General features: G+C 66.8%; 50 protein-coding genes, 1 tRNA gene, 1 other RNA gene and 1 pseudogene (1 of these 53 running past the window's edge). 27 read left to right on the top strand and 26 right to left on the bottom strand.

Annotated features, from left to right (window positions below; genetic code table 11):
* The 3 genes from AAFP35_RS18685 to AAFP35_RS18675 form a co-directional block, all read left to right on the top strand.
* On the top strand, positions 1 to 441 hold the 3' portion of the coding sequence (locus AAFP35_RS18685) for a glycoside hydrolase family 16 protein (protein ID WP_419223138.1). 417 nt of this gene lie to the left of the window's left edge; 441 of the gene's 858 nt are visible here — the last part of the coding sequence; its start codon lies beyond the left edge, outside the window; its stop codon occupies positions 439 to 441.
* A 187-nt stretch (positions 442 to 628) separates the two neighbouring features.
* Positions 629 to 2,479: a 2-isopropylmalate synthase gene (gene leuA / locus AAFP35_RS18680; protein ID WP_419223137.1), complete on the top strand. Its 1,851-nt coding sequence runs from the start codon at positions 629 to 631 to the stop codon at positions 2,477 to 2,479.
* Between the two features lie 292 nt (positions 2,480 to 2,771).
* Positions 2,772 to 3,212, top strand: coding sequence for a DUF6325 family protein (locus AAFP35_RS18675; RefSeq protein ID WP_419223136.1), 441 nt, complete (start codon positions 2,772 to 2,774; stop codon positions 3,210 to 3,212).
* Between the two features lie 6 nt (positions 3,213 to 3,218).
* On the opposite strand, the gene AAFP35_RS18670 is transcribed toward AAFP35_RS18675, so the two are convergent.
* From AAFP35_RS18670 to AAFP35_RS18660, 3 genes are all read right to left on the bottom strand, one after another.
* Positions 3,219 to 5,885 carry a LuxR C-terminal-related transcriptional regulator gene (locus tag AAFP35_RS18670; RefSeq protein WP_419223135.1) on the bottom strand — a complete coding sequence of 889 codons (2,667 nt, stop codon included), beginning with the start codon at positions 5,883 to 5,885 and terminating at the stop codon, positions 3,219 to 3,221.
* Positions 5,886 to 6,247: 362 nt separating this feature from the next.
* The gene (locus tag AAFP35_RS18665; protein WP_419223134.1) at positions 6,248 to 7,687 is read right to left on the bottom strand and encodes a hypothetical protein; all 1,440 of its coding nucleotides are present in this window, start codon (positions 7,685 to 7,687) and stop codon (positions 6,248 to 6,250) included.
* A gap of 15 nt (positions 7,688 to 7,702) precedes the next feature.
* Entirely contained in the window at positions 7,703 to 9,136 is a 1,434-nt protein-coding gene (locus AAFP35_RS18660) for a DUF2252 domain-containing protein (RefSeq protein ID WP_419223133.1), read from the bottom strand.
* A 185-nt stretch (positions 9,137 to 9,321) separates the two neighbouring features.
* Between AAFP35_RS18660 and AAFP35_RS18655 the strand changes: the two genes are divergently transcribed.
* Positions 9,322 to 9,702 (top strand): SHOCT domain-containing protein, encoded by a 381-nt coding sequence (locus AAFP35_RS18655; protein ID WP_419223132.1) that lies wholly within the window; start codon positions 9,322 to 9,324, stop codon positions 9,700 to 9,702.
* A 4-nt stretch (positions 9,703 to 9,706) separates the two neighbouring features.
* Here AAFP35_RS18655 and AAFP35_RS18650 read toward each other — a convergent pair whose 3' ends face one another.
* Positions 9,707 to 10,840, bottom strand: a complete 1,134-nt coding sequence (locus AAFP35_RS18650) for an alpha/beta fold hydrolase (RefSeq protein ID WP_419223131.1) — start codon at positions 10,838 to 10,840, stop codon at positions 9,707 to 9,709.
* A 110-nt stretch (positions 10,841 to 10,950) separates the two neighbouring features.
* Here AAFP35_RS18650 and AAFP35_RS18645 point away from each other — a divergent pair, with 110 nt between their 5' ends.
* Positions 10,951 to 11,103 carry a DUF1059 domain-containing protein gene (locus AAFP35_RS18645; protein ID WP_419223130.1) on the top strand — a complete coding sequence of 51 codons (153 nt, stop codon included), beginning with the start codon at positions 10,951 to 10,953 and terminating at the stop codon, positions 11,101 to 11,103.
* A gap of 98 nt (positions 11,104 to 11,201) precedes the next feature.
* Here AAFP35_RS18645 and AAFP35_RS18640 read toward each other — a convergent pair whose 3' ends face one another.
* A complete protein-coding gene (locus AAFP35_RS18640; RefSeq protein WP_419223129.1) occupies positions 11,202 to 12,080 on the bottom strand; it encodes a LysR family transcriptional regulator in 879 nt (292 codons plus the stop codon).
* A gap of 62 nt (positions 12,081 to 12,142) precedes the next feature.
* Here AAFP35_RS18640 and AAFP35_RS18635 point away from each other — a divergent pair, with 62 nt between their 5' ends.
* Together AAFP35_RS18635 and AAFP35_RS18630 are read left to right on the top strand one after the other, a co-directional pair.
* A complete protein-coding gene (locus AAFP35_RS18635) occupies positions 12,143 to 13,165 on the top strand; it encodes an LLM class flavin-dependent oxidoreductase (RefSeq protein ID WP_419223128.1) in 1,023 nt (340 codons plus the stop codon).
* 64 nt (positions 13,166 to 13,229) lie between these two features.
* Entirely contained in the window at positions 13,230 to 13,976 is a 747-nt protein-coding gene (locus tag AAFP35_RS18630; protein ID WP_419223127.1) for an SDR family NAD(P)-dependent oxidoreductase, read from the top strand.
* A 14-nt stretch (positions 13,977 to 13,990) separates the two neighbouring features.
* On the opposite strand, the gene AAFP35_RS18625 is transcribed toward AAFP35_RS18630, so the two are convergent.
* Genes AAFP35_RS18625 through AAFP35_RS18615 form a run of 3 tightly spaced genes read right to left on the bottom strand, consistent with a single transcriptional unit; the run spans position 13,991 to position 17,849 of the window.
* Positions 13,991 to 15,004 (bottom strand): cyclase family protein, encoded by a 1,014-nt coding sequence (locus AAFP35_RS18625; RefSeq protein ID WP_419223126.1) that lies wholly within the window; start codon positions 15,002 to 15,004, stop codon positions 13,991 to 13,993.
* A 30-nt stretch (positions 15,005 to 15,034) separates the two neighbouring features.
* Entirely contained in the window at positions 15,035 to 16,594 is a 1,560-nt protein-coding gene (locus tag AAFP35_RS18620) for an AMP-binding protein (RefSeq protein WP_419223125.1), read from the bottom strand.
* A 1-nt stretch (position 16,595) separates the two neighbouring features.
* Positions 16,596 to 17,849 (bottom strand): acyl-CoA dehydrogenase family protein, encoded by a 1,254-nt coding sequence (locus tag AAFP35_RS18615; protein WP_419223124.1) that lies wholly within the window; start codon positions 17,847 to 17,849, stop codon positions 16,596 to 16,598.
* 166 nt (positions 17,850 to 18,015) lie between these two features.
* Between AAFP35_RS18615 and AAFP35_RS18610 the strand changes: the two genes are divergently transcribed.
* The 3 genes and pseudogenes from AAFP35_RS18610 to AAFP35_RS18600 form a co-directional block, all read left to right on the top strand.
* A complete protein-coding gene (locus AAFP35_RS18610; RefSeq protein WP_419223123.1) occupies positions 18,016 to 18,657 on the top strand; it encodes a TetR/AcrR family transcriptional regulator in 642 nt (213 codons plus the stop codon).
* Positions 18,654 to 20,009: a phosphotransferase family protein gene (locus AAFP35_RS18605; protein ID WP_419223122.1), complete on the top strand. Its 1,356-nt coding sequence runs from the start codon at positions 18,654 to 18,656 to the stop codon at positions 20,007 to 20,009. Before AAFP35_RS18610 ends, AAFP35_RS18605 begins: the two co-directional genes overlap by 4 nt.
* A gap of 93 nt (positions 20,010 to 20,102) precedes the next feature.
* Positions 20,103 to 21,077, top strand: a pseudogene (locus AAFP35_RS18600) (EamA family transporter); the annotation flags it as partial.
* Here the strand turns inward: AAFP35_RS18600 and AAFP35_RS18595 are convergent.
* Positions 21,078 to 22,166 carry an alpha/beta hydrolase gene (locus AAFP35_RS18595; RefSeq protein WP_419223121.1) on the bottom strand — a complete coding sequence of 363 codons (1,089 nt, stop codon included), beginning with the start codon at positions 22,164 to 22,166 and terminating at the stop codon, positions 21,078 to 21,080.
* A gap of 65 nt (positions 22,167 to 22,231) precedes the next feature.
* On the opposite strand from AAFP35_RS18595, the gene AAFP35_RS18590 reads away from it, so the two are divergent.
* Positions 22,232 to 23,629 (top strand): MurT ligase domain-containing protein, encoded by a 1,398-nt coding sequence (locus tag AAFP35_RS18590; protein ID WP_419223120.1) that lies wholly within the window; start codon positions 22,232 to 22,234, stop codon positions 23,627 to 23,629.
* Positions 23,626 to 24,348, top strand: coding sequence for a type 1 glutamine amidotransferase (locus tag AAFP35_RS18585; RefSeq protein WP_419223119.1), 723 nt, complete (start codon positions 23,626 to 23,628; stop codon positions 24,346 to 24,348). Before AAFP35_RS18590 ends, AAFP35_RS18585 begins: the two co-directional genes overlap by 4 nt.
* A 163-nt stretch (positions 24,349 to 24,511) precedes the next feature.
* On the opposite strand, the gene AAFP35_RS18580 is transcribed toward AAFP35_RS18585, so the two are convergent.
* Positions 24,512 to 25,219, bottom strand: coding sequence for a uracil-DNA glycosylase (locus AAFP35_RS18580; RefSeq protein ID WP_419223118.1), 708 nt, complete (start codon positions 25,217 to 25,219; stop codon positions 24,512 to 24,514).
* Positions 25,220 to 25,436: 217 nt separating this feature from the next.
* On the opposite strand from AAFP35_RS18580, the gene AAFP35_RS18575 reads away from it, so the two are divergent.
* The 3 genes from AAFP35_RS18575 (at position 25,437) to AAFP35_RS18565 (ending at position 28,063) form a co-directional block, all read left to right on the top strand.
* On the top strand, positions 25,437 to 26,093 hold the full coding sequence (locus AAFP35_RS18575; RefSeq protein WP_419223117.1) for a TetR/AcrR family transcriptional regulator: 657 nt from the start codon (positions 25,437 to 25,439) through the stop codon (positions 26,091 to 26,093).
* Between the two features lie 117 nt (positions 26,094 to 26,210).
* Entirely contained in the window at positions 26,211 to 27,152 is a 942-nt protein-coding gene (locus AAFP35_RS18570; protein ID WP_419223116.1) for an oxygenase MpaB family protein, read from the top strand.
* On the top strand, positions 27,149 to 28,063 hold the full coding sequence (locus tag AAFP35_RS18565; RefSeq protein WP_419223115.1) for an oxygenase MpaB family protein: 915 nt from the start codon (positions 27,149 to 27,151) through the stop codon (positions 28,061 to 28,063). Before AAFP35_RS18570 ends, AAFP35_RS18565 begins: the two co-directional genes overlap by 4 nt.
* A gap of 75 nt (positions 28,064 to 28,138) precedes the next feature.
* Here AAFP35_RS18565 and AAFP35_RS18560 read toward each other — a convergent pair whose 3' ends face one another.
* The 7 genes from AAFP35_RS18560 to AAFP35_RS18530 all read right to left on the bottom strand — a co-directional run bounded on the left by AAFP35_RS18560 (position 28,139) and on the right by AAFP35_RS18530 (position 33,438).
* Positions 28,139 to 28,684 (bottom strand): uridine kinase family protein, encoded by a 546-nt coding sequence (locus AAFP35_RS18560; RefSeq protein WP_419223114.1) that lies wholly within the window; start codon positions 28,682 to 28,684, stop codon positions 28,139 to 28,141.
* Positions 28,681 to 30,288, bottom strand: a complete 1,608-nt coding sequence (locus AAFP35_RS18555) for an alpha/beta fold hydrolase (RefSeq protein WP_419223113.1) — start codon at positions 30,286 to 30,288, stop codon at positions 28,681 to 28,683. Before AAFP35_RS18555 ends, AAFP35_RS18560 begins: the two co-directional genes overlap by 4 nt.
* 58 nt (positions 30,289 to 30,346) lie before the next feature.
* Entirely contained in the window at positions 30,347 to 30,958 is a 612-nt protein-coding gene (recR, locus tag AAFP35_RS18550) for a recombination mediator RecR (RefSeq protein WP_419223112.1), read from the bottom strand.
* A 6-nt stretch (positions 30,959 to 30,964) separates the two neighbouring features.
* Positions 30,965 to 31,378 carry a YbaB/EbfC family nucleoid-associated protein gene (locus tag AAFP35_RS18545; protein WP_419223111.1) on the bottom strand — a complete coding sequence of 138 codons (414 nt, stop codon included), beginning with the start codon at positions 31,376 to 31,378 and terminating at the stop codon, positions 30,965 to 30,967.
* A complete protein-coding gene (locus AAFP35_RS18540; protein WP_419223110.1) occupies positions 31,356 to 31,685 on the bottom strand; it encodes a hypothetical protein in 330 nt (109 codons plus the stop codon). Before AAFP35_RS18540 ends, AAFP35_RS18545 begins: the two co-directional genes overlap by 23 nt.
* Before the next feature lie 371 nt (positions 31,686 to 32,056).
* Positions 32,057 to 32,863: a pseudouridine synthase gene (locus tag AAFP35_RS18535; protein ID WP_419223109.1), complete on the bottom strand. Its 807-nt coding sequence runs from the start codon at positions 32,861 to 32,863 to the stop codon at positions 32,057 to 32,059.
* Positions 32,864 to 33,000: 137 nt separating this feature from the next.
* Positions 33,001 to 33,438 (bottom strand): SRPBCC family protein, encoded by a 438-nt coding sequence (locus AAFP35_RS18530; RefSeq protein ID WP_419223108.1) that lies wholly within the window; start codon positions 33,436 to 33,438, stop codon positions 33,001 to 33,003.
* Positions 33,439 to 33,522: 84 nt separating this feature from the next.
* Here AAFP35_RS18530 and AAFP35_RS18525 point away from each other — a divergent pair, with 84 nt between their 5' ends.
* Both AAFP35_RS18525 and AAFP35_RS18520 read left to right on the top strand, forming a co-directional pair.
* Positions 33,523 to 34,905 carry an FAD-binding oxidoreductase gene (locus AAFP35_RS18525; protein ID WP_419223241.1) on the top strand — a complete coding sequence of 461 codons (1,383 nt, stop codon included), beginning with the start codon at positions 33,523 to 33,525 and terminating at the stop codon, positions 34,903 to 34,905.
* Positions 34,902 to 36,224 (top strand): class I SAM-dependent methyltransferase, encoded by a 1,323-nt coding sequence (locus tag AAFP35_RS18520; protein WP_419223107.1) that lies wholly within the window; start codon positions 34,902 to 34,904, stop codon positions 36,222 to 36,224. Before AAFP35_RS18525 ends, AAFP35_RS18520 begins: the two co-directional genes overlap by 4 nt.
* 93 nt (positions 36,225 to 36,317) lie before the next feature.
* Here AAFP35_RS18520 and AAFP35_RS18515 read toward each other — a convergent pair whose 3' ends face one another.
* The 5 genes from AAFP35_RS18515 to ffs all read right to left on the bottom strand — a co-directional run bounded on the left by AAFP35_RS18515 (position 36,318) and on the right by ffs (position 42,414).
* Positions 36,318 to 38,807: a DNA polymerase III subunit gamma and tau gene (locus AAFP35_RS18515; protein ID WP_419223106.1), complete on the bottom strand. Its 2,490-nt coding sequence runs from the start codon at positions 38,805 to 38,807 to the stop codon at positions 36,318 to 36,320.
* 91 nt (positions 38,808 to 38,898) lie between these two features.
* Entirely contained in the window at positions 38,899 to 39,498 is a 600-nt protein-coding gene (locus AAFP35_RS18510; RefSeq protein WP_419223105.1) for a TetR/AcrR family transcriptional regulator, read from the bottom strand.
* A gap of 121 nt (positions 39,499 to 39,619) precedes the next feature.
* On the bottom strand, positions 39,620 to 40,939 hold the full coding sequence (locus AAFP35_RS18505; protein ID WP_419223240.1) for a glycosyltransferase 87 family protein: 1,320 nt from the start codon (positions 40,937 to 40,939) through the stop codon (positions 39,620 to 39,622).
* Positions 40,940 to 40,978: 39 nt separating this feature from the next.
* Complete coding sequence (locus AAFP35_RS18500) at positions 40,979 to 42,262, bottom strand: aminotransferase class I/II-fold pyridoxal phosphate-dependent enzyme (RefSeq protein WP_419223104.1); 1,284 nt, start codon at positions 42,260 to 42,262, stop codon at positions 40,979 to 40,981.
* Between the two features lie 57 nt (positions 42,263 to 42,319).
* Positions 42,320 to 42,414, bottom strand: an RNA gene (gene ffs / locus AAFP35_RS18495) — signal recognition particle sRNA small type.
* 222 nt (positions 42,415 to 42,636) lie between these two features.
* Between ffs and AAFP35_RS18490 the strand changes: the two genes are divergently transcribed.
* The 4 genes from AAFP35_RS18490 (at position 42,637) to AAFP35_RS18475 (ending at position 45,730) form a co-directional block, all read left to right on the top strand.
* Positions 42,637 to 42,724, top strand: a tRNA-Ser gene (locus tag AAFP35_RS18490).
* An 88-nt stretch (positions 42,725 to 42,812) separates the two neighbouring features.
* The gene (locus tag AAFP35_RS18485; protein ID WP_419223103.1) at positions 42,813 to 43,649 is read left to right on the top strand and encodes an NmrA/HSCARG family protein; all 837 of its coding nucleotides are present in this window, start codon (positions 42,813 to 42,815) and stop codon (positions 43,647 to 43,649) included.
* Between the two features lie 95 nt (positions 43,650 to 43,744).
* Positions 43,745 to 44,227 carry a Rieske (2Fe-2S) protein gene (locus AAFP35_RS18480; RefSeq protein WP_419223102.1) on the top strand — a complete coding sequence of 161 codons (483 nt, stop codon included), beginning with the start codon at positions 43,745 to 43,747 and terminating at the stop codon, positions 44,225 to 44,227.
* A gap of 90 nt (positions 44,228 to 44,317) precedes the next feature.
* On the top strand, positions 44,318 to 45,730 hold the full coding sequence (locus AAFP35_RS18475) for an acyl-CoA synthetase (RefSeq protein ID WP_419223101.1): 1,413 nt from the start codon (positions 44,318 to 44,320) through the stop codon (positions 45,728 to 45,730).
* On the opposite strand, the gene AAFP35_RS18470 is transcribed toward AAFP35_RS18475, so the two are convergent.
* From AAFP35_RS18470 to AAFP35_RS18460, 3 genes are all read right to left on the bottom strand, one after another.
* Complete coding sequence (locus AAFP35_RS18470) at positions 45,719 to 47,014, bottom strand: MFS transporter (protein ID WP_419223100.1); 1,296 nt, start codon at positions 47,012 to 47,014, stop codon at positions 45,719 to 45,721. The genes AAFP35_RS18475 and AAFP35_RS18470 overlap by 12 nt on opposite strands.
* Before the next feature lie 315 nt (positions 47,015 to 47,329).
* Complete coding sequence (locus AAFP35_RS18465) at positions 47,330 to 48,334, bottom strand: LLM class flavin-dependent oxidoreductase (protein ID WP_419223099.1); 1,005 nt, start codon at positions 48,332 to 48,334, stop codon at positions 47,330 to 47,332.
* Between the two features lie 293 nt (positions 48,335 to 48,627).
* Positions 48,628 to 49,266 carry a TetR/AcrR family transcriptional regulator gene (locus AAFP35_RS18460; RefSeq protein WP_419223098.1) on the bottom strand — a complete coding sequence of 213 codons (639 nt, stop codon included), beginning with the start codon at positions 49,264 to 49,266 and terminating at the stop codon, positions 48,628 to 48,630.
* 233 nt (positions 49,267 to 49,499) lie between these two features.
* Here AAFP35_RS18460 and AAFP35_RS18455 point away from each other — a divergent pair, with 233 nt between their 5' ends.
* Positions 49,500 to 51,005 carry a class I adenylate-forming enzyme family protein gene (locus tag AAFP35_RS18455; RefSeq protein WP_419223097.1) on the top strand — a complete coding sequence of 502 codons (1,506 nt, stop codon included), beginning with the start codon at positions 49,500 to 49,502 and terminating at the stop codon, positions 51,003 to 51,005.
* Between the two features lie 133 nt (positions 51,006 to 51,138).
* Here AAFP35_RS18455 and AAFP35_RS18450 read toward each other — a convergent pair whose 3' ends face one another.
* The gene (locus AAFP35_RS18450) at positions 51,139 to 51,942 is read right to left on the bottom strand and encodes a FadR/GntR family transcriptional regulator (RefSeq protein WP_419223096.1); all 804 of its coding nucleotides are present in this window, start codon (positions 51,940 to 51,942) and stop codon (positions 51,139 to 51,141) included.
* Positions 51,943 to 52,042: 100 nt separating this feature from the next.
* Here AAFP35_RS18450 and AAFP35_RS18445 point away from each other — a divergent pair, with 100 nt between their 5' ends.
* The 5 genes from AAFP35_RS18445 to AAFP35_RS18425 are packed head-to-tail and all read left to right on the top strand — an operon-like array spanning position 52,043 to position 57,288.
* Positions 52,043 to 53,191, top strand: a complete 1,149-nt coding sequence (locus AAFP35_RS18445; RefSeq protein WP_419223095.1) for an acyl-CoA dehydrogenase family protein — start codon at positions 52,043 to 52,045, stop codon at positions 53,189 to 53,191.
* Positions 53,188 to 54,153, top strand: a complete 966-nt coding sequence (locus AAFP35_RS18440) for an acyl-CoA dehydrogenase family protein (protein WP_419223094.1) — start codon at positions 53,188 to 53,190, stop codon at positions 54,151 to 54,153. Before AAFP35_RS18445 ends, AAFP35_RS18440 begins: the two co-directional genes overlap by 4 nt.
* Positions 54,150 to 54,932 carry an enoyl-CoA hydratase/isomerase family protein gene (locus AAFP35_RS18435; RefSeq protein WP_419223093.1) on the top strand — a complete coding sequence of 261 codons (783 nt, stop codon included), beginning with the start codon at positions 54,150 to 54,152 and terminating at the stop codon, positions 54,930 to 54,932. The genes AAFP35_RS18440 and AAFP35_RS18435 overlap by 4 nt, the downstream gene beginning before the upstream one ends.
* Complete coding sequence (locus tag AAFP35_RS18430; protein WP_419223092.1) at positions 54,929 to 56,128, top strand: acyl-CoA dehydrogenase family protein; 1,200 nt, start codon at positions 54,929 to 54,931, stop codon at positions 56,126 to 56,128. Before AAFP35_RS18435 ends, AAFP35_RS18430 begins: the two co-directional genes overlap by 4 nt.
* Positions 56,125 to 57,288, top strand: coding sequence for an acyl-CoA dehydrogenase family protein (locus AAFP35_RS18425; protein ID WP_419223091.1), 1,164 nt, complete (start codon positions 56,125 to 56,127; stop codon positions 57,286 to 57,288). The genes AAFP35_RS18430 and AAFP35_RS18425 overlap by 4 nt, the downstream gene beginning before the upstream one ends.
* The last annotated feature ends 383 nt before the right edge of the window (positions 57,289 to 57,671 follow it).

The following is a 57,671-nucleotide window of genomic DNA, read 5'->3' as shown; positions in this document are numbered from 1 at the left end:
GGCGAACTCGACATCGCCGAGGCGATCAACGCCAACGACTGGGTGCATGTCGGCCTGCACGGACCCACCGGACTGACCACCGGCTCGGGTTCGATCGATTCCGGATCGGCGGCCTTCGGCTCCCTGGCCGGCGTCCTCCCACTACCGGACGGACTCAACGGCCGATACCAGCACGGCTACAACATCACGGGCATCGATCCGACGGCGTTCCACACCTATGCGGTGACCAAGACGTCCACCCAGATCACGTTCTCGTTCGACGGATCGGCGGTCTATACATTCAAACGATCGGGGCTGGCCACCGGCGAACAATGGGTCTTCGACAAACCCATGTACGCGATCCTCAACCTCGCGGTCGGCGGGATCTGGCCCGGGGCAGCCGATTCCACGACGCCGAGCCCGGCGACGATGACGGTCGCATGGGTCCGCTACTCACCCTGAGCACGGGCTGGGCCCTGCGTGCGGCATCGCCCCATTTGATCCACGCTGATCGCGAGGGGTACAGTGGCCTGCATGCAGCGTGCCCTCCTTCTTGGCCGCCGCGGCGGGGTCTGATCGACCGGCCCTCCGTCGCGGGCCTTTTCGCGCGCCGGTCATCTTCCCCATCTTGATTCGGAGTTGACCTCACATGGCACCAGCAGACACTTTCACCTCGGGCGCGAGCCGCATCGTCGAGCCGTCCGGCCCCATCCCCGCCGACCAGCCCGTCTGGAACACCCAGCGCAGCTCGGCAATGCCAGTCCACCGTTATCGCCAGTTCGCCGACGAGGTCGAGACGATCTCGCTGCCGGACCGCACGTGGCCCGACAAGGTCATCACCACGGCCCCGATGTGGGGTGCGGTGGACCTGCGCGACGGTAACCAGGCGCTGATCGACCCGATGAGCCCCGCCCGCAAGCGGCGGATGTTCGAGCTGCTCGTCCGCATGGGTTACAAAGAGATCGAGGTCGGCTTCCCGTCGGCCAGCCAGACCGATTACGACTTCGTCCGCGAGATCATCGAAGACGAAGCCATCCCCGACGACGTCACCATCCAGGTACTCACCCAGTGTCGCCCGGAACTGATCGAACGGACCTTCGAGGCCTGCCGCGGCGCGAACAAGGTCATCGTGCACTTCTACAACTCGACGTCGGTGCTGCAGCGTCGGGTGGTGTTCCGCGCCGACAAGGCCGCCATCACCAAGATCGCCACCGACGCGGCCCACCAGGTACTCGAGGAGCAGAAGAAGTATCCGGACACCCACTGGCGCTACCAGTACTCGCCCGAGTCCTACACCGGCACCGAGCTCAGCTACGCCAAGGACATCTGCGACGCGGTCACCGAGATCATCGCCCCGACGCCGGAGAGCCCGATGATCATCAACCTGCCCGCGACCGTCGAGATGGCGACGCCCAACGTGTACGCCGACTCGATCGAATGGATGCACCGCAACCTGGCGCGTCGCGACTCGATCATCCTGAGCCTGCATCCGCACAATGATCGCGGCACCGCCGTCGCGGCCGCCGAGCTGGGTTTCCAGGCGGGTGCCGACCGCATCGAGGGCTGCCTGTTCGGCAACGGCGAGCGCACCGGCAACGTCTGCCTGGTGACGCTGGGCATGAACCTCTTCAGCCGCGGTGTCGACCCGCAGATCAGCTTCTCCGACATCGACGAGATCCGTCGCACCGTCGAGTACTGCAACCAGCTGAACGTGCCGGAGCGTCACCCCTACGGCGGTGATCTGGTCTACACCGCGTTCTCGGGCAGCCATCAGGACGCCATCAACAAGGGCCTCGATCAGATGAAGATCGACGCCGACGAGGCAGACTCCGACGTCGACGACATCCTCTGGCAGGTTCCGTACCTGCCGATCGACCCCAAGGACGTCGGTCGCAACTACGAGGCCGTCATCCGCGTCAACAGCCAGTCCGGCAAGGGCGGCGTCACCTACATCATGAAGGCCGACCACGGCATGAACCTGCCGCGGCGCCTGCAGATCGAGTTCAGCCGCGAGATCCAGAAGATCACCGACGGCGAGGGCGGCGAGGTGTCGCCGAAGGAGATGTGGGATGTCTTCGCCGACGAGTACCTGAACCCGGTCCGACCGCTCGAGCGGATGCGTCAGCGTGTGGACGCAGCAGAGGTCGACGGCGGCGAGGACGGAATCACCGCGGTCGTCAAGATCGACGGCGTGGAGAAGGAGATCTCCGGCGTCGGCAACGGTCCCCTGGCCGCATTCGTCCATGCCCTGTCCACCGTCGGGTACGACGTCCGCATCCTCGACTACGCCGAGCACGCCCTCACCGCGGGTGACGACGCGAGCGCGGCGTCCTATGTGGAGGCCGAGGTCAACGGCGAGACCGTGTGGGGCGTCGGTATCGCATCGTCGATCACCACGGCGAGCCTGCGAGCCGTCGTGTCGGCCGTGAACCGCGCCCACCGGGTGAGCGCGCCCGACACCGAAGAAGCCGGTGCCGCCCCGCGCACCTGGGCGCCGTAACACACGGCAGCTGTCACCACCGGACACCAGACTTCCATGACCCGGGGCCATCCCCCGCTGTCGTGGACCGATCATGGGCCGGACCGTCATCGGCGGGCGATCCCCGCCGATCACGGCCCGGCCTGTGTCTTTTTCGTGGCCACCTGCCGGCCACGACGGTGTCCTCACCCGTTCCGGGTGACGACACCGCGCCCGAGTCGGCCGACACTTCGGTGAGGGCACCGGGAGATTCATGCCTTGCGAAACCGGGTACGGCACACCGCGGGAGCGGACCGCGACGAGGAGGTTCGTGATGGGCACCGCGACCGAACTGGGGCCGATCGACTACGTCGTCATCGAATTACCGGGTGACACACGCACTTTCACTGACTCGGTGTGTGCTGAGATCACCGAACTGGTGAACCGCGGCATGATCCGGGTCCTCGATCTCCTCGTCATCGACCGCGACCGGGCCGGCGCCATCTCGGTCACCGAGTTCGAGGAACTCGACTCGTCGCGCCTGCCCGTGTTGCGCGACGAACTCGCGGAGATCCTCGCGTTGGAGGATGTCGAGAATCTCGCGACGGCGGTGATCCCGGGCCATGCGGCCGCGGTGATCGTCTGGGAATACCTGGTGACCCGACCGTTGTCGGCGGCCGCGCAGACCTCGGGGTGCCGTCTGGTCGCCCAGGGCCGCATCCCGACCCAAGCCATCGTCGCCACCCTGAACGCCGACCAGTCCGCCACCGAGTGACGTTCCTCAGATCAGGTTTTTGGCACGCGCCCGATCCACCGCATCCCGTCTCGACGACACCCCGAGTTTGCGATAGATCGACTGCTGGTGGGTCTTGATCGTGTTGACCGACACGAACAGATCCGCCGCGATCTCCGATGCCTTGTACATCGTCGGCAGATATCGCAGCACCACCATCTCGCGTTCGGTGAGATCGTCGATCACCGGACCGATGGCGTCGGCGGACGGGGCACGCCCGCCACACGTGTCGATGAGCGTGCGCACGAAGTCGGTGTGTTTGTCGGCCACATGCTCGAAGCGCTGCAACAACATACGCATCTCGGGGCCCGCGACCACGAAGGGGCGCACCTGCCCCACCGGTGCCGCGGAATCCACCGCCTCGCCCAGATGTGTCAACGCATCGGACAGATGATCGAGCCGCGCCGAGGCCACCGCCGACAGGACCGCGGCCTCGGTCATCTGGAGACGATAGGGCGCGAAACGACGGGCCGATCCGAGCACCACGAGCGCATCCCGCGGACGCATCAGATCGAGATACGCCTTGGCCCTGGCGATCCGGTTCAACGCGACCCCGTACGCGCCGATCCCCGACGCCGATTCGGCCTCCTCGATCATGTCGCCGTCACCCGCGAGTACGGCGATCTCCGCCTTCGCCGTTCGATACCACGCCTCGAGAAGCCGGGGCAGCGGACCGGTTCGCGTCCGGATCGCGTCGAGTCGCTCACCCGCGACTCGGGCAGACTGCAGGTCGCCGCGCGTGACAGCCACCCCCACCGCCGCGATCTCCAGGATCAGCCAGGCGCCACCGTCCGCGGCTTGGGCGCTCGACCGCCGGCCGTCGTCGATCGCGCGTTCGGCGGCGTCGAGATCATGGCATTCGAGTTCCAGCAGCGCCGCGGCCGCGTGCACCGCCATCGCTTGCGGTTGACGGTGCCAGGCCCGTCGGGCGGCAACGGTGCGCATCGCATCGATGCGTGTGCGGACGGCGGGCAGGTCCCCGCCGATCAACTCGATCAACGCGAGATAGGCATCGGCGGCCATGGCCATCAGCGTCATCCCCGACGCCGCGGCGCGGACCCGACTTCCCTCGAGTTCGCCTGCCGCAGTGGTCAGTTCTCCGTCCTGGAACAGTCCGATCGCACGATCGTTGCGGGCGATCAGGACGTAGGCGGCCGCGGCAGGCGCATCGGAGAGAGGTGCGGCCGTCGTCACCGCGACGACGTCGTCGCATCGCGAGACGATGTCGCCGAGTCGGTCGAGTCGTGCGCGGACCATCCGGCTCAGCGCGATGACGATGCGCGCCGAGAACGACGGACAGTCGGATTGTCGGCTCAACAGGCGTTCGGCCTCGTCGACGTCGCGGACCATCAGGTCGAAGTCGCGCTGATGAAACTGTGCGACGGCCGCGCACAACAGGTTCTCGGCCGTCGGGACACGAACCGCTGCTTCGGTGGCCGGTGCGAGGGCCGCGGCGAGCGCAGGCGCCTGCGGTGACAGCATCAGCGGGATCGCCTGGGTCCCGAGGACCCGCAGTGCGTCGGGCCAAGCGCTCACACGACACGAATGGTGGATCGCAGAGATCGGGTCGCCTGCGTCGGCGAACCACGTCGCCGCCCGGCGTTGCAGGTCGATCGGGCCGTCTGGATTCTCGGCGGCGAGACGATCGGTGAGCAGTTCACGGAACAGCGGGTGATAGGAGAACCAGTCGGGCCGGTCGGCGAGCCGCACGGTGAGCGTGTTGTGGGCGACCAGATCGTCGAGCACCTGGCGGCTGTCGGCACGACCGGTGAGCGCTCGGGCCAGATCCGCCGTGATCGGGTCGACGATGCTGGTGGCGAGGAGAAAACGACGATCGCTGGGCGGCACCTGCTCCAGGATCTCTTCCAGGAGATAGGACGCGACCAGGTCGTTGCGACCGCTGAACTGACGCAGCCCCGCCTGGATGTCGTTTCCCCGGGCGCCGAGCAGCGCCAGACGCAATCCCGCAGGCCAGCCCTGCGTGCGTTCCAGCAGCACGTCGAGTTCGGCGTCCGGGAGTTCGCTGCCGGCGCGAACACACAGATCCGACGCCTCCGCCCGGGTGAACTCGAGCTGGGTTGCGGTGATCTCGATGAGTCGACCGTCGAGCTGGCGCCGACGCAGGTGCAGAGCGGCGGGAGCCACCCTGGTCACCAGCACCAGTCGGAGATTCGGCGGTTGACGGTCGATCAGATGATCGACCGAGGCCAGCACATCCGGGTCGGTGACCCGGTGGAAATCGTCGAGCACCACCGTGATCGGGCCGAGCTCGGCAGCCAACCCGTCGAGGGCCAAACGCAATTCAGGTCGGCCGAACCCGGTGCCCGGCATGATCTGTCGGAGGCGACTGTCCGGTGGCAGCGCCACCGCTGCGGTCACCGCGGCCAGGATGTCGGACCAGAACGACTGCAGATCACTCGTCTCGTCTGCGCCGAGCCAGGCGACCGTCTCGCGCATCGCCGTCGACCGTGACCATGCTGCGACGGCGAGCGTCTTGCCGTATCCGGGTCCGGCGGTCACCAGGATCACCTGTCCGCCACGGCCGGCGGCCAATGCGTGGTCGAGGCGGGGTCGTGGCACGAAGCCCGGCGGGATCTCGGGTCGTGACAGACGCAGCCGCAGCCCGGGCGCGATGTGTCCGATCGCCTCGTTCACGTGTTGATCCGATCTGCCGGCGCCCCGCGCACGGTCGGGGACCTATCGGAGAAATCGTAACGCCGACGACACGATCTGCCCGGCCGATGACGGCAGATGTGTCCGATCATCTGAGTCGGGTGACGACAGTGCACCCTCCGAGCTGGCATCGTGAGCCAAGGCAACGAAATTCGTGTCGCCGGTCCGCCCAGGGAGGTTCCATGCCGCTGCGTCCCGGTCGCCTCCATCGTCGCGCGGTCATCGGACATCCGGTTGTCCGTACACCGGCGATTCCCGGTTCGGCGATCGCACTCGAATTCGGGGTCCGACGCCGCCGCGAGAGCAACCGAGACACGACACCCGATCCGTGAGGTGCCGGCGGATTACGCCTCGGCGTCCTCCGTCGATACGGTCGCGGTCGATCCGGCCTCGGCGTCCGGGGTCGGCCGGTCATCCGGGATCTGAGCTCCTGACCCGGAATCTTCGTCGGCATCCGTCTTGCGTGCGCGGCGCGCGGGTTGGATCACGAACTCGAACACGACCAACAGCAGCGCGGCGACGACCACGGTCCACACGACCACCATCGCGGTCGGGTACGACCAGAACATCAGCAGCAGCGCGGCGAGCACGATGATCGCGACGCGGACCGGGACCCGGACCTGCCATCCCCACCGCTCGAAATCCTTGGGCGGTCGATCGGCTCGCCGGGCGTCCACGGCACCGAATCCGCGCCCCACCCCGGACCGCACAAAACTCGCAGATCGCGAGCCACCGGCAAAGAATCCGACCGCTGCGATCACCAGACCGAGCACCGCCACGGCGCGCAGGGCGGTTCGCAACGGCGCCACAATGGTGTCGAAGATCGACCGGGCGGCGTCCGCCGAGAGCACGTCGGGCGGCATCTCGTTCAGATACACGAAGCGGCCGGTCAGGATGCCCAACGCCAACAGCAGCATCGCGACCACCACGGCCACGCCGACCACGGTCGTGGTGCGCAGTCGGCGGCCGTGGCCGGCAAGGGCGACGGCACCGATCGCGGCGAGGATCGCCAGCCAGGGCAGGATCGTCGCGACCTTGTCCAGCGCGTTGACCAGACCCTGGGCCCGCGCGAGTTCCGGTGACCGGAAGATCACGAACTGCTTGTCGATCGAGGGGATCCGGTCGGCGAACCCGAATCCACGCTCGCCCAGGCGGGTCTTGATCTGGTCGATGACCGGGCCCAACTGGATGCTGATCGTGCCGTTGTCGTCGATCTTGATCGCACCGTGTCGGGTATCCCCGGTGACCGTCGCGACCACCGCCTCGTGTGCCTGACGGTTCGCCGCGCTCCAGAGATCCTTGAACTGCTGTGAGCCGACGAACTCGGCGACGGTGTTGTGTACGAACGACTTCGCCTGACCGGCGATGACCGGGGCGAGACCGACAAGCGCCTGGTCGACGCGGGGACGGTCGGCGGGAGTCACCTCCGTCAGGGTCTGCAGCGCCTCGGTGACGACCTGCTCGATGTCGAGACGGTCGTCGATCGCGGCGGTGATCGACGCAGTCACCTGGGTCTGCACTGCGGGGTCGGATGCGAGTGGGGCGACGGTCGCGACGTAGTGATCGGTGTCGAGGATCTCCGCGCGGACGAACCGGGTGGTCACCGACAACAGCGCCAACAGCGCGGTGAGCACGATGAGCACCACCACGCCGAATCGCCGCCAGAAGCCCCGACCGCGCGGTGTCCGCCCCTCGAGTTCGGCAACCCGTTCACGCAGTCGCTCCAGCTCCGCACGTTCCTGCACGTCGAGCGGATCCGATTGCGCCCCGGTCACATCAGCCACATGGACCTCCCGTTGTCAGTAGTCTGCGACCGCGGTCACCACACCTCGTTCGATCGCGTTCACGAACGCATCGTGGTCGGCGATGTTGCGTTCGGCATAACCCACCGCGAATCGTCCCATGGCGCGGTCGAATTCGTCGGTGTCCCGAAGATATTCGGTGATCGTCACGGGGTCGCCGGAGCGGGAATGTCCATAGGCGAGGACTCGCCCGCACACCCGGCCGTACACGGTCAGTGCCCGGACGTCGAGCGTCTCGATCATCACCGCACCTTTGCCGTCGCGTAGCTGACGAAGGTAGAAGTCGCGCCCGACACCATCGAATCCAGGGCCGGTGTCCCAGCCGAGGAACACGTCCCCGGCAGCCTGGATGAGACGCTGTCCCTCCACGACCCGTTGCCCCTGATTTTGGTATGCCGGACCGTCCAGGTAGCGCGCCAACACCGATTCCTGAGCCTCCTTGGCCTGCAGCAGAAGCGGGTCGGCGTCGTCCTTGCCCCGGAACAGCAGTACCCACGCCTGGGTCCCGACGCTCCCGACGCCGACCACCTTGCGGGCCATGCGAACGAACTCGAACTTGTCGAGCAGCGCCCGATGATGGGGTGCCATCGTCGCGCGGAAGTTGTCGATGCGCCCACGGAGTTCGTCATAGATGCCTGCGACGTCACGTCCCGCGAGAATCTCCTCGACCGGCACGATCAGCGGGGGCGCACTGATGAAAAGGACCTCGCCATCGACGACGGTCGTCAACTTGGACAAAGCCTGCAGGCTGTCGCGGTGCCATGCCTTCTTGATCTGCTTACGGAGACTCTCCATCGTCGACACGTCCACCAGCGCACGCAATTCGACGAGTTTCTCGGTCGGCTCGGAATGGCTGTACCAGCCGGCCAGGGTGCCCAGCGAGGCCTGCGACGCCATCGTCTCCCGGTACTCTCGCGCACAGGCGCGGGCGACCCGCTTTGCGTCTTTGCGGGTGAATCCGTTGTCGAGGGCGGCGACGGCCAGGCTGGCTGCCAGTCTCTTCACGTCCCATTCGAACGGGCCCGGATAGGTCTCGTCGAAATCGTTGACGTCGAACGCGAGACGACGCTCGGGCGTGGCGAAGAACCCGAAGTTGCTCAGATGCGCGTCCCCACACAACTGCACGGTCAAACCACTGTGCGGCGTGCGGGACAGATCGTCGGCCATCACCAGGGCGGCGCCCCGATAGAAGGTGAACGGCGTGCGCGCCATCCGTCCGTGACGAACCGGGACGAGTTCGGGCACACGTGAACCCGCCTGTTCGAGCAGCAGGGCGACGGGGTCCCGGGAACTCGAATCGGGCGTGTCGGGCGACACCGCACCCAGATCGGCGGGCGCCAGCCGGTCGCGCGCCGATCGGCCTTCCTCGAGACGATCAGCCAAGGTCCGATACCGCGTGGTGGGCACGGCGGCACCAGTTCCGCTGTTCATCTCTCGACGATGGCAGCGGACCGCGTTCCGGGCATCACCCGGAGGGTATGAACGGGTCATCGGCGCAGCGCGGCGTCCCGATTCACCCCGTCCGGATGATCCGTCGGGCCACGGCGCGCCGCATGCTGTGACCGAGGGCCGGAATCGGCCCGGCGGCACCGGCTGCCGTATCGAAGGAGACGCACATGTGGGATTCATTCTGGGACTTCATCTGGTACACACTCGTGATCTTCTGCTTCCTGGCCTACCTGATGGTCTTGTTCTGGATCATCACCGACCTGTTCCGGGATCGGGCCCTGTCCGGGTGGTGGAAGGCGGTCTGGGTCGTCTTCCTGATCATCCTGCCGTGGCTGACATCGCTGGTGTACCTGATAGCCCGTGGCCGTGGCATGTCCGAACGATCGGCCGCATCGCACGCATTGGCCAAACAGCAGACCGACGAGTACATCCGGTCGGTGTCGGGCAAGTCGTCCGCCGAACAGATCGCCGATGCCAAGGCACTCCTCGACGCCGGAACGATCACGCCGCAGGAGTTCGAGTCACTCAAGGCGAAAGCCCTGGCGTGAGGTCTCAGCGCGGCGCCAGGATCTTCGTGTAGAAGTCGCGCAGGGTGCGATCGGCACCGTGTGCGCGTAGATCGCTGTGCCCGGCGTTGAACAGCTTCAGGTCGAATGTCGTACCTGCAGAGCGGAACTCAGACAGCAGCGCCATGGTGAGCGGCATCGGGACGGTGGTGTCACGCAGTCCCTGGATCACCAGGATCGGCTCGGTGTGACCGGCCGCGCGCACACCCATGTACTTGCGAATCGCCGCACGAAAAGTGTCGTCGCCCAGGGGTTTCGACAGAAGGTCGTCGGGACGGGCACCGTCGAGGATGCCCTCCCATTCGGGTCCGCAACTCCTCCCGATCTCCTCGACGATCCGCTTTCCCAGCGGGGACAGATAGTCGGACACGTCGACATCGTGCTGACCGACGGACATGCCGGCCAGCACGGCTGCGAAGGAGCCCGCGGTCACCTTCGGCAGTCTGGTGGCCCCCGGACGGATGAGCGGGATCAGCTGCTCGAAGTTCGATGCGGGCGCCAGCGCCGCGGTGCCGTGAAAATCCAGTTCGGGCGCATAGGTCGGTGCGAGGTGCGCAGCGGCGAGGGCGGCGTGGCCTCCCTGGGACGAGCCCCCGACAACCCAGCTACGTGACAGGCCGACGAACATCGACCGTGCGGCCCGGACGATGTCGATGACCGCCGACGCCTCCGACCGCGATTGCAGATATGGGTGCGGGTCCGGTGAACCGGGGCTCAGGCCGATGTAGTCCGTGGCGACCACGGCGTAGCCCGCCCGGTTCAGGTCGTCGATGGTCGGCGCGGTGCCCCGGATCAGATCCGGCGAACCGGTGAGGCCACATGACGGGCCGAGCCCCGAGGTGCCGTGGGCCCACGAGACGATCCGCCATCCGCCCGCCGGGCGCGGGCCCGTCGGGATGCGCACGATGCCCGCCGCCGGAACGATCGCGCCGTACGCGTCGGTGGTCAGATAGGAGATCCGGTGCGTACCCGACAGTCCGCCCCACGCCCCGAGCTGCGCCACCCCGGTGACCGTGCCGGGCCTCAGTCCGGCGGTGGTCGCCGAACCGATCGAGACCGTCGTCGTCAGAGCGAGAGCCGCGGCCAGGACGACCACGATGACCTGCAGACGACGGATCACCGCATCCTCCCGCTCCCTGCCTGTACGAGAGCCTCACATTACCGGTCGACCATACGTGGGTAACCTCGGTCACAGACCGTGCACGACGATCACGAGACGGAGGGGACACCATGGCCGCGAAGACACGACTGACCTGCCCGTGTGGCGAACAGATCAAGGGCGTCGACGAGGACGAGTTGGTGGACAAGGTGCGCAAGCATCTCACCGAGAATCACCCGGGCCACGACTACAGCCGCGACGAGATCCTTTTCATGGCCTATTGATGTTCGGAGAGCCCGGTATGTTCGGGCTCGCGGAATGACGGCGACCGCTCGCCCTAAGACCAGGTGGCGGGCGGTCGGCGACGCACTCGTGGGTGGCGTCAGCCCGACCTCGCGGTCGCCACGAGATGTCCGACCACCGCGCTCACGGCCTGCCGAGGCGATGGGCGAGTCAATGCTTCGTAGACCCGAGCTGCCCGAACTCCCTTGAGTTCCAATCGCTTCACCCCGAGATGGCGCACGGCGAATCGAGGGACGAGCGCAATCCCGTGGTCGGCCGCGACGATGGCCTCGATGGTCGCGAAGTCGAGCATGCGCTGGGTGACGCGCGGGGCGACCCCGGTGATCGCGGAAATCGACAGCAGCACGTCGTCGACGGGAAAGCCACCGACAACGCTGATCCAGTCGTGGTCGGCGAGTTGCCGGACCTCGACCTCGTCGTGCTCGGCCAGCACCGACCGACGCGCGACCACCACGTCGAGCGGTTCCCGCATCAGCTCGGTCACCTGCACTCGTGGCCGACGCACCGAGGCCGTCCTCTCGTCACGATGTGTGACGACGATGTCGAAGTCGGCCAGCGCGGGCGGCGCCTCCGGATACCCGACGTCGAGTTCGGAGGCGTGCACGTCGACCCCGGTCCCGCCGACGCGGTCGAGGACGCCGGGAAGCAACAGCGCGGCACCCGACGGGAACATGGCCAGCCGTACCGATGCGTTCCCGGCCCGATAGCGTTCCATCTCCTCCTGAGCGAGATCGATCGCAGCGATCACCTGGTCGGCCCGCAGAACCAACGCTTGACCCGCATCGGTCAGCCGAATACGCCGGCCATCCTGCTCCAGGAGATCGACCCCGGCCTCTTTCGCCAGCACCTTCAACTGCTGCGACACCGCCGACGGGGTCATGTGCATCGCGTCGGCCACCGCACCCACCGAGCCGCGGTCGGCGAACTCGCGCAGCAACCGCAGGCGCTTGAGCTCCATGGGAAGCGACGCTACCGCGCCACACCGGGAATTAACCGGACCGCAGTTCCATTTAACCGATCATGACCAAGAAGATCGGCTTCCTCTCCTTCGGACACTGGTCCGACGCCTACGGCTCGCAGGTGCGTTCAGGCTCGGACGCGCTGTTGCAGTCCATCGACCTGGCCGTGGCCGCCGAGGAACTCGGCGCCGACGGCGCCTACTTCCGTGTGCACCATTTCGCCCGGCAGCTGGCCTCTCCGTTTCCACTGCTCGCTGCGATCGGGGCCAAGACGAGCACCATCGAGATCGGTACCGGCGTCATCGACATGCGCTACGAGAATCCGCTGTACCTCGCCGAGGACGCCGGAGCGGCCGACCTCATCGCCGGGGGCAGACTCCAACTCGGGGTGAGCCGCGGCTCGCCCGAACAGGTCATCGAGGGGTACAAGTACTTCGGCTACGTCCCGCCGGAAGGCACCTCGGACGCCGACATGGCCCGCCAGCACACCGATGTCTTTCTGAAGGTCATCGACGGTGAGGGGTTCGCGCAGCCCAACCCGCGACCGATGTTCCCCAACCCGCCCGGGCTGCTGCCGATCGAACCGCAATCCCCCGGCCTCCGCGATCGCACCTGGTGGGGTGCCGGGTCCCGTGCGACAGCCGAGTGGACCGCACAGCAGGGCTTGAACCTGATGAGTTCCACATTGCTGACCGAGGACACCGGGGTGCCGTTCCACCAGTTGCAGGCCGAACAGATCGAGCGTTTCCGGGAGGCATGGACCCGGGCCGGTCATCCCCGCGAGCCACGGGTCTCCGTGAGCCGCAGCATCTTCGCACTCGTCGATGACCGGGACCGCGCCTACTTCGGGCGAGGCGGCAGCGAGGACGACCAGGTCGGCGTCATCGACGACACGGTGGCGCGGTTCGGTCGCAGCTACGCCGACGAACCGGACAAGCTGATCGAGCAGCTGCGCGAAGACGAGGCGATCGCCGCGGCCGACACCCTGCTGCTCACCGTGCCCAACCAGCTCGGGGTCGACTACAACGCACACGTCATCGAATCGATCCTGACCCACGTGGCACCCGAACTCGGCTGGCGCTGAGCGCCATCCCCGAGTTCGCCGAAGAGACCGCCGCCCGGCGACCGCCGACGATACGCTGGGCGGCGTGTCTGTCACAGGGGAGGTCGCGCTGGTCACCGGCGCGACCAGCGGGATCGGTCGCGCCACGGCTCTACAACTCGCGTGGCGCGGTGCGCATGTGTTGATCAGCGGCCGGGACGCCGACCGTGGTGCGGCCGTGGTCACCGAGGTGCGCAACGGAGGTGGCACCGCGGATTTCCTGGCTGCCGACCTCGCCGACCCCGACAGCTGTCGCGCGCTGGCCCAGAATGCGATCGCCACCGCGGGCCAGGTCGACATCCTGGTCAACAACGCCGCGATCGCCCCGATGGGCCCGACGCCCACGATCGCCGAGGCCGATCTCGACGCCTGTTACGCCGTCAACGTGAAGGCCCCGTTCTTCTTGGTCGCGGCACTCGCACCGGCGATGGCCGAGCGCGGACACGGAACGATCGTGAACGTGAGCACCATGGTCGCCTCGTTCGGCACAGTCGGATCAGGGGTGTACGGCTCGAGCAAAGCCGCGCTGGAACTACTGACAAAGTCGTGGGCTGCCGAGTTCGGTCCCCGCGGCGTGCGTGTCAACGCGGTCGCACCCGGACCGACGATGACCGACGGCACCGCAGAGGTCCTCGGCGAGGCGGGTCTGACCAGGCTCGCCAAGGGCTCTCCCGCACGACGATTCGCGGCAGCCGACGAAATCGCCGACGTCGTCTGCTATCTGGCCGGAACCGGGGCCGGGTTCGTGCACGGCGCCGTGGTGCCGGTCGACGGCGGACGAAGCGCCGTCTGACCGGCACGCATCGGTCAGAAGATGGCGATCGGATTCACCGGGGTGCCCGCCCCGCCGGTGATGTTCAACGGCGACCCTGTCAGGAAGAACTCCTGCCGTCCCTCCTCCGCACACGCCGCGGCGAGATCCTCCAGCCACCACACCTCACCAAGAGTGAGCCCGAGGTCGCGAATCAGTCGCGCGTGCAACGGGTAGAGCCCGCCCGGGTTCTCCGACGGCTCCACCTCCACCGCGATGTTGTCGACCGCGAGCGCCGCGATCTCCTTCTCGTGAATCCAGTCGACGGTGTCCATCGCCAGACCCGGTGCTCCGGCCGCCCAGAACTCGCTCTTGTCGGCGAGCGAGTAGAACCACGGCACATGGCCGGTACGGACGACCAGGATGTCACCGGTGCGCACCTCGACCTGTTGGTCGCGGGCACACTCGTCGAGTTGCGCTGCGGTGATCGGGACGCCGGGTTGGCAGCGTTCGACACCGAGGAAGCGCGGAATATCCAGCAGCACACCACGACTGGTGAGCGAGTCCTTCAGCTGACTGATCGCACACTTCTTGGCTCCGGCGAAGCCCTCGACGTTGCCCATCCAGTAACCGTTGTACATCGAGTCACCGCTGTAGACGTGGGCGAGCCCGTCCCACTGGGTGCTGCCCTGCAACGGCATGAAGATGTAGTCGTCGGCACCCTGGAATCCGGGGGCGATCTGTCCGAGGGCGGTACCGACCGCGTAGTCGGCGCCGCTGTAACCGAACAGGTGCACGACATTCGGCCGCGAGGGGTGTACCGGGCCTGCCGCGTCCAGGGGGATGGCCAGGCTGACGGTCCGTCCCGAACGGATCAGACCCGCTGCGGATGCCACCACATCCGGCGTGATGAAGTTGGCCGTGCCACGCTGGTCGTCGGCACCCCACCGCCCCCAGTTGTTCGGTGTGTTCGTGTTCTCCACACCCATGATCTTGCCGTTGACATCGACACTGAATGCCGGTGCAGTCCAAGATGACTCGGTGTACTCACCGTCTGCGGTCCTACCCATGGATGATCTCCTCACGTCCTTCGTTATGGATCAGTTGGCCGCGACAGTGTCGCGGAGGATGAACTTCTGGATCTTTCCGGTCGCGGTGCGGGGCAGCTCGTCCACGACCACGACACCGGTCGGCTTCTTGTACGAGGCCAGATGTTCCCGGCAGAACCCCACGATCTCGTCCTCGGTCGGCGGATCGGCAGGGTCGGTCGGCACCACGACGGCGATCGGTGTCTCCACCCATCGCGGATGCGGCGCACCGACGAGGGCGACCTCAGCCACCTTGGGATGCTGGTCGATGACCGCCTCCACTTCGGCGCAGTAGATGTTCTCGCCGCCGGAGATGATCATGTCCTTGGCCCGGTCCACCACCCGGATGAAGCCCTCGTCGTCCATCACGCAGAGGTCACCCGAGTGGAACCAGCCGCCCGCGAACGCTTCTGCCGTCGCCTCGGGGTTGTTCCAGTACTCCTTCATCACGGTCGGCCCGCGGTAGACGATCTCACCGACCTCACCGACCGCGACCTCGTTCCCGTCGGCGTCGACGATGATCGCCTCGACATTGGTGATCGGCCGGCCGACCGACCCCATCTTGCGGATCGCGTCCTCACCGCGCAACACGCAGGTCACCGAGCTCATCTCGGTCTGGCCGAACATGTTGAACGTCGGGATCTCCGGGAAGGTCTCGGCCATGGCCTCCAGTACCGACGGAGGGGCGACCGACGCTCCCCACGAGATACGCCGAAGCGCCAGTTGCCTATCCCGCACACCGGGGATCGCGCAGAGCTCCTTCCACTGGGTCGGGACGAAGTAGCAGGAGGTGACCTTCTCCCGCTCGAAGATCTCGATGGTGGCCGCGGCGTCGAAGTTGCCCGAGGGCGCGATGATCGACCGCCCACCGACGGTGAGATACATGAGGATGCCGTTGAGGCCACCGATGTGGAACAGCGGCAGTCCCGAGTACCACACCTCCCCCTTGGTCTCCATCGCCTGTGTAAGAACACAATTGACTGAGTTCATGGTCAGGTTCTGATGGGTGAGCACCGCGCCTTTGGGACGTCCGGTTGTCCCGGAGGTGTACATGAGGAAGGCCGGGGCGTCGTCGGCGACGGCCACCTCCACCGGCGAATCGTCCGCGTCGAGCGAGGCCTCGTAGTCGATGGCATGCGTTCCCACCGATGCCGCCGCACCACCGGTCACCAGGACCGCGGCCATCGGAAGGTCCGCCAGGTCCTTGGCGACTCCGGCCATCGGTTCGTCGGCGACGAGGACCTTGGCCCCACTGTTCTCCAGGATGTATCGGACTTCCGCAGCGACCAGCCGAAAGTTGATGGGGACCGCGATGGCGCCCAGACGTACTGCCGCGAAGAAGGATTCGATCACCTCGAGGCGGTTGTACATCAGCACCGCGACGCGGTCACCAGGCCCGACACCGTGTCGCCGAAATGTCCGTGCCAATCGGTTGACCCGACTGTCCAGCTCGCCATAGGTGAGATCGACGCCTTCGAAACTGAGCGCGGTCTGGTCGGGGCTGCGACGCGCCTGACGGGCCAGTTGCTCACCGTGTGCGATCGAGCGGTGGACCGCGATGTCCGTCGTCATCTCAGTGCTTCTTCTTTCCGGTGAAGCCGAACAGGTGTCCTGCCACCTTGCGGATCTGGATCTCCTCGGCGCCTTCGGTGATGCGGTAGCGGCGATGGTGCCGATAGATGTGCTCGAAGGGGAGGTGTCGGCTGTACCCCATGCCGCCGTGCACCTGCATGGCCCGATCGGCGGCGTCGCAGGCAAGCCGATTGGCGCGGAAGTTGCACATGGACACACGGTCGGAGACGTCCATGTGTGACCGCTGATCGAGTTCGGCTGCGGTCTGTCGCACCAGAGCGCGGATCAGAGCTGCATCGGTGTGGAGTTCGACGAGCGGCCATTGGATTGCCTGTCTCGCCGCGAGCGGTTGCCCGAAGGTGACTCGCTCCCGGGCGTACTCCGCAGATCGGTCGATGCAGTACTGTCCGGCACCGAGGCTGGACGCGGCCTGCCGAATCCTGTTCTCGTGCACGAACGCCTGCGCGAGCACCAGCCCCTGACCCTCCTCGCCGAGGATCGCCGAGTTCGGCACCCGGACATCGTGCAGGGACACGTCGGCATGGTCGGTCGGCATGTTCAACGTCCACCGGAACAGATCCACCGAGAAACCGGGAGCCTGCACCGGCACGAGGAACGCGGTGATCCCCAGCGCGTCACCGGGCTTGCCCGAGGTCCGAGCGAAGATCAGATCATGTGTCGCCACATGCATTCCGGTATTCCACCGCTTGGCTCCGTTGATCACCCAGTCGTCCCCGGAGCGGACCGCTGAGGTCTCCATCCAGGTCGCGTCGGAACCGTGCTCGGGTTCGGTGAGCCCGAATCCGAGCACACGCTCCCCGGTGATCAGCGCCTGCGCGAACTCGTCCTTCTGGTCCTGGGTGCCGAACTTCCACACCAGATGCAGACTCGGGAAGTTGCCGACGATCGACGACTCGTCCTGCAGATCGTTGTGCAGACCGAGCCCGCGGTGCGCGAGGTGCTCGCGGACGATGGCCATCTCGAGGTTCGTGGTGCCCGATCCGCCGAGTTCCGTCGGCAGATCACGCCGCAGGAATCCGGCACGGTCGGCGCGTCGACGCATCTCCGACAACAGTTCGTGCCAGTCCTCGCGCGGCAGTCCGCCCGCCTCGAAATCGGTGCGCGCCCACTCGCGGCGGTGATCGAAGAACCGCTCGTTGTCGTCGGCGGCCTGCAGCGGGACGATCTCGTCGTCGATGAATCGGTCGATGTCGGCCAGTAATTCACTGATGTCGCGGGGGATGTCGTTCTCCATGCCTACCTTCCTTCACCGAAGCGCCATGAACGATCGTTCATGAGCTTGATCGAGACAGACACTAGATCGTTCGTCGCCAATTCGGCAGTAAAATGGCGAAATCGACTTCCGATCTCAACTCGGTCCGGGCATACTTGAGCGAACGTTCATCAGAGACAGGAGAGCAATGCCCGGTCCGACCGAGCCCGTGCACGCCGTGACGAGTTCCGCGGTGCACCCGACCGACGACCCGGCCGCCGCAGAGTTGATCACCGCGGCCGTGCGGACGATGGCCGAGAAGGGTTACCACGGAACGTCGGTGCGCGACATCGCCGGCGCCGCCGGTGTTGCCGTCGGCTCGCTCTACAACTACTTCGGCTCCAAACACGGTCTCCTGGCGGTGATCCTCAACCGGGGCATGGACGGCCTGGTCGAGACCACCGAGTCCGCATTGCTGAACGCCGGCACCGACCCGGCCGAGCGACTGCGGGCGATCGTCGGGGTACACGTGCGACGTCACGCCGAGTCTCCGTTGGAGAGCCTGCTCGGCAACAGTGAGCTACGCAGCCTCGAACCCTCCGCTCGCGAGGTCATCGTGACGAAACGTGATGTCCAGCAACGGATGTTCGAAAGAGTCATCGCAGACGGTGTCGACCGTGGCAGTTTTCACACCACGAACCCGCGAGAGACGGCGCGTTTCATCATCACCGCGTGCACCGCCGTTGCCACCTGGTTTCGTCCCGACGGCCCGCTGACCGCAGACGAGATCACCACCCGCTACCAGGCGGTCGCCCTGGATGCCGCCGGATTCCGAGGCCCCCGATCATGAACGACCCGACCCTCGAAGATGCTCTGCGCCAACGACTCATCGAGCTCGATGCCCGCACCCGTTCGATCTCCGATCTCACCCGATTGACCAGTGGGGCCAGCCGCGAGACGTGGACGTTCACCGTCACCGACGAATCGGGTGACACCCGCGATCTGGTCCTCCGCCGCGACCCCGTCGGAGTCGAAGACCCGCAACGCATGGCGTTGGAATCCGCATCGATCATCGAGGCCGCCGCGCAGTCGGTTCCCGTCCCGACGCTGCTCGACCACAGCGGCCGAGCGCCCGACGGCCCACTCGGCAGCGCGTACCTGCTGATGGAGCGCGTCCCCGGTGAAGCGCTGCCCCAAAGGCTGTTGCGCGACAACGATTATGACGACATCCGCTCTCGCCTCCCGTACGAGTTCGGTCGCATCCTCGCCCGGATTCACCGCATGGACCTGGCCGCCCTGCCCGGCCATCTCGCCGGCGGCGATCAACGAGACGTGTTGTTCGATCAATACCAACGCACGGGTCTGCACCTCCCGATTCTCGAGGTCGCCTTCGCCTGGCTCCTCGCGAACCGGCCCGAACCCACTCGGGAGACCGTGGTGCACGGGGACTTCCGTAACGGAAACCTCCTGGTCGATCACTCCGGGGTGCGGGCCGTGTTGGATTGGGAGCTCGTGCACCGGGGAGATCCGATGGAGGATCTGGGCTGGCTCTGCATGAAGACCTGGCGGTTCGGATCGCCGGAGCCTGTAGGGGGCTTCGGTTCCCGCGAGGACCTGTTCAGCGGATATGCAGACGAGAGCGGCATCGCCCCGGATCCCGCGACGGTGCACTGGTGGGAGGTCTACGCCACCGTACGGTGGGCGGTGATGTGCCGCATTCAGGCCAACCGCGTCCTCGACGACCATGAGGGCAATGCCGTCGAACTACTGGCCATCGGCCGGCGCGTGGCCGAGTGCGAGCACGATCTGCTGAACCAGCTCGGCCTGGGCACCGTCCCCGCCCCCGATGCCCGGACCGCCGACTCGGACGCAGATCTTTTCGGGCGCCCGTCGTCGGTCGAACTCCTCGGCGCGGTCGGCGACTTCGTGCGCGAACAGTTCTCCGACGCCGATCCCGAGCTGCGATATCGGGGCCGCGTGACGGCGAATGTGCTGCGGATCGTCGGCCGCGAACTCGCCCTGGGCGACGACTTCCGCGCCACACACCGACAAACCCTGTCCGAGATCGGCTGCGCCGACGATCACGATCTCGCTCGCGGGTTGCGCGCCGGCGAGCGATCGGCCGCAGATCCCGCGGTGGCGGCAGCGATCCGGGAGGGGGTGGCGATGCGCCTGGCCGTGGCGAACCCGCGCTACACCTGAGTGGGACTCCGGGACGATAGTGAAGCTCCCCTACATCGTCCCTGCGAAATAATTCGATTGTTGTTCACGGACTCGGTGATGACCATGGCAGTCATGACCAACCGCGATCGACTCCTCGGGCTGTTCGTGATCACGCTCTGGGGTTTCAACTTCATCGCGATCCGGCTCGGCCTCGACCACTTTCCACCATTCTTCTTCGCCGCCCTTCGGTTCGCCGTGATGGCCGTGCCGGTGATCGCGTTCGTACGGTTCCCGCGGGTCCCGCTGCGGTGGTTCCTGCTCTACGCGGTCGGCTTCGGCATCGTCCAGTTCGCCTTCCTCTTCCTCGCGATGCACCTCGGCATGCCGACAGGTCTCGCATCGCTCGTCCTCCAGACGTCGGCGCCGTTCACGGTGATCCTCGGTGTGCTGTTCCTGCGCGAACGGATGAATCCGCTGCAGATCGTCGGTATCGGCGTCGCGGTCGGCGGGATGGTGCTCATCGGTGTCGATCGGGCCACCCAGAGCTCACTCGGCATCGGCGCGATCGTGCCGATGCTCCTGACCGTGCTCGGCGGCCTCGGCTGGGCCTTCGGCAACATCGGGAATCGTCTCGCGGTGCAGCGTGCGACCCCTCACCCCGCTCCCGGCGCCCGGCTCTCCGAACCGCTCCGGATGACCCTCTGGATGTCGGTCGTGCCGCCGATCCCCCTGCTCGCGCTGAGTCTCATGGTCGACGGGCCGACCGCCGGGATCGAATCACTCACCACCATCGGCACGAGATCCGGACTGCTCGCCCTCGCCGGCCTCCTCTACGTCGTGCTGCTGGGCACGATCGCCGGTTCCGGACTCTGGACGCTGCTGCTCTCACGCTACGAGGCGAGCCGAGTCGCACCCCTGTCATTGCTCGTGCCGGTCGTCGGGATCACCGCTGCATGGCTGTTGCTGGGCGAGTCACCGACCGCGCTGCAGGTGATCGGCGCGGCGGTCGTCATCGTCGGATGCGCGGCCGGTGTACTGGCCGCGCCGGTGAACCGGCCACGGTCCACGGTCGGCGCGCCACCGCACGGCGCCGACGGCGACGAGCGCTCAGCGCAGGGCGCGGCCCAGGGCAGCACCGATCCGGTCCACCGCGGCACGCGCATCCGCGCTGATCAGCGTCATGTTGGCGAAGCCGTGGATGAGGCTGCCCGCACGGTCGAGGGTGACCGCCACGCCGGCCGCCTCCAGGGCCTCGGCGTAGGCGATGCCCTCGTCGCGGAGCGGATCGAACCCGGCGACGACCACGTACGCGGGCGGCAGACCCGAGAGGTCGTCGGCCAGTAGCGGTGAAACCCGCGGGTCGGTGCGCTGCTCAACATCGGGGACGTAGTGGTCCAGGAACCAATCCATGTGCTCGTCGGTGAGGAACAGGCCGCTCGCGAACTCGTGGCGGGATGCCCGCTTGGTGGACACATCGGTCACCGGGTAGATCAGCATCTGCAGGCACGGCATGACGGCATGTCCGCCGTCTCGGTCAGACACCCCGCCCTTCCGGCTGACCTGCTGTGCGACGACGGCACTCAGATTGCCTCCCGCGCTGTCCCCGGCGACCGCGATCCGGTCGGTGCGGACTCCCCAGTCGGGCGCTTTGTCCACGGCGAACTGCCACGCGGCGAGCGCGTCGTCGACGGCAGCCGGGAAGCGATGCTCGGGTGCGAGACGATAATCCACCGACAGGATGTCGGCGCCGCACGACAAGGCGAGCCGCCGCACCAGGTTGTCGTGGCTGACGCGATCGCCCTGCACCCATCCCCCGCCGTGGAAGAACACGACGATGCCCGACGACGACACTTGTGCGCGGTAACGAGTGGCCGGGATCGGGCCGCCCGGGCCCTCGATGACCAGGTCTTCCTCGACCGCCATAGCGGGCAGATCCTCCGCCATCGCGGCGGCGTTCTCCCGCAGGTCGGCACGGGCCTGATCGATCGGCTTACCGGCCAGTTCGAAGGCCGGCAGCGTGTCGGCGACCCAGCCGGTGACGGCCATCTCCGGCGCGAGACGATCGCCGACCGCGTTCACCCGGCCCCATCGTCGGGCGAATCTCAACAGCGCCGGAGGAATGTGCCCGGCGCCCTTCATGACAACGCGTTGGACGCGGGCCTGCACGGACAGGGACATCGTTGTGGCCTGACTCACGACGGTGAGCCTACCGTCGGCGCACGGTCGCGCTGCTCCGCACGGCTTGTGTCAGACTCGACGGCATGTCCGACCGCGTGAGAACACCGCTGCGCACCCACGTCGCCTTGGGTGCCGCAACCGCAGCGCGCTGGGCGTCCCGCGCAACCGGACGCGGCAAGGGCTCGATGATCGGCGGGCTGATCGCGGCCAAGATCGATCCGGCCATCATGGGTCGTCTGGCCGCAGGCAAACGGACAGCACTGATCACCGGAACGAACGGCAAGTCGACGACGACCCGCATGACCGCCGCCGCACTGACCGAACTCGGCGATGTCGCCACCCAGGCCGACGGCGCGAACATGGATGCCGGCATCATCGCGACGCTGACCCTGCATCGCGGCGCCCCCATCTGTGCGTTGGAGGTCGACGAGCTGCACGTCCCCCACGTCAGCGACGCGGTCGACCCGGAAGTGCTGGTGCTGCTGAACCTTTCGCGAGACCAGCTCGACCGCGTGGGTGAGATCAACATGATCGAACGGCGACTGCGGGACGGCATCGCCCGACATCCGTCCACCACCATCGTCGCCAACTGCGACGACGTCCTGATCACCTCTGCCGCATTCGATTCCACCCAGGTGATCTGGGTGGCCGCAGGTGCCGGCTGGGTGGGCGACTCGGTGAGCTGCCCGCGCACCGGCGAACCGATCATCCGGTCCGGCGACGACTGGCGTTCCAGCGGTGACGAGTCGTTCCGGCGCCCCACTCCGGACTGGTGGTTCGACGACGAGAACATCTATGGCCCTGAAGGATTCAGCGCCCCGATGACATTGTCGGTGCCCGGCCGGGCCAACCGGGGCAATGCCACCCAGGCAGTTGCCGCAGCGGTGGCGATGGGCGCCGATCCGGGTAAGGCGGTCGCTGCGGTGGGCACCGTGGGAGAGGTCGCCGGCCGTTACGGCATCCACCAGATCGGCAACCATTCGGTGCGAACCCTGCTCGCGAAGAACCCGGCAGGCTGGCAGGAGGCGTTGTCGATGATCGACCAAGACGCCGACGGGCTGGTGATCGCCGTCAACGGTCAGGTCCCCGACGGCGAAGACCTGTCCTGGTTGTGGGATGTGCGCTTCGAAGCCTTCGAGACGATGCAGGTGGTCGCCGCAGGCGAGCGCGCGGCCGACCTGTCGGTCCGGCTGCTGTATGCGGGCGCCGAGCACACCACCGTCCCCGACCCGATGAAGGCGATCGCATCGTGCCCACCGGGACGGGTCGAGGTGCTGGCCAACTACACGGCGTTCCGGGATCTCGGGGTGGCGCTCGATCGGGTCGAACGCGGTGTCGCCGGGGCGAGCGAAGCGACGGGAAATCGCTCCGGGGCGAGCGAAGCGACGGGAAATCGCTCCGGGGCGAGCGAAGCGAAGGGAAGTGCTTCCCGGGCGAGCGAAGCGACGGGGAACGAGTCACGAAAGGTGGTGGAGGAGTGAGCGAATCCACCTTGCGCATCGGGTTGGTGCTACCCGACGTGATGGGTACCTACGGCGACGGGGGCAATGCACTGATCCTTCGGCAGCGCGCTCGGATGCGCGGTATCGACGCGGAGATCGTGCACATCACCCTCGACGACGAGGTTCCCGATTCACTCGACGTCTACACGCTCGGCGGCGCGGAGGACTATGCCCAGCGGCTGGCCACCCGCCACCTCACCCGGTTTCCGGGTCTGCAACGCGCCGCCGCTGCGGGACGACCCGTCCTGGCGATCTGCGCGGCGATCCAGGTGCTCGGACATTGGTACGAGACCTCGGCGGGTGAACGCGTGGACGGGATTTCGCTGTTCGACCTCACCACTTCCCCTCAGGAGAAGCGCAGCATCGGCGAACTCGTCACCGATCCGACGCTTCCGGGGCTGACCCAGCCATTGACCGGTTTCGAGAACCACCGCGGCGGAACCACTCTCGGTTCGGACGCGCAGCCGTTGGGCCGCGTACGCCATGGGGTCGGCAACGGGGTCGGTGATCGAACCGAGGGCGTCGTCCAGGGCTCGGTGATCGGCACGTACATGCACGGCCCGGCGCTGGCCCGCAATCCCGAACTCGCCGACCATCTGCTCGCGCAGGCCACGGGCGCCGATGTCCTGGCCCCGCTTGACCTTCCCCAGGTCGACCGGCTGCGCAAGGAACGGCTCGCGGCCGGACGCCGCGGCTGAGGACGTCAGCGTCGACGGAATCGTGCGACGCGGAAACGCGGACATCGCTGCGCGCCGCATTCGGCACAATCGGTGCCGGCGCGATAGTGCAGATGCGATTCGCGCCGATGCCCGCACCGGCACATCGCGTCGTCGTCGCGACCCAACAGCCGTCCCACGATTGTCATCGAAGAATCCCCGCATTCTCGGCCGCCGCCGTCAGCACATCAACCAGCATCGGTCCCGTCAGACGTCCGGTGAACGTATTGTGTTGACTCACATGGTAACTCGCGAACAAGGTCAGCTGCTGCGCGTCGCGGGTCAACACCGTCGACGCACCGTGGGCGAACTTCGGTCGTGGCCGATCGACGGCCCATCCCAGATCGGCGAATGCCCTCAACCCCGACTGCCAGCCGAAGGCGCCGAGCACCACCACCGATCGCAGAGTCGGGGCCAGCAGTCCGAGCTCCCGGTCGAGCCACGCCGCGCAGCGATCCCGTTCGGCCACGGTCGGCTTGTTCTGCGGCGGCGCGCAATGCACCGGCGCGGTCATTCGTACGCCGTACAGCTCCATACCGTCGTCGCGCGAGGTGGCCGTCGGTCGACTCGCGAGACCTGCGTCGTAGAGGGCACGGAACAGGACGTCTCCGCTCTGGTCGCCGGTGAACATGCGACCGGTCCGGTTACCACCGTGCGCGGCAGGCGCCAGCCCGAGGATCAGCACGCGTGCATCGGCCGGGCCGAATCCGGGAACGGGACGGCCCCAATACGTCTGATCGGCGAATGCTGCCCTCTTGACCCGGGCCACCTCTTCCCTCCAGGCGACCAATCGCGGGCATGCACGACAGTCGACGATATCGTCGTCGAGTGCCGCGATGCTCCGGTACGTCACCTTCCCACCATAGGTCGGGTGACCGCGCACCGGTCCGGTCGTCGCCGAGGTGATCCGATTCTGCCCGGTGGCCACCACTGCCGGCGACAGGCCGTCTGCAGAAGGCTGAAATCGGCGAGCGAACTGTCCTCCGACCGGATGACATGAGCCTATCGTGATGGTGTGCGTGCGACGAGATCGACATCGAGATGAGCGGCGGGGACATGAGCGGCACGACATGAGCGACGGGGACATCAGCGACGGGGCTTCTACGGGACCGCTGCGCGTGGACGTCGCCTCGGCATCTGCCGGCGACCTGGACGCCACTGCCCGCAAGATCGTCACCGCCGCGCGGATCACTTTCGTCGAACGCGGATTCGCCGACACCACGATGCAGGACATCGCCGACGCGGCAGGCGTCGGGGTGGCCACCGTGTATCGACGTTTCGGCCACCGAAAGACGCTGGTGCGACACGCGATCATGGACGAGTCGATGCGGATGGCAACCCTGATGTCGGAGATCGCCGAACAGGTCGACGGCCCCGAGGAACTGCTCGTCGAGACCTTCGGCGCCTTCGTCCACGAGGCGTCGGCACCCAAATTGCTCACCCGCAACCTTCGTCGATCCGACGAGGTCGCGGAACTGTCCGCCTTCCTGTCCGACACCGCCATCGTCGGCCTCGGCCGGGGTCTGGTCTCCTCGGGCCTGCGCGTCTGGCAAGACCGTGGCCGGTTGCCGACACATCTGGACACGGATGTGGTCGCCGAGATCCTGGTTCGCATGGTGCTGTCGCTGATCGAATCCCCCGACGACAGCACCATCCCGATCGGGGACCCCGAGCGAGCGCGCGAGTTCGCCGAGACCTATCTCGTCCCACTGCTGCAGACCCGCTGACGGCTCGACGCCCCTTCAGAACTTCGGTGTAGCGCTGGTCACACTGCGCTTGATAGACTCCACGTAGCTTTTCTATCAAGGGGAGCTCGCCGGCGTGATCAGGAAGGTGCTGCGACGATGCAGACGGGGACCGACGATCTGATCGATCACGACGACACGAGGACGAGTGACAGATCGTCCGTACCGCTCGGGCCGGAATCACTGACCTGGCGGTACGGAAACGATTGGCGGGGAGTCCTTGCAGCCCGGTCGACGATCTGGCTGGAGGTGGCCCACCCGGTGGTCGGGGCCGGTGTGGGCCAACACTCACGATTCGACACCGACCGGTGGGGAACGCTGAGCCGCCGGTTCCACACCATGTTCGCCCTGTACGGCGGACACACCGACGCTGGAGCCGTGGCCGCCGCGGAACATCTACGCGCCGTTCACAGCACCGTGAAAGGCGTTGACACTCAAGGACGTTCCTACCACGCACTGAATGCGGACGCTTACCTGTGGGTGGCCGCGACCGGATACTCGATGCAGGCAGACATCCGCCGCGTCTTCGACGGCGTCGTCGACGAGACCCTCGAGGACGGCCTCTACGAGGAATGGAAGCGCACTGCGCGGGTCCTCGGTGTCCCCGAGCGTGTCATCCCGGCCACCAGAACCGATTTCTGGTCCTACTACTGGCACGTCATCGACGACATACTCGAACGCAACCTGTGCACCGACCGGGTTCTCGACGTCGACAGCCGACCACTGCCACGTCACCCGTCCTTCCGCGGTCCGACGTTCCTCTGGAACCTCGGTGCCCGTCCCTTCCAGAAATTGATCGTGCTCTCAGGGGCCGGGCTACTGCCTCCGCAGACGCGCCGGCTCCTCGGAATTCCGTGGAATTCGCGGCGGCAGAATCGATTCGACCGTCTGATCCGAATTGTTCGATGGGGCGATCGCGTACTGCCGGACAAGGCGCGATATCCGTTCCGTCGGGTCACCCCCAGTCCGACTCTGCCCGACTTCTTCGTCACCCGTCCTCGACCGGATCGCACTTCCGAGACCCAGGGGGCACGCCGATGACCACGCACCCGGTGTCCGAGCCGTCGCCCGCCGACACCTTTCAGCACGATCTCGTCGCACAGATCCCCCGCGAGCGCCGACGGCGGCCGATTCGTCGGCCCTTCGATCTGGTCACCTCGCTCGGACCGACGATCGCGGGCGCCAACGTGATCATGCAGTTGGCCAACCCGAAGGTCGGTTACGGCGTCCACGAGAGCCGGGTGGACTCGGGCAACGCCATCAAACGTCCTATCAAACGGGGGCGCACCACCGGCACCTTCCTGGCCGTCGCGCTGCTGGGCAACACCGACGACATGGCCTACGTCCATGCCGAGGTCGGTCGCATCCACAAGCTGGTGCATTCCACACCGGAGAGTCCGGTCCGCTACAGCGGCAACGATTCCCGGTTACAGCTCTGGGTCGCGGTGTGTCTGCTCAAGTACTTCATCGACCAGTACGAACTGCTCTATGGTCCGCTGAGTTCCGAGGAGAAGGAGATGGTGGTCCGCGAGGCACACACGCTGGGCACCACGCTGAACGTGTCCCCGGAGAATTGGCCGCAGAGCTACGCGGAGCTCGTTCGCTACTGGGACAACGAGTTGGCGACCCTTCGGATCGACGACCCTGTGCGCGAGGAACTCCAGCGCCTGTCGGATCTGTCGTTCCTCGAGTTCCGGGCAGGTCGGCTGGGCACGCTCGCACATGCCACCTTCGGAAAGTCGATGGCGTATGCGATCCGGGCCGGGTTACCCGCGGAGGTCCGCGAGATGATGTGCTGGCGGTGGAACACTCGGGATGCCGCGCGATACCGCACGACGCTGATGTGGTTTCGGCTGTTGGATCCGGTACTCGGGCCGATGATGCGTGGCGTCATGCGGGCCAATCTCATGGATCTCCGGATGCGGCGGAGGCTGGGTATCCCCGTCTTCTGATTCCCGGCGCGGGAGCAAAGCGAGCGGGCCGAATGTGCACGGCGCCGGGAGCGAAGCGAGCGGGCCGAGCAATCGTCAGTCGAGCACCCGGCATCGGTCGCGAGTGCGGTCCACCGCGAACCAGCCCCGTTCGAAACGTTGCCACCGTTCCAGGAACGGCCGTGACGGTTCGCCGTCCCGCGCCACCGCTCTCTCCAGGCGTTCGGCTGCGGTTCCGCCGTCGAGCCACAGTGCGTACGTGAGGCGGTCGGCCATGGAGGTGCGCGCCGACGACACGCCCTCGATGATCAGCAGCGGCTCCCAGCGGACCCACACCGGCCGCCCGATCTCCGGCACTCCCGATCGCCACACCCGCGGACGGTAGTGGTAGTCGTGTCGTCGGTTGAATGCCTGCAGCACATCGACTTCCAGCTCCGGCCACCACGCCACCGGGTTGTCCCAGGTGGCGAAGTCGTCGGTGCGGATCAGCACGACGCCGGTCCCGCGCGCGCGGAGTTTCTCCACCAGCAGGTCGGCGACGGTGGACTTACCCGATCCGGACGGCCCGTCGATGGCGACGATGCCCGACACCATCTCTGCCGCGAGTTCGTCCAGATTGTGCTCGACGGTCGCATCGGTCATCCGACGGCGCCCACTGCGGTCCGCGGTGCAGCCGTCAACGGCGAGGTGATCGGTGCCTGGGGCACCGCACGAACCGTCGACCGACCGGTGCGCAGGTAGTCGACGATGGTGCGATCGAGTGGCCCGTTCCGCCGACCGAATTGGGCGTGGTCGCCACCGCCGACGGTGACGATGTGGCTGCGCATCAACCGTTGCATCGCAAGCGCACCTCGATACGGTGTCTGCGGATCACCCAGACTCTGGATCTGCAACGGCGCCACCGCGAGTCCACGGTTGCCGATCGCCACCGGCCGGGTCACGGCGGGAGCACCCGCACACGCCATGCCGGACTGGTAGATCAGGCCGGGTGCCTCGAAGATGTCGCCGACGACGTAGTTGGCGAACACCGAGGCGGGCACCAGGTCGGGGCGGGGCGGCACCTGGTTCTCGTTGCACAAGATCAGGTTCTGCATCTGTTGCAGATTCGTCAGGATTCGCACGGTGTCCGGCGACTCCTTCGACGGCTTCGACGATCCGTTGGCGCGCAACGCCACCAATGGCCATGCGTTGCGATCCGGCGCTGCCATCCGGGTGATGCCCAGCAACGACGACTTCGCCTGTACCCCATCGGGGACCAGCATCGTCGCGATGAAGTTCCCGAACCGCGCCCGCGCGTCGGCGGTGAGGTTGGTGCCGGCGATGTATTGCTGCGCGACGGCCCGCAGGCCGGGCGGGACATCGCCGATCTGCGCAGGCGGAGCGGCCAGCGACGGGGGCACCCCGGCCTCGGCGGCCACCGCATCGCTCCACGACCGGTAAACCGTCAGCGGGGTCTTGCCGAGATGATAGATGTTGTCGCGCTGCGCGATCCACGACATCATCGCGTGCACGCGTCGCTTGTACAGGGGCGTCTGGTTCGCCAGGACGTCATTCCAGAGCCACGCGGGGTCGACAGCCGAGTCCAAGACCAACCGGTCGGTGTGTCCGGGGAACAGCGTCGCGTAGGTGGACATCAGCACGGTGCCGTACGAGATGCCGTACAGGCTCACCTTGTCCGCACCCAGGGCTCGGCGCACCGACTCGATGTCACGAGCCGTCTGCTCGGTGGTGATGGTTCGGACGTAACCGGGTGTGGCGCGGTCACAGCGTTCACGGTTGGCCTTGCCGAAGGCGACCACGTCGTCGGCGCTCGGCCGGCCGGCACATGTCACCGGCGTCGACGAGAGCAGCCCACGGGGTTGCACCGCGACCAGGTCCCACTCGTCGGCCACCGCGGCCGGCGGATGCAATGCGGAGAACATGCTGATGGCGTCGCCTCCCGGCCCGCCCGGGTTACCCATCAGGATGCCTCGACGGCGCGCCGGATCACGTGCGGGTATCCGGCTCACGGTGATCGAGATCGTCGGTCCGTCCGGGCGCGCATGGTCTCGCGGTACCTGCAGGGTGGCACACTGCGTGCCGGGTGCCGCGCGATGGATTCCAGGGCACGAACCCCACTCGAGTGTCCGGTCGGGTGCCGCTCCCGCGGTCGGCACGGCCGACAGTCCGATCGCCGCGACGGCCACGCCGACGATCGACAGGGTCCGCCGCAGATGACGGATGTGCGCTCTTCCCAGGCTCGTCACCGGTCTATCTGTAGCAGACGGCGCACCTGCCCTGCCGATCCGGCGAGAGCACGCGCGGTCAGGCGAGGATACGACGCCCGGAGAGCGCCCGGCCCAGTGTCAGTTCGTCGGCGAACTCGAGGTCGCCACCCATCGGTAGGCCCGAGGCGAGTCGAGTCACCGAGAGCCCTGGGAAATCCTTGAGCATACGCAGGAGATAGGTCGCGGTGGCCTCTCCCTCGGTATTCGGGTCGGTGGCCACGATGACCTCGCTGACATCGACACCGTCTGCTTGGTTGCCCAAGCGGCGCAACAACTCTCGGATACGAAGCTGATCGGGTCCTACCCCGGACAACGGATCGAGCGCCCCGCCGAGCACGTGGTAGCGGCCGTCGAACTCCTTGGTGCGTTCGATGGCGTGGACGTCCTTCGGCTCCTCGACGACACAGATCTTGGTGGCGTCACGGCGTGAGTCCGAGCAGATCCGGCACAGTCGATCGGCCGACACATTGCCGCACTCCGCACAGAAGGTGACGTCGTCGCGCACCCGGCCGAGGGCGTTGATCAGTCTGTCGATCTCGTAGTTCTCCACCGACAGGAGGTGGAAGGCGATTCGCTGGGCACCTTTCGGACCGAGCCCTGGTTGTTTGGCGAGCTCGTCGATCAGGTCCTGGATCGGTCCCTCGTACATGGGTGTCTAGCCGAGGCCCGGCAGTCCGCCGCCGAGGCCTCCCGCGAGCGGTCCCATCTTCTCCTGTGCCAACGCGTCCCTCTTGGTGGACAGATCGTTCAGCGCTCCAAGGACGAGATCCTGCAATGTCTCGACGTCGTCCGCGTCGACGACCTTGGGATCGATCGTCACCGACGTCACCTCGCCGGTCCCGTTGCCGGTGACCGTGACGAGCCCGTTGCCTGCCGAGCCGGTCACCTCGGTCGCCGCGATCTCGTTCTGCGCGCTCACCAACTGTTCCTGCATCTGCTGTGCCTGTGCGAGCAGCCCGGCCATCGGATTGTCATCGCCGGAACCGCCGCCGAACAGAGCGCTGGGATCGAAAGGTTGAGTCACGCTTTCCAGGGTAATCCCCCGGTCAGCGGAGCAACCGATCGACATGCGCGGCGAGTTCGTCGACCGTCGACTCCCCCACCGGGGTCACCACGAACGACAACACCTCGTCACCGAACAGTCGGCTCGCACGCCTGGTCAGCGCGAACTCGAAACGGTCGTCGACCCGACGCCACTCGACGATGCCGCCGTAGATCGGCGCGCTCGCACCCGTGGTGACGCAGTACTCGTGCGCGCGCGGACCGCCGACCAGGTCACGTTGGATCTGGAAGCACGCCAGCGATTCGTCGTCGATGAAGACGACGGCCTCACACCCCAGGTCCGGGTGACGTTCGTAGGATGCCGTGATCGCCATGCGGCCAGGGTAGTGGTGAGCGATGATCTCCCGGCGAATCGCTCCGCGGTACCACCCGGCCGTCAGCCCCGTCCGGATGGCGGTCGCGGACTCGGCAGGTGGGCGAGGACTCGGGCTGGGGCCCCGAGATGCGCCCGGGAATCGGGCTTGCCCGAGATCTACCCAGGTCAGAGGTGGTGTTGACGTCATGTCGATGTGGTGCCGCTGGTGGGCGGTTGTCAGGGGCTCAGGTCCCGCTGGGTGGTTGTGAGGGTCGCGGCGGGGCGAGGTCGCTGACGGAATCGGACGCAGACTTCGACGCAACCGAAGGCCACCGCGCAGGGCCGGTCAGTCCGGCACGTCTCGCGAGTCCGACCGCACCCGGGAGATCGCTAGTGCAACGTGTCGAGGACGGTTCGCGTACTGGTGAACACCCGATGCTCACCGGTCAGCGGATCGTCGAACGCGAGCGAATGCGCGATCAGCCGAAGCGGCGCAGAGAAGTCGCCGTGGTCCGGCCGTTCGGCGAGGTCCGGGCGGATCTCCGGGTACAGCGGGTCGCCGACGATACCGACGCCGAGACCGGCCATGTGCATCCGGAGTTGATGGGTACGCCCGGTACGGGGTTGCAGGCGATAGATCCCTCCCACATCCGTGCGCTCGGTCAGCGTGATGTCGCTGATGGCGTTCACCTCGCCCTCGACGACCCGGGCACGGAGGTCGCCCGCCGTCTTCTCGATACGGTCGGCGACCGTCACCGTCGTCGCGAGATCCTCGGCGACCGGGGCCAACGCCCGATACTCCTTCACCGCTCGCCGCTGCGCGAACAGCGATTGGTAGGCGGCCCGGACCTCGCGGCGCCGCGTGAACAGGAGTACGCCCGCGGTGAGACGGTCCAGCCGATGTGCGGGCGACACCAGATCGGTGCCCAGTTCTCGGCGCAGGCGCACCAATGCCGTCTGGGTGACATGCCGGCCGCGCGGCATCGTCGCCAGGAAATGTGGTTTGTCGACGACGACGATGTCCGCGTCGGCGTGGAGAATGGACAAGTCGAACGGGATCTCCGGCTCGTCGGGCAGATCCCGGTACAGGTAGATCGATGCGTGCATACGGGCCGGTTCGTCGAGCCCGACGGGCGCACCGGCAGCGTCGACGATCTCACCACCCGCGGCGCGTTGCGCCAGATCCTCGAGACTCATCCCGGCCAGCGCGGGGGTACCCAGCAGGCAATCCGCAATGGTGCGTTCCGGACCGGAACGCAGGACGACGCGCGTGGCGTCGACCCCATCACGTGGCGGCAGCGGTACCGGAAGGCCCCCGCGGGGCCGGCGACGACTCAGCTCTCGAGACGCTTCTTGAGGTTGCCGAGCAGCTCGGCCTGAATCCGGTTCAGACCTTTGGGCGCGAACGTCTTCTCGAAGAAGCCGCCGATACCCCCGGCTCCGGTCCAGGTGGTGTTGGTGGTGACGGTGCTGCCCGCCCCCGACTTCACCACGGAGTAGGTGGTCACCATCGACGAGTTCTCGTCGGTCTCGGTGATCGTGTCGCCGTCGACGGACACGGTCGCCTTCACGTCTCGTTGACGCTTCTCGGTGGCCTGGAGAATCCAGTGCACCACCGTGCCTGCGCCGTTGCCACCACTGATCAGCTGGTAATCGCGGTAGTTGGACGGCAGGATCGCGGGGCGTACCTCGGCGTAGTCGGCCAGCGCGGCCACCACGGCATCCGGGGCAGCGGCGATGTCGATCGACTGGGTTGCGGAAACCTGACCCACGGCGGGCACTCCTTAAGACGGGACGGATTGGCGGGCGACTAACTCAAGTCCTAGGCTATCCAAGTGAGCTCTGACCGACTGGAGATGGGGGCGCAGGCATTCGAGGAGGGTGTCGCCACCCTCCTGGCGAGCTACCGCGCGATCCCTGCCGGCGCCACCGTGCGCCTGGCCAAGAAGACGTCGAATCTCTTCCGCAAACGCGCCGACAATCCGCACCCTGGCCTCGATGTGTCCGGTTTGGATCGGGTGATCTCGGTCGACGCCGATGCCAAGACCGCCGATGTCGCCGGCATGTGTACCTACGAGAACCTCGTCGCGGCGACTCTCCCCTACGGTCTTGCGCCCAAGGTGGTTCCGCAGCTCAAGACCATCACCCTCGGCGGCGCGGTCACCGGCCTCGGCATCGAGTCGACGTCGTTTCGCAACGGGTTGCCGCACGAGTCGGTGACCGAGATCGACATCCTCACCGGTGACGGCGAGATCGTGACGGCCACGCCGACCAACGAATACTCGGACCTGTTCTTCGGATTCCCCAATTCCTATGGGACACTAGGGTATTCGGTTCGCCTCAAGATCGAGCTGGAATCCGTGCCGCCGTTCGTCGAACTGCTTCATGTCCGGTTCGAATCGTTGGCCGAGCTGCAGAAGACCATGGCCGACATCGTCGAGACCGCCGACTACGACGGTGAGCGGGTCGACTATCTCGACGGCGTGGTGTTCACCGCCGGCGAGTCGTACCTGACGCTGGGACGCCAGACCGACGAACCCGGGCCCACCAGTGATTACACCGGGATGGACATCTTCTACCGCTCCATCCAGCGAGTCACCAGAGATCGGCTGACGATCCACGATTACCTGTGGCGGTGGGACACCGACTGGTTCTGGTGTTCCCGCGCTTTCGGCGCCCAGAACCCTCGCATCCGACGATTCTGGCCGAAGAAGTTCTTGCGCAGCAGTTTCTACTGGAAGCTGATCGGTTACGACCATCGCTGGAACATCGGCGACAAACTCAATGCGCGCAAGGGCCTGCCGCCCAGTGAACGTGTGGTGCAGGATATCGAGGTGCCCATCGAGAACACCACCGACTATGTCGAGTGGTTTCTGGAGAACATCCCGATCGAGCCGATCTGGTTGTGCCCGCTGCGTCTTCGCCAGCCGGTGCCATCCGGAGCCGACGAGACGCGCCCATGGCCGCTGTACCCGCTGGAACCGCACCGCACCTACGTCAATGTCGGTTTCTGGTCGGCGGTGCCGGTGACACCGGGCGATCCCGGCCACACCAACCGACTGATCGAACGCAAGGTCGCCGACCTCGACGGCCACAAGTCGCTGTATTCGGAATCCTTCTATCCACCCGACGAGTTCGACGAACTCTACGGTGGCGAGAATTATCGGCTGCTCAAGAAGCGGTACGACCCGAGGGGCCGTCTGCTGGATCTGTATGCGAAAGCGGTGAAAAGACAATGACCACATTCAAGGACAGCTCTGTCTCCTCGACCGGGGACACCTCCGGCAAGATGACCCTTGCGCAGATCTTCGAGTCCCTCGTCGGCGGCGATCTCAGCATCAGGATCACCGCATACGACGGCAGCAGCGCGGGGCCCGCGGACGCGAAGTACGGACTGAACCTGAAAACCCCTCGCGGCACCACGTATCTGGTCACCGCGCCGGGCGATCTGGGGCTCGCCCGCGCCTACATCGCAGGCGATCTCGAGCTCATCGGCGCCCACCCGGGCGATCCGTACCACGCACTGCGCGCGCTCGCGGCCGACCTCGAGTTCAAGCGTCCGTCGCCGCTCACCCTCGCCCACGTGGCCCGTTCGCTCGGCATCGACCACTTCAAGCCGATCGCGCCGCCTCCGCAGGAGGCCTTGCCGCGGTGGCGGCGATTCGCGGAAGGACTGCGGCACAGCAAGGCTCGTGACGCCGAGGTCATCCACCACCATTACGACGTCTCGAACACCTTCTACGAGTGGGTGCTCGGCCCGTCGATGACCTACACCTGTGCGGTGTACCCCGACCTCGAGGCCTCCTTGGAGGCTGCGCAGGAGAACAAGTACCGCTTGATCTTCGACAAGCTGCGTCTCTCGCCGGGCGACCGCCTACTCGACATCGGTTGCGGCTGGGGCGGAATGGTTCGTTATGCGGCGCGCCGCGGGGTCAAGGTGATCGGTGCGACGTTGTCGGCCGAGCAGGCGGAGTGGGCCCAGAAGTCCATCGTCGACGAGGGGCTGTCCGACCTCGCCGAGGTTCGACACAGCGACTATCGCGATGTCACCGAGACCGGTTTCGACGCAGTCTCGTCCATCGGCCTCACCGAGCACATCGGCGTCGGCAACTACCCGGCCTACTTCGGCTTCATCCGCGACCGACTGCGTGTCGGCGGAATGCTGTTGAACCACTGCATCACCCGACCGGACAACTTCAAGAACGCGCGGGCCGGGTCGTTCATCGACCGTTACGTCTTTCCCGACGGCGAGCTGACCGGGTCCGGCAAGATCATCTCCAAACTGCAGGACATCGGCGGCATGGAGGTTGTGCATGAGGAGAACTTCCGCGATCACTATGCGCTGACGCTGCGTGATTGGAACCGGAATCTGGTCGAGCACTGGGACGAGGCCGTTGCCGAGGTCGGCGAGGGAACCGCCCGTCTGTGGGGGCTGTACATGGCCGGTTGCCGAATCGGTTTCGAGCGCGACATCGTGCAGTTGCACCATGTGCTCGCCACCAAGCTCGACGACAAGGGCGGCAACGATCTGCCACTGCGCCCGTGGTGGCAGGCCTGACACTTCTGAAACACCGAGAACCGCCCTGGAGCGGACCGTCGCCGGATATGTCCGGACCGGTCAGCGCCCAGGGCGGTTCTCGTGTGTGGCCGACTATTCGAGCGGTCGGGCGCCCAGCTCTGATTTGAGCAGATCGAGTGCGACCTGGTCGGGGTCGAGGCGTTTCTCGGGAGGACCAGAACGCGCGTCGGCGATCATCTCGTCGCGCTCGGCATCGGTGAGCTCGTCGTCGGGACGAGGCGGCTCGGGTTCCTCTGGCTCGGGCGCTTGCTCCGGCTCGGTGGACGTCTCGTTCGGCCGGTTCGCACGCTCGGCGTCAGGACCCGCGGCGCGGCTCGGACGTGAGAACTTGGGGCGTTGGGTCGGCTGCTGCGTGGTGGCGGCGCGCGGCGCGGCCGGGGTAGCGTCCGGCGGCAGATGCACAGCACGTACATCCAGGTCGGTGCCGAACACCTCGCGCAAGGCGTCGCGGATGATGCCTGTGGCGTGGTCGGAGGAGAGCCTTCCCACCAGTACCTCGACGGGGTGCGAGAGCACCACCGTACGGTCCTGCAGATCGTGGATCACCGCGGCCGACAACATCGGTTCGAGGCTCTTGGACCGATTGCGCACGGCGACGCGAACGTCTTGGAACTGCTTGCGCACGGTGTCGAGATCGAGACCGGTGCTCGACTCGGGCTCCGGTTCGGGGTGGGCGGGTGCAGCCTGCGGGCGCGGTGCCGAGGTGGCCTCGACGTCGGGCTCGCCGTCGTAGTCCGGCGGTTCGTCGGGCAGCGGGATGTCGTCGTATCCCGCGGGGCTCTCCGCGACCGGGGCAGGCTCGGGCCGCTCGGCCGGAACTCGTGCCGGCGGTTGCGGCGCGGTCGGAGTGCCCCCGCCGCGGGGACCTGCCGGCCTGACCTCCGACGGGGCCACCGGCCGATCGTCGACCTGACCGACACCCGACTGCCGCTCGGCATCTGCCGGCTGCACCTCGTCGGTGACTGCCGGCGGCCCTGCGGGCGTCGACTCTGCGGGGGTCGGCGCTGAAGGGTTCGGCGCTGAAGGGTTCGGTCCTGAGGGGTTCGATTCTGTGAGCACCGCATCGGACCCGGCCTGCGTCGGCTCTGGCGCGGCCGGCGACGCGACGGGCGCCTCGGATACGGGCGGCGCTCCGACCTCGGGCTGCGAGGCCGTGGTGTGCGCCGACGGCTCCGTCGACGGGTGTTCGGTCGGGGCCGGAGGCTCTGGGGCCGTCGGTACCGGGGGCTGCGGGGCCGTGGGCACCGGCGGGACCGGAGCGGGGGCGGCCGCCTCCTTGGCCGCCTCGGCAGCCTTGCGCTGCGACGGGCGGACGTACTTCGGCGGCGGTTCGTTCGCCGCCGGGGCGGGTGGTACCGCCGACTGTGCAGGCGCGGAAGACGTTGCGTGCGAAGGAGCCCCAGCGGACACCGGCACACCGGACTCGAGTCGTTCGAGTCGCTGCAGCAACGCGGCATCCTCGGTCGAGGCGGCCGGCAGCAGCATCCGCGCGCACATCACCTCGAGCAGCAGGCGTGGCGAGGTGGTCCCCCGCATCTCGCCGAGTGCCGCATGGACCGTCTCGGCGAACCGCGTCAACGACGCAGGGCCCAACCGTTCGATCTGGGATCGCATCCGTTCGAGTTGGTCGCCCGGCGCCTCCACCAGTCCCCGATCGGCGGCATCCGGGACCGCCTGCAGCAGAATGAGATCGCGCAACCGCTCGAGCAGATCGACAGCGAACCGTCGCGGATCGTGCCCCGCGTCGACGACCTTCTCGACCGCACCGAACAATCGGGATCCGTCTGCTTCCGCGAGCGCGTCGATCGCCTCGTCGATCAGTGCGATGTCGGTGACACCGAGCAGTGAGAGGGCACGATCGTAGGTGACACCTTCATCGCCTGCACCGGCGAGCAACTGGTCGAGGATGCTCAGCGAGTCGCGCGGTGAACCTCCACCGGCACGGATGACCAGCGGATACACATCCGGAGCGACCGTGACATGTTCACTGGCACAGATCTTTTCGAGGAGACCCCGCATCACCGGCGGGGCGAGCAACCGGAACGGATAATGGTGTGTGCGCGAACGGATCGTCGGGAGCACCTTCTCCGGTTCGGTCGTCGCGAACACGAAGATGAGATGCTCCGGCGGCTCTTCGACGATCTTGAGCAAGGCGTTGAAGCCGGCGTTGGTCACCATGTGCGCCTCGTCGACGATGAAGACGCGATAGCGCGACTCCGACGGCGCGTAGAACGCCCGATCGCGGAGTTCACGCGTGTCGTCGACGCCGCCATGACTCGCCGCGTCGAGTTCGATGACGTCGAGGTTGCCCGGTCCGCCGGGGGCCAACGCAACGCAGGACGCGCACTCGCCACACGGCGCGGACGTCGGGCCGTGCACACAGTTCAGCGAGCGGGCCAGGATGCGCGCCGACGACGTCTTGCCGCAACCGCGCGGCCCGGAGAAGAGGTACGCGTGGTTGATCCGGCCCGAGTCGAGTGCCCGGCTCAGCGGGTCGGTGACGTGCTCCTGTCCCACGACGTCGGCGAATGTTGCCGGGCGGTAAGTGCGATACAGAGCCACGCGTCGAGACTACCGGCGCCGCCCGACAGCATCGCCTGCTCCCCCACAACCCTCGCGTCCATCCCCAGGACGGGCCGAAACGGCGCGCATGTCAGTCCGCGGACACCCTGCCCACCAGATACATCCACGAATCGGTGAGGGTGGACAGACACACCTGTCGGGGCGTGACCCATCCGGACCGGAACCACAGTTGGGACATGAACTCGAGTTGCCCGAACGCGAGGATGCACCGGACCCGGCGATCCTCCTCACTGTGCCTGCCGGCACGCGTCAGGCCCTGCTGCATCGATTCGGTGGTGTCCGCGAACCACTTGTCGATCGTCTCCTGGACGTCGGGTTCCTCAGGGGCCGCCTGGTACGCGATGAGCATGTACGGGCGGATGACCTCCCACTGGGTGAGCTTGCGGTCGAGCCACTTCTCGATCAGGTCCCGGCTGCCCACCTCGACGACGGTTTCCAACACGGGCTCGTCGGCACCGGTCAGGATGTCGTCGACGCCCCGGATCAGCTCCGACATCAGCTGGGACTTGGACGGGAAATGGGCGTAGAAGGTCGTCCGGGTGGTCCCCGCGGCAGCCGCTATGTCGTCGATCGTGGTGGCCGCATAGCCCTTGACCGTGAACATCTCCAAGGCATTGTCGAGCAGCAGTTGGCGGGTGTGCTGCTTCTGGATGTCCCGAAGAGTGGCCATGACGTCAGCGTAATCGGGCGTGGCACCGCTGTATCGCGACCCCGTCATGCCGTCCGGTGCCTCCACCTCGACGTCATGCGTGGCGGCAACGGTCCGGACAAACACCTGCCGACCGGCAACGCTAGCGGGTCGTCGCCGGACTGTGGTCGCGTTCCGGAACGGCCCGGATCAGAGCCGGATCGATGACGTCTCGTCGGCGGAAGTACACGATCGTCGCGATGGCCGTGCCGAGGAAGACGAAGTTGTACGGGTAGTAGGTGAACCATTGCAGGCCTGCGATGCCGGTCTTGAAGAACAGTCCGGTGAGGTACGCATCGGGCACCGTCTGGTTGACGAACCAGATCGGATGCGCGAGGTGGCTGCGCCAGGAGAGCGCGACGAGCAGCAGCGCGACCAGACCGCCGGCGGCGAGCGCGCGCCCGGTCGGTCGCAGCCCCGGCCGCAGCAGCAGATCCACACCGATGACGACGAGCAGCACGAACCAGACCCAGTGGTGCCCCCACGACATCGGCGACACCGCGCACGACGTCATCCCGACGATGCAGACCGAGAGCAGTTCCTGACCGTGGCGATGCGCGACGAGCGCCGCGTACATGCCGAGTGCCAGTGCCACCAGAGCCAGCGACAACCAGAGCACGATATTGGGTTCGTCGCTGCGGATGAGATTGGCCAGCAGGCCACGCACCGACTGGTTGCCCGGCGTCTGCGGTGCCCCTACCCGGTTGGAATCGAACAGTTTGCTCGTCCAATACGACCACGACTCGTGCGGCATCAAGGCGAACCCGATCGCGATCGTCGTCACGAAGGCTCCGAGCAGGCCGATGAGGGCACGCCACTGACGCAACATCCCGAGATACAGGACGAAGATCAACGGGGTCAGTTTGATGCCCGCGGCGATCCCGGTGCCCACGCCACGCAGCCGACTGCTCTCGGGTCGGGAGAGATCGGCGACGATCAGCAACATCAGGAACACGTTGATCTGCCCGTACCAGATGGTGGTGCGCACCGGTTCCAGCAGCAAGACCACTGCGACCAGCGACAGCGCGATCACACGCAGCGGCCAGGACGCTCGGCGCCCCAGACTCTTGAAGCCGAGCATGATCACCAGATAGAGCGCGACGAAGATCCCGGCTGTCCAGATGATGCGCGCCGCCTCGAAGGTCACCCACGTGAACGGCGCGAACAACGCGATGGAGATCGGCGCGTACGTGTAGTCCATCTGGCCGAGCAGCTTCGCGTCGTACAGGCTGCCACCGTCGATGGCGGTCTGCGCCCCGGACCGATAGACCTCGAGGTCGAGCTGGTTGTCGAAGAGCCCCCAGAACGGATACGTGTAGGGGACGATCACGTCTTGCAGCCACAGAGCCAGCACACCGATGACGGCGAATCCGATGGTCACCAGCACCCGCCGGGCGCCCCGAGCGGGCCCGGCCGGTCGCATGTACTTCACGCTGTGGAGATTTTCACGGTCGAGCGTCAGTCAGGATTCGTGCGCTGCCAAGAGATTCTCGGCAGCGGCCAGCAGCACGCAGGTGGCCACTCCGTCCATCGCGACCGACAGATCGTCGGTGGACGGGAACGTCGGGGCCAACCGGATGTTGCGGTCGAACGGATCCTTCTTGTACGGGTAGGTGGACCCGGCCGCGGTCAACGCGATCCCCGCCTGCTTGGCCAATTCGATGACACGGCGTGCCGTGCCGTCGATGACATCGAGACTGATGAAATATCCGCCTTCGGGTTCCGACCACGCGGCGACCTTGGAGTCGGCGAGCCGGTCGGCGAGGATCTCGAGCACCAGCTTGAACTTCGGCGCCAGGATCTCGCGATGGCGGGCCATGTGCGCCCGGACACCGTCGGCGTCGCCGAAGAACTTGGCGTGCCGCAGCTGATTGACCTTGTCCGGGCCGATGGTCTTGACGGACGTGTTCTTGACGAACCAGTCCACATTGGCCTTCGACGACCCGAAGAACGCGACCCCCGCACCGGCGAAGGTGATCTTCGAGGTCGACCCGAGGACATAGACCCGATTCGGGTGACCGGCCTGCGCGGCCATGTCGAGGACCGGCAGCGGGGTCGGGGGCGCGTCCACCAAGGTGTGGACGGCATACGCGTTGTCCCAGAAGATGCGGAAGTCGTCGGCGGCGGGCATCTCCAGCAACGCCCGGGTGACCTCCTCGGTGAAGGTGACCCCGGTCGGGTTGGAGTAGGTCGGCACCGCCCACAGACCCTTGATGCTCGGGTCGTTCGCGGTCAGCTCGGCGCAGGCATCGACGTCGGGCCCGTTCGGCAACATCGGCACCGGGATCATCTCGATGCCGTACGCCTCGGCGATCGCGAAATGACGGTCGTAGCCGGGGGCCGGGCACAGGAACTTGACCGGCTCGTCAGCGTCGCGCCAGGGGCCGGAGGAGTCCGGGTTACCGCCCAGCAGCGAGAAGACCACCAGGTCGTGCATCACCTCGAGGCTCGCGTTTCCGAGCGCCAGCAGGTTCTCCGGGGCCACTGCGAGCAGCTCGCCGAAGATCTCCCGCAGCTCCGGGATGCCGGTGAGACCCCCGTAGTTGCGGCAGTCGGTGCCGGCCGCATCGCGGTACTCGTCACCGGGCAGCGCCAACAGACCGTTGGACAGATCGAGCTGTTCGGGAGCCGGTTTGCCGCGCGTCAGGTCGAGCTTCAATCCGGCGGCGCACAGCGTGTCGTACAGCTTTTGCAGGTCGACTCGGGTTTCGCGAAGCTGATCGGCACTCATCGAGTGATAGTTCAACGCGGGACCTCTCGCTGCGACACCGATATCGGCGACGCTGTGGAAAGCGGTATGTGGGATAGGGGACCCCGCGCACCCGAGAGAGCCCGTTGACCCTTGCTGCCTTCCGGCCCTGGGGGAGTTCACAGGATGCACGCCGCGCGGGATCCGCCGTCAAGTGTAGCGGTACCACCGATGCCGACCACAAACCGGCCGACGACCTGCCGATCGACCAGGTCGGACGGTTCTGCGAGACGCCCGCGCGACGGTGAATCCGGGGGTGCGGACGGTACGGGTCATGCCGCCGAGGGCACCCGGCGGACAGCCCCGTCGACCAGGCGGGCTGCGACGCCGTTTTGGGGCTGACGCCCTCCTGCGGTTACCATGCCCAGGTTGGAGGATTCGCCTAGTGGCCTATGGCGCTCGCCTGGAACGCGGGTTGGGTTAACGCCCTCGGGGGTTCGAATCCCCCATCCTCCGCCAATGGAATCCGTGGCATCTGATCGCGCAAGCCGAGATCGCATGCCACGGATTTCGTGGTTCCGGCCCCGTCGCTCACTAGGCTGACGTCATGACATATGTCGTGCTCGGTGCGACCGGGGGTCAAGGCGGAGCGGTGGTCGACGAACTCCTCGCCGCCGGATTGCCCGTCCGCGCCGTCATCCGGGACACCTCGTCCGCCCGCGCCCGGGCACTGTCGGACCGCGGTGTGGAGCTCGCCGTCGGTGACCTCGTGAGCGGCAACGGACTGACCGAGGCCTTCACCGGCAGCACCGGGGTCTTCGCGCTGACCACACCGTTCGAGACCGGACCGGATGCCGAGATCACACAGGGCACGGCCATCGTCGAGGCCGCCACCTCGGCCGGGGCCGGCCATCTCGTGTTCTCGTCGGTGGCGAGTGCGAATCTGGGCACCGGTGTCCCCCACTTCGAGTCCAAGTACCGCGTCGAGCAGTTCCTGACGGCGTCCGGACTCGACCACACGATCGTCGGACCCACCTACTTCTACGACAACATCCTCGGGGCGTCCGACGCACTGACTGCAGGCGTGATGCTTCTGGCGATGCCCTCCGACAAACCCCTGCAACAGCTGTCCCGTCGCGATCTCGGACGATTCGTCGTGGAGGTCTTCGACAACCCCTCCGATCACCTTGGTCGTCGCATCGACCTGGCGTCCGACGACCCCACACCGGCGGCGATGGCGGCCACCCTGTCCACCGTCCTCGGACACGAAGTACGTGCCGAATCCTATGATCCCGAACGTATTTCGTCACCGGACATGCGCGCCATGTTCGGGTTCCTGAGTCGCGAGGGATATTCGGTGGACATCGCCGCACTCCATCATGATCATCCCGATATCGGCTGGATGTCGTTCACCGACTGGGCGGCGGCGTCGCTCCCCCGGTGAACGCACGCGACGGAGTCTCGCGATAGCCCTCTCATATCGCTCGGGTTTGGCACGATTGGACGCGGATCATCCATCACCCACAGCCCGGGAGAGCCATGACCACATCATCGACGTCCGTCGACGTCTCACCCGATCCCGATCGTCGCGCCGACGGCATCGGCCGCCGCCGAGTGCTCGGCGGTGCGGTCGTCGCGGTGGCCGGCGCCGCCACGCTGGCCGCATGCGGCTCGGATGACGACTCCACGTCGTCGACAGGCACCGCCACGACCTCCGGAGGCCAGGGCGCGGCATCCGGCGCACTGGCCGCGACCGCGGATGTCCCGGTGGGCGGTGGCGTCGTCAACGAGTCGGCGAAAACCGTCGTCACCCAGCCGGCAGCCGGACAGTACAAGGCGTTCTCCGCCGTCTGCACCCACAAGGGTTGCCTGGTCAGCGACGTCACCGACGGCAACATCATCTGCCCGTGCCACGGCAGTGAGTTCTCCGCCACCGACGGCAGCGTCACGGCAGGCCCGGCGACCGACCCCTTGGCGAGCACCCCCGTCAAGGTCACCGACGGGCAGATCGTCCCGGCCTGAGCAGTCACGCACTCCGGACAATGCAGCCCGTGGGACACGGAGGCGGGTGGGGGACTTCGGTGACGAGGTCGCAGGTGCAAGAGTGAGAGGGTGCTGTTCCCGACGCTGAGCCCGACCGCTCCCGACCTGCCCGATGCCGTCACCGTGGGTGACGACCGCCTGTCCCGGGAGGACCTCGTCGGTGCCGCCACCGCGGTCGCCGAGCGGATCGCGGGAGCGCGGACCCTCGCCGTCCTGGCACGTCCGAGCACCGATACCGTGCTCGCGATCGTCGGGTGCCTGATCGCCGGGGTGACCGCGGTACCGGTCCCACCCGACTCGGGTCCTCGCGAACTCGACCACATCCTGACCAATTCCGGCGCGCAGGCGTGGCTGGGTGCGGCCCCCGACGACACGTCGCTCCCCGTGATCCCGGTTCGACGGTATGCACGATCCTGGCATCGTCACCCGGAGCCGCCCGGCACGTCGACGGCGCTGATCCTCTACACCTCCGGGACCACCGGGGCACCCAAGGGTGTGCCGCTCACTCGCGACGCGATCGCCGCGGGACTCGACGCCCTCGCCGACGCATGGCGGTGGACTGCCGACGACGTTCTCGCACATGGCCTTCCGCTGTTCCATGTTCACGGCCTGATCCTCGGGGTGCTCGGCCCCCTCCGCCGCGCAGGCCGACTCGTCCACACCGTGAAACCCACCCCGCAGGCCTACGCCGGTGCCGCCGAAGACGGCGCGACGATGTTCTTCGGGGTTCCGACGGTGTGGACGCGCGTCTCCGCAGAACCGGCTGCGGCACAAGCACTGTCGAGTGCCCGGCTACTCGTGTCCGGCAGTGCACCGCTGCCTGTTCCGGTGTTCGACGCAATCCACGCCCGTACCGGACACGAGATCGTGGAACGGTATGGCATGACGGAGACGATGATCACGGTCAGCACCCGCGTCGACGGCGAACGCCGCCCGGGCTGGGTCGGACTCCCCCTCCTCGGCGTGGACACCCGTCTGCGCGAGGGCGATTCCGATGTCCCCCATGACGGTCAGAGCGTCGGCGATCTGCATGTACGCGGCCCGATGATGTCCACCGGGTATCTCCCATCGACCGTTCCGGCCACCGGGACTCGGATCGATCTTAACGAATCATGGCTCGACGAAGGGTTTTTCGCCACCGGCGACGTCGCCGTGATCGATCCCGACGGCATGCACCGCATCGTCGGCAGACGCGCCACGGACCTGATCAAGTCCGGCGGCTACCGTATCGGCGCCGGTGAGATCGAGACCGTACTACTGGGTCACCCCGCCGTCGACGAGGTCGCGGTGATCGGCGTCCCCGACGACGACCTCGGCCAACGTATCGTCGCCTACGTCGTCGGCGAGCGGGTGCGCGATTCCGAACTCATCGACCTGGTGTCGACCGAGTTGTCACATCACAAACGGCCCAGGGAGATCCGATTCGTCGAGGGGCTTCCTCGCAACGCAATGGGCAAGGTGCAGAAGAAGCTACTGGACTGACGCGCCAGGCCGGGGTCGGCCCGGCACCGACGGTGGACTCACACCGTCGTCGAGCATCGACGGTGCCTTCAGTCGCCCCAGCACCACGACCAGGACGAGAGCCACCGCCACCGGGATGCACGCGATGAGCACGATCGACGCTGCCGAGAAGTCCATGCCGATGAGCATGCCGCCGACGATGGGGCCCACCACCGATCCCAGCCGACCCATCGACGAGACCCAGCCGACGCCGGTCGCCGCGGTGGCCTGCGGGTAGATGGACACCGCCACCGCCGACGGACCGATCATCCCGGCTTGGAGGCCGAGTCCGACTCCGCCGAACACCAAGAGCAGCAAGGCTTTGTCGGAGCCGAGGTTTGCCGACAGCACCAGGAAGACGATCGCGACGACCGTCGTGCCGGCCAGCACCGACGTCATCCGGAAACGCAACGCACCGACCATCAACACACCGGCCCCGAGAATGCTGCCGACGCCGAGCGCGGCCGACCCCAGCGGTGCGAGATCCTTGCCGAACCCATAACTGGTCAGCAGTGTCGGCAGCCAGGACGAGAAGATGTAGAAGACACAGAACACCAGAAAGGCAAACGCCCACAACAAGATCGTGCGAGTCCGGACACGCGGATCGAACAACCGGGTGACCGCTGCATGATGCTTGGCGTCCGACGACGACATCGGTGCGACCGCCTGCACCGACCGCTCGTCGGGCAGTCCCAGCCAGAGGCACGGGATCAACACCGCAGAGGCCGCCGCTCCGACGAGGAACACCGACGGCCAACCGTAGGACCGGATGAGCGCGGTCCCGAACAGCCCCGCGATGAGCGCACCTGCGGAGATACCCATGGTGACGAAGACCGCGATCAACTGCCGGTAGCGCGTCGGATTCAGTGCGGTCGCCTGCGCGACCGCTGCCGGCATCACCGCACCCAACCCGAGGCCGGTGAGCAACCGCAGCGCGCTCAGTTCGACGATCGATTGCGACCAGGCGGTGAGCAGGCAACCCACGGTGAAGACCGCGACCGCCACCAGCACCACCCGACGGCATCCGAAGCGCGCGGTGAGTCGGCCAACAGCGATGTAGCCGAGGGCCACGCCCAGGCTGGTCAGCGAGAGTGCGGGGGTGAAATGCGACGCGGGTACGTCCCAATCGTCGGCGAGCGCCGGGACCGACAGCCCGAGCGCGATCGTGTCGTAGCCGTCGAGCACGACGGCGACGAAGGCCAGGATCAGCACCGGCCAGTTGGGCCGGTCCTGGGTGCCGGATGTTTCGGCGGTCGGTCCGCTCATGTCGTCCTCGTCGTCGTCGGGCGGGAGGGCTGAAGTTCCTGCACCGGGGCCTGTTTTATCTTTGCGACAAGACAGTTGTAATGGCTTGGCGCTAAGAGGTCAACGGGTGCGGCCCCCTCGGACGGGCCGTGTAACGACACTTTTACCGCCGGGAAACGCTAGAGATGCAGGTCACAGCAACTGCGCCAGGCTGCGGACGGTCACACGGATATTTTTTGCCGAACCGTCCTTCCGCCGGGTTTCGGCCCGCCCTTCGTGCACGCGAGGACCGGGTGCCCAGCGGAAGGACTCGGAAATACGTCACAGCTGACCGGCTCAGCGAACCTTGGTCATGACCTCCGCCGCGTAAAGGTCCATGGTCGCGCGGACCTCAGACTCGGGCATGCCACCGATGTCGAACACCGCGAGGTGACGATCGGGCTGCAGCGCCTCCTTGATCGACTCGAGGCGATCGACCACCTCAGCCGGCGAGCCGACCAGGGCGGGGCCGTTGATGAGGCGATCGAAGTCGACTTTCACGTCGACGCCCCGGAGCTGATTTGCCCAGTCGGCGTATGACGTGAGGTACGGGCGCTTCTCGTCCCGGGCCTGCTGCGAGGTCGGCGCGACATGGATATGGCTGCACGCACCGACGAACGACTGCTCCTCGTATCCGTTCTCGACCATGAGCTCCCGATACAGAGCGATCATGTCCTTCCACTCCTCGGCGCGCTTGAAGATCGACGGCAGCATGAGTGGCATCCCCATCGCAGCGGTCCAGCGCACCGACTCTTCGGACATACCGGTGCCCATCCAGATCGACGGCGTGCGCTGGGCCGGGAACGGCTTGAGCGTGATGCCGTTGAGGTCCGGACGACTCGCCCCCGACCAGACGACCGATTCCTCGGTGAACAGCCGACGCACGAGCTCGAGCTTCTCGACAAGCATGTCGCGCGACTTGTCCTGTTCCACACCGAATTCGGCGTACCCGTCGGCAGAGATGCCGCGTCCGAGCACCATCTCGGCGCGACCGTTCGAGATCTGGTCGAGCGTGGCGAAGTCCTCGGCCACCCGGACGGCGTCCAGCATCGGCAACAGGGTCACACCGGTGGTCAGCCGGATGCGGCTGGTTCGCGCCGCTACCGCGGACAGGACCGGGAACGGCGACGGGATGATGTAGTCGTTGAAATGGTGCTCGCCGATGGCCAGCACTTCGAAGCCGAGTTCCTCGGCATACACACTGGTTTCGACGATCGAGCGAATGCGCTCACCCTGGGACTCCTGCTCCCCGGTGTTCGGGTTTGGCAGGTGATCTCCCAGAGACATCAAACCGATTTCCATGGTGGTTCTCCTCACAAGTGGACTGAATCTGACTTTAGGTTCAGTTATGAGGATGCGTCAAGGCCTCGGCCGCAGACACTCGGGTCCGTTCTCGCCGACCGCGCGACCGATCCCGGCCGCGCTGCCTGCCGCGAGCCGCCGGAGTGACCGCCCTCGACAACGGTCACCAGAAAGCGCCGAGCACGCGCGCATTCCGACCGATCCCATGCCGCCGCCCCAGACAACCGAGGGTCTGCGCAGTCAGGGCACGCATGGTCGACGCGATGAACCAGCCTCCGGCAGTGGCAGTTTCGTCAGGACGCGCCGGATCGAGCGGTCCGCCCCCGCCTGGCCGCGGCCGGTCCGTACACGGCGCCGAACCACATGGCCGTCAACGTGTCGATCGCCGTGTCGTCGTCGGGCGGCTCGACCCCCTTGTCGCCCTTGCCTGCCAACCACGTCCAGCTGAACGACTCGAGCATGGACACGATGGCCGAAGCCATCGTCGGGATGTCGACATCCTCGAGGTGCCCTGCGTCGCGAGCCGCCTCGAGTTGCCCGATGACGCCACGGACACCGATGCCGCGCACGGCGCGCCATCGGGCCGCGTACGACTCGTCGGTCATCGACAGCTGGAAAAGTCCGATCATCTCCGGCACGTGTTGCCGGAATGCGGTCCAGTAGGCGGTCACCGCACCCCGCACACTCTCGTACGGGTCGTCGGATCTGGCACTCAGGGCCGCGTGCGTGACCTCGCCGCCGAACTGTTCGAGCAACGCGTCGAGCAGTTGCTCTTTGTTCTCGTAGTAGTTGTAGAACGACCCCGGCGAGCGGCCCGCAGCCCGGGCGATGTCGGCGATCTTCGCGTTGAAGTAGCCGTTTCGGGCGAAGACCTCACGGGCGGCCTGCAGCAATGCGTCCTCGGTACGCTGCCCCTTGCTCTTGCCTGCCACGAACCGCCTCCTCAACCGCATCGACCTCGTCACCGTATCGGTCGATCACGTGTCGCAGGCGGCGACGCCTCCGGATCACGACGGATTCGGGGATCCCTCTTGACATGAACTGAATCTTGAGTCAGATTCAGTTCACGCGCGTATCGCACATCACAAGATGGGCCGACCTCGCCGGAGATCACCCTCCGGCGAGCGATGAGCGTTTGTTGCCGCCCCGCCGGAGAGGAATCGCCATGACCGAAGTTGAGACGATCGACCAGGCGGTACGACGCCATTCGGCAGACCGACCTGAGGTGCCGGCGTTCGTCGATCCGCAGCGATTGGTGACCTGGGCGGAACTCGACGCGGCCGCTGACCGCTGTGCCGGACAACTCCGTGAGCTCGGAGTCGGCAGGGGTGACCGTGTCGCATGGCTGGGACCCAATGCACCCGCCTACGCGACCATGGTGATCGGTGCGTGGCGAGTCGGTGCATCCGTTGTCGGCCTCAACTTCCGCCTGCCACCGAGCGAGCTCGCCGCCATCACCGAGGCGATCGGCGTCGCGCACGCCGTCGTCGACGCGCGCTTCGCGGCGATGGCAGAGCATCTCACCGCGCGTGGCACCACCGTGGTCGAACGATCCGAGGTCTGGCCGCCACTCGATCAGCCCGCCATCGCCGAACCCGTGGTCTGGGACGACGAGGACGAGGCGATGATCTACTTCACCTCCGGGTCGACCGGCCATCCGAAGGCCGTGCCGCTGACGCGCAGCGCCGTCGAGGCGACCATGCTCTCGGCCGACGTGCACGAGTTCACCACCGACAGCAAAGCCCTGATCATCCCGCCCGCCTTCCACGCCGCCGGTGCCACCTGGACCAACTACTGTCTGCACAACGGCGCAACGGTCGTCTACACCGACGACGCGTCACCGGCCGGAATTGCGCGAACGATCAACGAGCACCAGATCACCCACGCCATCCTGGTACCCACCCTCATCCATTCGTTGGTCGAGGAGCTCAAGCGCAATCCACAACCTCTCCCCTCGCTGCACCATGTCGCCTACGGCGCATCGCCGATCACCCAGCACCTGTTGGGCGAGGCTCTCGAGATCCTCGGATGCGACTTCTGCCAGGTCTACGGACTGTCCGAGGGCGGTGGCGCGATCGCGTTCCTCCCGCCCGAGGACCATGTGGGCGACAACCCCGCTCATCTCTCCTCGGCCGGAAGACCTTGTATCGGTGTCGAGGTCGAGGTCCGCGACTTTTCCGGCGCCGTTCTCGGAACCGGGGAGTCGGGCGAATTATGGTTTCGCGCACCAACTCTCACCCGGGGGTACATCGGCAACCAGGAGGCCACCGGAAGGGTGCTGATCGACGGCTGGCTCAACACCCGCGACGTCGGGTTCGTGGACGCAGACGGCTACATCTACGTCGAAGGCCGCTCCGACGACATGATCCAGAGCGGCGCCGAGAATGTGCATCCGCAGGCCGTCGAGGAGGTCGTCATCACGCTTCCGGGCGTCCAGGAATGCGCGGTCTACGGGACACCCGATCCACATTGGGGGCAGCGGGTGACCGCCGCGATCGTTGCCGATCGCGACATCAGCGAATCCGAGGTGATCGAGTGGTGCAAAGCGCGACTCGCGGCATACCAGGTCCCGAAGGTGGTGGTGGTCTTGTCGGAACTCCCCCGCACCGCGACCGGAAAGGTACAGCGCAAGGTGCTCGCCGGTATGGCCGAGCCCGCACCGGCCGGCTGACCTGTTCGGGCCTACTCGGCCCTGATCTTCCGACGGCCACCCGGCAGGGTGGCACCGTTGACCTCACGTCCACGGCGCCTCACTGCCGGGTGGTTCTGGTGGAGCCCCCTGGAGCCCCTGCCCCCACTGGCCCTTACAGGCGGGAGCGTCCGCGATTACGCAGCGCCTGTCGGGCCATGGCTGCCGACGCGTCGACGATCCGGTCGCCGTAACGCTCCAGCACGAGATCCTGGGTGGCCGCCAGATGGGCACGCGCCAGACTCTCGGCCTTGTCGGCGTGACCCGCCGTGATCTCCTTGAGAAGTTTCCGGTGCGTTCGCACCGCCGCTTCGGCCTCCAGCTGTGACGGATACTCGCCGTGACGATGACGCGCCTCCGCCCACGCCTCCTCTTGCGCCGTCCACAACGCGACGTAGCTCCCCACGGCGTAGCGCAGGGTGGCATTGGGCGTGAACGACACCACCAGGTCGTGGAAATCGCGGGCCGAATGGGTGAACTCCGCACCCTCGGTGACCACGTCACTGGATTCTTCGATCGCCGCGGTCAGTGCGGGCACCACGACCTCGGAGCGGTCGTCGCGCTTCGCGCACTCGGCGGCGCACAGCGGCTCGAGCATGCGCAGCCCGTGAGCGAGGTCGCGCAAGGTCACCCGACCGGCCTGCAGCGAGAGCCCCAGGTGATAAGCGGCCGACGTCTCGTCGGGACGATGCACGTCGGCACCACCGACGTTGCCGCGTCGGACGGTGACCAGGCCTTCGGTCTCGAGTATCCGCAGGGCCTCTCGGATCGACGGATAGCTGACGCCGAAGTCCCGTACGAGCTGCTCCTGCGTGGGCAGCCGATAATCCTCGACGTCGAGGATCAGGGTGCGGAGCTCGGCGGCCACGGTCTCTGCGATGCGCCGCTGTGGGACACGACCATTTCTCACAGCAGTCACGCCGGCCACATTTCGTTCATGACGAAAGTGTAGGACAAGGCCATGGTCTTTACCATGCAAGTATTCCAATCCTTGCAAGGATTGACGTACTGTGGCCGCTATGGACTTCACCATGGGCGATGCGGCGACAGACCTACGCCGGGACCTGCGCCGCCTGATGCGCGAGCACCTACCCGAAGATTTCCGCGGGCCGTTCACCGACGATCCCACCGATCTGCAGACGGCGCAGGAGTTCTGCCGCCTCCTGGCCGATCAGGGCCTGCTCTGCCTCGCCTGGCCCGAGGAATTCGGCGGTCGCGGCGCATCCATCTGGGAACAGACCGTGGTCCGCGAGGAGATGTGGGCTCATCACGAGCCACGCGGCGCCCAGTACATGGGGGTCAACTGGGTCGGTCCGGCGATCATGCGCCACGGCACGGAAACCCAACAGCGCAAGCACCTTCCACCGATTGCGCGGGGCGAGTCGATCTGGTGTCAGGGGTTCAGCGAACCCGGCTCCGGCTCGGACCTGGCCTCGGTGCGCACGGCGGCGCACCGCGAGGGCGACGGCTGGAGCATCTCGGGTCAGAAGATCTGGACGTCGTATGCCGGTATGGCGCAATGGTGTTTCCTCCTCGCCCGGACATCGTCGACCGGCCGCAAGCAAGAAGGCCTGACCGTCTTTCTGGTACCGATGTCCGATCCCGCGATCGAGGTTCGACCGATCCGATCGATGCTGGGACCGCACCACCTCAACGAGGTCTTCTTCGATTCACTCAAGGTGAGCGAATCCGATGTCCTGGGCGAGGTCGACGACGGTTGGCATGTCGTGCAGGAGGTCCTCGCGTTCGAACGCGTCGGCATCGCTCGATACGCACGATGCGAACGACTCCTCCGATCAGCTCCCGAGATCCTCGGCGACCGTTGGCCGGACCTCCCCGACGACCTCCGTTCACGGTGGGTCCGAGAGTTGTTGCTCTGTCGCCGCGCTCGGCTGATGGCCTATCGCGTACTGGCGACACAGAACGAGGGGCGCGTGCGTCCCGGCGATTCGGCCGCATATCGAATCGCGGTGACCCGTCTCGACCAGACCAGTGCCGACGTCCTCACCGAGATCGCCGCGTACGCACCGACCGACAACGCGGCCGCCGACACGTTCCGCCACGACGTCCACGCCAATTGGGCGTACTCGCAGGCGGCCACCGTGTCCTCCGGCAGTATCGAGATGCAACGCATTCTGCTGGCCCGCGACCTGCTGGCGGCCTCGTGAACATCGACCTGAGTGCGGAGGCGACCGATTACGGGAACGCCGCCCGCGATGCGTTCAAGGCCGCAGGCGGCGACCAGCTCATCCAGTCGGCCGAGATCGAACCGTCGCGGCGACACGAGGTGCTCGCACCTGTGTTCGCCGAACTCGGCGCCTGGGACCTCGATCCCCGCAACAGCGCAGACGAACTCGAGGCAGCGGCGGCGTTGTGCCGCAGCGCCGGACATTGGACGGTGCCCTATCCCGTTGCCGAGCGACTCGCGAGGCCCGTTGATCTCGAGGCCGACGGCCTGCTCGTGGTTGCCGAGCACGACCCCGCAGGCCCGGTCGCCGATCTCGATCTGCGGTGGGCGGCGGCCACTCTGGACGGCCGACGCAGCATCGCCGCGGCTCACCCGTCATCGGAACCGCCACGCACATCGGGCTTCGTGACCCGTCTGGATCTCGAGCCCGTCGACCACGAGGGCGCAGGCGACATCGCCCTCGGTCTGGTCCTGCCGGTCTGGACCCTGCTCGGAATGCTCGATCGAGCAATGGAACTCACCCGAGAGCATGTCCTCCTCCGCGAGCAGTTCGGTCGACCGCTCGCCAAGTTGCAGGGCGTGCAGTTCCAGTTGACCGATGCCGAGGTCGAACGAGTCGGGGTGGAAGTCCTTGCCAAACATGCACTCTGGAGCCTGCAGACCGGCGATCCCGGCGCTCTTGTCGATGCGCTGGCTCTCCGGCTGGCCGCCATCGAGGCCGCCGCAGTGGTGTTCCGGATCGCGCACCAACTGCACGGCGCATCGGGCTTCTGCGACGAGACGACCCTGTCGTGGACGTCGCGGTACAGTCTCGCGCTGCGCCGCTTGCCCTTAGGGCTCTCCGCCACCGCCACCGCGCTGACCGACCTGACCGGCCGACGCGGCCTCCCCGGGATCGACGACATCGGGCCCGGGGCCATCGATGCCGAGGTGACTTCGTGAACCATGACCTTCCGAGCGAATTGATTGTCGAAGCCGACGGACCGATACGGGTCGTCACCATCAATCGCCCGGAGGAGCTCGGTGCGGTGAACAAATCACTGCATTGGGCTCTGGCGAACGTGTGGCGACAGATCGCCGCAGACCGCGAGGCTGCTGTCGTGATTCTGACCGGTACGGGCCGCGCCTTCAGCGCCGGCGGCGATCTGGACTGGATCAGTTCGTTCCTCGACGATCCGGTCGCACGCGACGAGAGTCTGCGCGAGGGCGCCGAGATCATCGAGGAGCTGCTCCGTTTCCCCCTGCCCGTGATCACCGCGGTGAACGGTCCCGCAGTCGGACTCGGTTGCAGCATCGCAGTACTCGGCGACATCACGCTGATGTCCGAGTCCGCGTATCTGGCCGACCCCCATGTGGCGGTCGGACTCGTGGCCGGCGACGGCGGCGCGGCATTCTGGCCGCTGCTCACACCGATCCTGCGCTCGCGCGAGTACCTCTTCACCGGCGACCGCATCCCCGCAGCGACCGCCGTCGAACTCGGGCTGGCCAGCCGCACGACGACGCCCGGAGACCTCATGGGAGAAGCTCGCCAGCTCGCCCTCCGACTCGCCGAGCAACCCCGCGAGGCGCTGCAGAGCACCAAACGCATCGTGAACATGTATCTGAGCCAGGCACTGGGCGGGCCGATGCAGGCAGGTTTCGCCGCGGAGGCGGTCACGATGCGCTCGCCCGAACACCGAGAACGCCTCGAAGCTCTGGCCGGTCGGGGTCGCCGACGATGAGCCCGTCCGCACCCGCCCCGACCGTGGACACCTTTCGCGACGAGGTCCGAACCTGGTGTCGGGCCCAGATACCCGGCGACTGGCGAGCCACACAGACCGGGGTGTCCGAGGACGAGTTCGTACGCTTCCAGAAGGCATGGTTCGGCGAACTGCGCGAGGCAGGCTATGCGGTCCCGCATTGGCCCCGCGAGTGGGGCGGCGGGATGTCGGTGGAGCAGCAGGTGATCCTGTACCAGGAGTTGGCGGCCCACGATGCGCCACGGCTGGTTCTCCCGTTCGTGTCGATCCATCATGCGGCGTCCACCCTGCTGGCCGCCGGCACCGACGATCAGCGTCGTCGTCACCTACCCGCCATCCTCGAAGGTGAGATCTGGTGTCAGGGGTTCTCCGAACCGGAGGCCGGCTCCGACATGGCCGCGATCCGCACAACGGCCCGACGCGACGGCGACCGATACATCGTGAACGGCCAGAAGCTCTGGGCCAGCGGCGCCCGGCATGCCGACTGGTGCCTGCTGCTCGCCCGCACCGACCCGGATGCGCCCAAGCGACACGGAATCTCGTACTTTCTGCTCGATATGCGGACGACCGGAATCGACGTGCGGCCGATCCGGCAGGCAACCGGCGAGTCCCATTTCTGCGAGATCTACCTCGATGACGTGGTGATCCCCGCCGCCGATCGAGTAGGACCCGAGAACAAGGGCTGGCAGGTCGCGCAGCAGACGCTGGGAGCCGAACGCGGCATGACGATGCTCGAACTCACCGAGCGGCTGGGACATGGCGGCTTCGGCTGGCTGCTGTCGGAGTGCGCTCGTCCCGGCGCCGATGGAACACGCCCGGTGGACGATGCACGGATCGCGGATCGTCTGGCGCAGTTCGAGATCGAAGTGGACGGACTGCGGATGCTGGTCGGCGACTTCGTCGCCCAGGACAACCCCGGGCCTGCCGACGCGTCGGTGGTGAAGCTCTACTACAGCGAACTCCTGCAGAGCATGATGGACTTCGGCACCGAGGTCGGCGGGCTCGATGCTCACACCGCTCTGCGCAAGCCGCTGTCGAGTGGGTGGGAATCAGCTTGTTGGATGCTGGATTTCGTGGGTTCCTGGGAGTGGACGATCCCCGGCGGGACGAGCGAGATCCAGCGGACGATCATCGGCGAGCGAGGCCTGGGCCTGCCGCGGGAACCGGGGGGACGATGATGACGACCGTGACCGACCTCGCCGCCGCACACGAGGAATTGGCGCACGTCACTCGCAAGGCACTGGCGACCGCTGCCCCGGAGGAAGCAGTCGACTGGGATCTGGTCGTGCGGTCGGGGTGGGTCGGCCTCGAGGCACCATCGTCGGTCGACGGCGCCGACGCCACCTTCGCCGAAGTCGCGGTTGTCCTGCGCGAGTGGGGACGAGCAGCCGCGCTGGGACCGTATCCGTCTGTGACCCTGGCCGTCGCAGCCCTGGTCGGCACCGGCCTCGACCGGCCGCTGAGTCGAGCCATCGACGGACACTCGACACCGATCGTCGTCCTGTCCGCCGCGGGCGACGGGCCGAGTCAACTCGAACTCGGAGCCGACGGGGACGCGACGCTGACCGGGTCGACGACCTTTGTACCCGACGCCGACCGTGCCGACCTCCTGCTCGTTCCGGCCCGCACTCCCGACGGCGAGATCGTGCTGGTGACAGTTGATCCGAACGCCACGGGGGTGTCCATCCGGACCAAGCCCGTGGTCGATGCGACACGGGACCTCGCCGACATCAGCCTCGACGGCGTTCATGTCACCCGCGGCCAGGTGGCACGGTGGGGATCCGACGGCGGGACCGCCATCGACCGGCTTCGTGACCGCGCTGCACTGTCCATCGCGTGCGACAGCGTCGGGCTTGCCGACGCGATGCTCGACGCCACGGTCACCTATGCGGGTGTCCGAGAGCAATTCGGGCGCAAGATCGGCTCGTTCCAGGCGGTCAAACACGCCTGCGCGGACATGCTGGTGCAAGTGTCGGTGGCTCGTCGTCTCGTTCAGGCGGCGATCGACGCCGTTGTCTCCGACGACCCGGCAGCCCCCATCGCCGTCTCGAAAGCTGCGTCCTTCGCCGACGAAGCCGCGGTGTCGGTGTGCGGCAAAGCTGTCCAGCTACACGGCGGGATCGGATACACCTGGGAGAGTGGCCTGCACGTCTATCTCAAGCGGGCGACCCTCAACCGCTCGCTGTACGGTTCGCCGGCGTGGCATCGCGCCCGAATCGCCGAACGGTACAGAGATGCCGAGCCACCAAACCCCATCGCAAACCCTAGGAGGGCGGCCGCCACCGGCACGCCCACACCGTCGGTCGCCCTAGGTACGCCAGCACCGTCGGCCGAGTAGGCACCGAGGCGCCAGCCGCCGTACCGAGACCCGGGGAACTCCCATCGCTTTCTGGTTGCTTCATGGGCACGCCATACTGCCGGTCGAGTTTCGGAACCGCACACTGCCGGTCGAGTAGGCGCCGAGGCGCCAGCCGAGGCACCGTATCGAGACCAACGACCCAGCGCGAGATCTCGATACGCGGCCTCGCAAGCGCTCGAACGCTACTCGATCAGCAGATACAGGCCTACCCCACTGGCTCGGACGCTACTGGATTCGACAGGTACAGGCCCACCCCGCTGGCTCCGACGCTACTGAATTCGGCAGGCACGCACACTGCCGGTCGAGTAGGCGCCGAGGCGCCAGCCGAGGCACCGTATCGAGACCAACGACCCAGCGCGAGA

The organism is Gordonia sp. CPCC 206044 (genome assembly GCF_048537895.1).
GTDB lineage: Bacteria > Actinomycetota > Actinomycetes > Mycobacteriales > Mycobacteriaceae > Gordonia.
This window is presented reverse-complemented; position numbering and strand designations above follow the sequence as displayed.

Coding starts and splice junctions, on each gene's coding strand:
- leuA (WP_419223137.1), top strand. CDS start 629: ATGGCACCAGCAGACACTTTCACCTCGGGCGCGAGCCGCATCGTCGAG.
- AAFP35_RS18675 (WP_419223136.1), top strand. CDS start 2,772: ATGGGCACCGCGACCGAACTGGGGCCGATCGACTACGTCGTCATCGAA.
- AAFP35_RS18660 (WP_419223133.1), bottom strand. CDS start 9,136: ATGAACAGCGGAACTGGTGCCGCCGTGCCCACCACGCGGTATCGGACC.
- AAFP35_RS18655 (WP_419223132.1), top strand. CDS start 9,322: ATGTGGGATTCATTCTGGGACTTCATCTGGTACACACTCGTGATCTTC.
- AAFP35_RS18645 (WP_419223130.1), top strand. CDS start 10,951: ATGGCCGCGAAGACACGACTGACCTGCCCGTGTGGCGAACAGATCAAG.
- AAFP35_RS18640 (WP_419223129.1), bottom strand. CDS start 12,080: ATGGAGCTCAAGCGCCTGCGGTTGCTGCGCGAGTTCGCCGACCGCGGC.
- AAFP35_RS18635 (WP_419223128.1), top strand. CDS start 12,143: ATGACCAAGAAGATCGGCTTCCTCTCCTTCGGACACTGGTCCGACGCC.
- AAFP35_RS18625 (WP_419223126.1), bottom strand. CDS start 15,004: ATGGGTAGGACCGCAGACGGTGAGTACACCGAGTCATCTTGGACTGCA.
- AAFP35_RS18620 (WP_419223125.1), bottom strand. CDS start 16,594: ATGACGACGGACATCGCGGTCCACCGCTCGATCGCACACGGTGAGCAA.
- AAFP35_RS18615 (WP_419223124.1), bottom strand. CDS start 17,849: ATGGAGAACGACATCCCCCGCGACATCAGTGAATTACTGGCCGACATC.
- AAFP35_RS18610 (WP_419223123.1), top strand. CDS start 18,016: ATGCCCGGTCCGACCGAGCCCGTGCACGCCGTGACGAGTTCCGCGGTG.
- AAFP35_RS18605 (WP_419223122.1), top strand. CDS start 18,654: ATGAACGACCCGACCCTCGAAGATGCTCTGCGCCAACGACTCATCGAG.
- AAFP35_RS18590 (WP_419223120.1), top strand. CDS start 22,232: ATGTCCGACCGCGTGAGAACACCGCTGCGCACCCACGTCGCCTTGGGT.
- AAFP35_RS18575 (WP_419223117.1), top strand. CDS start 25,437: ATGAGCGACGGGGACATCAGCGACGGGGCTTCTACGGGACCGCTGCGC.
- AAFP35_RS18570 (WP_419223116.1), top strand. CDS start 26,211: ATGCAGACGGGGACCGACGATCTGATCGATCACGACGACACGAGGACG.
- AAFP35_RS18565 (WP_419223115.1), top strand. CDS start 27,149: ATGACCACGCACCCGGTGTCCGAGCCGTCGCCCGCCGACACCTTTCAG.
- AAFP35_RS18560 (WP_419223114.1), bottom strand. CDS start 28,684: ATGACCGATGCGACCGTCGAGCACAATCTGGACGAACTCGCGGCAGAG.
- recR (WP_419223112.1), bottom strand. CDS start 30,958: ATGTACGAGGGACCGATCCAGGACCTGATCGACGAGCTCGCCAAACAA.
- AAFP35_RS18545 (WP_419223111.1), bottom strand. CDS start 31,378: ATGTCGATCGGTTGCTCCGCTGACCGGGGGATTACCCTGGAAAGCGTG.
- AAFP35_RS18540 (WP_419223110.1), bottom strand. CDS start 31,685: ATGGCGATCACGGCATCCTACGAACGTCACCCGGACCTGGGGTGTGAG.
- AAFP35_RS18535 (WP_419223109.1), bottom strand. CDS start 32,863: ATGAGTCTCGAGGATCTGGCGCAACGCGCCGCGGGTGGTGAGATCGTC.
- AAFP35_RS18525 (WP_419223241.1), top strand. CDS start 33,523: ATGGGGGCGCAGGCATTCGAGGAGGGTGTCGCCACCCTCCTGGCGAGC.
- AAFP35_RS18520 (WP_419223107.1), top strand. CDS start 34,902: ATGACCACATTCAAGGACAGCTCTGTCTCCTCGACCGGGGACACCTCC.
- AAFP35_RS18510 (WP_419223105.1), bottom strand. CDS start 39,498: ATGGCCACTCTTCGGGACATCCAGAAGCAGCACACCCGCCAACTGCTG.
- AAFP35_RS18505 (WP_419223240.1), bottom strand. CDS start 40,939: ATGCGACCGGCCGGGCCCGCTCGGGGCGCCCGGCGGGTGCTGGTGACC.
- AAFP35_RS18485 (WP_419223103.1), top strand. CDS start 42,813: ATGACATATGTCGTGCTCGGTGCGACCGGGGGTCAAGGCGGAGCGGTG.
- AAFP35_RS18480 (WP_419223102.1), top strand. CDS start 43,745: ATGACCACATCATCGACGTCCGTCGACGTCTCACCCGATCCCGATCGT.
- AAFP35_RS18470 (WP_419223100.1), bottom strand. CDS start 47,014: ATGAGCGGACCGACCGCCGAAACATCCGGCACCCAGGACCGGCCCAAC.
- AAFP35_RS18465 (WP_419223099.1), bottom strand. CDS start 48,334: ATGGAAATCGGTTTGATGTCTCTGGGAGATCACCTGCCAAACCCGAAC.
- AAFP35_RS18455 (WP_419223097.1), top strand. CDS start 49,500: ATGACCGAAGTTGAGACGATCGACCAGGCGGTACGACGCCATTCGGCA.
- AAFP35_RS18445 (WP_419223095.1), top strand. CDS start 52,043: ATGGACTTCACCATGGGCGATGCGGCGACAGACCTACGCCGGGACCTG.
- AAFP35_RS18430 (WP_419223092.1), top strand. CDS start 54,929: ATGAGCCCGTCCGCACCCGCCCCGACCGTGGACACCTTTCGCGACGAG.
- AAFP35_RS18425 (WP_419223091.1), top strand. CDS start 56,125: ATGATGACGACCGTGACCGACCTCGCCGCCGCACACGAGGAATTGGCG.